Origin of the sequence: Streptomyces sp. NPDC050617 (assembly GCF_040654795.1) — a bacterium.
Classification (GTDB): domain Bacteria; phylum Actinomycetota; class Actinomycetes; order Streptomycetales; family Streptomycetaceae; genus Streptomyces.
Genome location: NZ_JBFAIS010000008.1, coordinates 1 through 57,671, shown reverse-complemented (window position 1 = coordinate 57,671; position 57,671 = coordinate 1). Strand labels below are relative to the sequence as shown.

The 57,671-nt window shown below is 71.9% G+C and carries 36 protein-coding genes and 5 pseudogenes (1 of these 41 running past the window's edge); 16 read left to right on the top strand and 25 right to left on the bottom strand.

Annotated features, from left to right (window positions below; all coding sequences use genetic code 11):
- Positions 1 to 75, bottom strand: the 5' portion of a protein-coding gene (locus AB0I49_RS13300; protein ID WP_363227041.1) for a class I SAM-dependent methyltransferase. Its footprint begins 591 nt before the window's first position; the window shows 75 of its 666 coding nt (coding positions 1-75); its start codon is at positions 73 to 75; its stop codon lies off the left edge, out of view.
- A gap of 127 nt (positions 76 to 202) precedes the next feature.
- A pseudogene (locus AB0I49_RS13295) lies at positions 203 to 409 on the bottom strand (MFS transporter); the annotation flags it as partial.
- A gap of 205 nt (positions 410 to 614) precedes the next feature.
- On the opposite strand from AB0I49_RS13295, the gene AB0I49_RS13290 reads away from it, so the two are divergent.
- The gene (locus tag AB0I49_RS13290) at positions 615 to 1,187 is read left to right on the top strand and encodes a TetR/AcrR family transcriptional regulator (RefSeq protein ID WP_363227040.1); all 573 of its coding nucleotides are present in this window, start codon (positions 615 to 617) and stop codon (positions 1,185 to 1,187) included.
- Positions 1,188 to 1,654: 467 nt separating this feature from the next.
- Here the strand turns inward: AB0I49_RS13290 and AB0I49_RS13285 are convergent.
- A pseudogene (locus AB0I49_RS13285) lies at positions 1,655 to 1,840 on the bottom strand (DnaB-like helicase N-terminal domain-containing protein); the annotation flags it as partial.
- 294 nt (positions 1,841 to 2,134) lie between these two features.
- A complete protein-coding gene (locus AB0I49_RS13280; protein WP_363227039.1) occupies positions 2,135 to 2,968 on the bottom strand; it encodes an alpha/beta hydrolase in 834 nt (277 codons plus the stop codon).
- A gap of 117 nt (positions 2,969 to 3,085) precedes the next feature.
- On the opposite strand from AB0I49_RS13280, the gene AB0I49_RS13275 reads away from it, so the two are divergent.
- Positions 3,086 to 3,703, top strand: coding sequence for a TetR/AcrR family transcriptional regulator (locus AB0I49_RS13275; RefSeq protein ID WP_363227038.1), 618 nt, complete (start codon positions 3,086 to 3,088; stop codon positions 3,701 to 3,703).
- 295 nt (positions 3,704 to 3,998) lie between these two features.
- Here AB0I49_RS13275 and AB0I49_RS13270 read toward each other — a convergent pair whose 3' ends face one another.
- The 9 genes from AB0I49_RS13270 to AB0I49_RS13230 all read right to left on the bottom strand — a co-directional run bounded on the left by AB0I49_RS13270 (position 3,999) and on the right by AB0I49_RS13230 (position 17,326).
- Entirely contained in the window at positions 3,999 to 4,355 is a 357-nt protein-coding gene (locus tag AB0I49_RS13270) for a Fur family transcriptional regulator (protein WP_363227037.1), read from the bottom strand.
- 197 nt (positions 4,356 to 4,552) lie between these two features.
- Positions 4,553 to 7,192 (bottom strand): ATP-binding cassette domain-containing protein, encoded by a 2,640-nt coding sequence (locus AB0I49_RS13265; protein ID WP_363227036.1) that lies wholly within the window; start codon positions 7,190 to 7,192, stop codon positions 4,553 to 4,555.
- Positions 7,189 to 8,178 (bottom strand): ABC transporter permease, encoded by a 990-nt coding sequence (locus AB0I49_RS13260; protein WP_363227035.1) that lies wholly within the window; start codon positions 8,176 to 8,178, stop codon positions 7,189 to 7,191. The genes AB0I49_RS13265 and AB0I49_RS13260 overlap by 4 nt, the downstream gene beginning before the upstream one ends.
- Positions 8,175 to 9,764, bottom strand: coding sequence for an ABC transporter substrate-binding protein (locus tag AB0I49_RS13255; protein WP_363227034.1), 1,590 nt, complete (start codon positions 9,762 to 9,764; stop codon positions 8,175 to 8,177). The genes AB0I49_RS13260 and AB0I49_RS13255 overlap by 4 nt, the downstream gene beginning before the upstream one ends.
- A gap of 75 nt (positions 9,765 to 9,839) precedes the next feature.
- Complete coding sequence (gene asnB, locus AB0I49_RS13250) at positions 9,840 to 11,681, bottom strand: asparagine synthase (glutamine-hydrolyzing) (RefSeq protein ID WP_363227033.1); 1,842 nt, start codon at positions 11,679 to 11,681, stop codon at positions 9,840 to 9,842.
- A 60-nt stretch (positions 11,682 to 11,741) separates the two neighbouring features.
- Entirely contained in the window at positions 11,742 to 12,950 is a 1,209-nt protein-coding gene (locus AB0I49_RS13245) for a cytochrome P450 (protein WP_363227032.1), read from the bottom strand.
- A gap of 11 nt (positions 12,951 to 12,961) precedes the next feature.
- Positions 12,962 to 13,756: an alpha/beta fold hydrolase gene (locus AB0I49_RS13240; protein ID WP_363227031.1), complete on the bottom strand. Its 795-nt coding sequence runs from the start codon at positions 13,754 to 13,756 to the stop codon at positions 12,962 to 12,964.
- A 67-nt stretch (positions 13,757 to 13,823) separates the two neighbouring features.
- A complete protein-coding gene (locus AB0I49_RS13235) occupies positions 13,824 to 15,548 on the bottom strand; it encodes an ABC transporter ATP-binding protein (protein WP_363227030.1) in 1,725 nt (574 codons plus the stop codon).
- Positions 15,545 to 17,326, bottom strand: a complete 1,782-nt coding sequence (locus tag AB0I49_RS13230; RefSeq protein ID WP_363227029.1) for an ABC transporter ATP-binding protein — start codon at positions 17,324 to 17,326, stop codon at positions 15,545 to 15,547. The genes AB0I49_RS13235 and AB0I49_RS13230 overlap by 4 nt, the downstream gene beginning before the upstream one ends.
- Before the next feature lie 809 nt (positions 17,327 to 18,135).
- Here AB0I49_RS13230 and AB0I49_RS13225 point away from each other — a divergent pair.
- The 12 genes and pseudogenes from AB0I49_RS13225 to AB0I49_RS13170 all read left to right on the top strand — a co-directional run bounded on the left by AB0I49_RS13225 (position 18,136) and on the right by AB0I49_RS13170 (position 43,683).
- Entirely contained in the window at positions 18,136 to 25,752 is a 7,617-nt protein-coding gene (locus AB0I49_RS13225) for an amino acid adenylation domain-containing protein (RefSeq protein WP_363227028.1), read from the top strand.
- Entirely contained in the window at positions 25,749 to 26,849 is a 1,101-nt protein-coding gene (locus AB0I49_RS13220; RefSeq protein ID WP_363227027.1) for a saccharopine dehydrogenase NADP-binding domain-containing protein, read from the top strand. Before AB0I49_RS13225 ends, AB0I49_RS13220 begins: the two co-directional genes overlap by 4 nt.
- Entirely contained in the window at positions 26,846 to 29,269 is a 2,424-nt protein-coding gene (locus tag AB0I49_RS13215) for a bifunctional Gfo/Idh/MocA family oxidoreductase/class I SAM-dependent methyltransferase (protein WP_363227026.1), read from the top strand. Before AB0I49_RS13220 ends, AB0I49_RS13215 begins: the two co-directional genes overlap by 4 nt.
- A gap of 63 nt (positions 29,270 to 29,332) precedes the next feature.
- Positions 29,333 to 30,046 (top strand): VOC family protein, encoded by a 714-nt coding sequence (locus AB0I49_RS13210; protein WP_363227025.1) that lies wholly within the window; start codon positions 29,333 to 29,335, stop codon positions 30,044 to 30,046.
- Positions 30,043 to 31,422, top strand: a complete 1,380-nt coding sequence (locus AB0I49_RS13205) for an FAD-binding oxidoreductase (RefSeq protein WP_363227024.1) — start codon at positions 30,043 to 30,045, stop codon at positions 31,420 to 31,422. Before AB0I49_RS13210 ends, AB0I49_RS13205 begins: the two co-directional genes overlap by 4 nt.
- Complete coding sequence (locus tag AB0I49_RS13200; RefSeq protein WP_363227023.1) at positions 31,419 to 36,902, top strand: amino acid adenylation domain-containing protein; 5,484 nt, start codon at positions 31,419 to 31,421, stop codon at positions 36,900 to 36,902. The genes AB0I49_RS13205 and AB0I49_RS13200 overlap by 4 nt, the downstream gene beginning before the upstream one ends.
- Before the next feature lie 18 nt (positions 36,903 to 36,920).
- Entirely contained in the window at positions 36,921 to 38,264 is a 1,344-nt protein-coding gene (locus AB0I49_RS13195; RefSeq protein WP_363227022.1) for a salicylate synthase, read from the top strand.
- Positions 38,265 to 38,266: 2 nt separating this feature from the next.
- Positions 38,267 to 39,865: an AMP-binding protein gene (locus tag AB0I49_RS13190; protein ID WP_363227021.1), complete on the top strand. Its 1,599-nt coding sequence runs from the start codon at positions 38,267 to 38,269 to the stop codon at positions 39,863 to 39,865.
- Between the two features lie 464 nt (positions 39,866 to 40,329).
- On the top strand, positions 40,330 to 41,316 hold the full coding sequence (locus AB0I49_RS13185; protein ID WP_363227020.1) for an NAD-dependent epimerase/dehydratase family protein: 987 nt from the start codon (positions 40,330 to 40,332) through the stop codon (positions 41,314 to 41,316).
- A gap of 94 nt (positions 41,317 to 41,410) precedes the next feature.
- Entirely contained in the window at positions 41,411 to 42,103 is a 693-nt protein-coding gene (locus tag AB0I49_RS13180; RefSeq protein ID WP_363227019.1) for a transposase family protein, read from the top strand.
- 60 nt (positions 42,104 to 42,163) lie between these two features.
- Positions 42,164 to 42,777: pseudogene (locus AB0I49_RS13175) on the top strand (transposase).
- 33 nt (positions 42,778 to 42,810) lie between these two features.
- A complete protein-coding gene (locus AB0I49_RS13170) occupies positions 42,811 to 43,683 on the top strand; it encodes an IS5 family transposase (RefSeq protein ID WP_363227017.1) in 873 nt (290 codons plus the stop codon).
- Here AB0I49_RS13170 and AB0I49_RS13165 read toward each other — a convergent pair.
- The 8 genes and pseudogenes from AB0I49_RS13165 to AB0I49_RS13130 form a co-directional block, all read right to left on the bottom strand.
- Entirely contained in the window at positions 43,676 to 44,098 is a 423-nt protein-coding gene (locus AB0I49_RS13165; RefSeq protein ID WP_363227016.1) for a hypothetical protein, read from the bottom strand. The genes AB0I49_RS13170 and AB0I49_RS13165 overlap by 8 nt on opposite strands.
- A gap of 121 nt (positions 44,099 to 44,219) precedes the next feature.
- Positions 44,220 to 45,104 carry a hypothetical protein gene (locus AB0I49_RS13160; RefSeq protein ID WP_363227015.1) on the bottom strand — a complete coding sequence of 295 codons (885 nt, stop codon included), beginning with the start codon at positions 45,102 to 45,104 and terminating at the stop codon, positions 44,220 to 44,222.
- Positions 45,105 to 45,177: 73 nt separating this feature from the next.
- The gene (locus tag AB0I49_RS13155) at positions 45,178 to 48,417 is read right to left on the bottom strand and encodes a ricin-type beta-trefoil lectin domain protein (protein ID WP_363227014.1); all 3,240 of its coding nucleotides are present in this window, start codon (positions 48,415 to 48,417) and stop codon (positions 45,178 to 45,180) included.
- 6 nt (positions 48,418 to 48,423) lie between these two features.
- On the bottom strand, positions 48,424 to 49,026 hold the full coding sequence (locus AB0I49_RS13150; RefSeq protein WP_363227013.1) for an RICIN domain-containing protein: 603 nt from the start codon (positions 49,024 to 49,026) through the stop codon (positions 48,424 to 48,426).
- A gap of 99 nt (positions 49,027 to 49,125) precedes the next feature.
- Complete coding sequence (locus AB0I49_RS13145; RefSeq protein WP_363227012.1) at positions 49,126 to 49,530, bottom strand: hypothetical protein; 405 nt, start codon at positions 49,528 to 49,530, stop codon at positions 49,126 to 49,128.
- Between the two features lie 1,264 nt (positions 49,531 to 50,794).
- A complete protein-coding gene (locus AB0I49_RS13140; RefSeq protein WP_098027181.1) occupies positions 50,795 to 51,361 on the bottom strand; it encodes a DUF4291 domain-containing protein in 567 nt (188 codons plus the stop codon).
- An 82-nt stretch (positions 51,362 to 51,443) separates the two neighbouring features.
- Positions 51,444 to 52,316: pseudogene (locus AB0I49_RS13135) on the bottom strand (IS5 family transposase).
- A gap of 44 nt (positions 52,317 to 52,360) precedes the next feature.
- Entirely contained in the window at positions 52,361 to 52,954 is a 594-nt protein-coding gene (locus AB0I49_RS13130) for a helix-turn-helix domain-containing protein (RefSeq protein ID WP_363227011.1), read from the bottom strand.
- A gap of 235 nt (positions 52,955 to 53,189) precedes the next feature.
- Here AB0I49_RS13130 and AB0I49_RS13125 point away from each other — a divergent pair, with 235 nt between their 5' ends.
- Together AB0I49_RS13125 and AB0I49_RS13120 are read left to right on the top strand one after the other, a co-directional pair.
- Positions 53,190 to 53,954: a DUF998 domain-containing protein gene (locus AB0I49_RS13125; RefSeq protein ID WP_363227010.1), complete on the top strand. Its 765-nt coding sequence runs from the start codon at positions 53,190 to 53,192 to the stop codon at positions 53,952 to 53,954.
- 68 nt (positions 53,955 to 54,022) lie between these two features.
- Positions 54,023 to 55,237, top strand: a complete 1,215-nt coding sequence (locus AB0I49_RS13120; RefSeq protein ID WP_363227009.1) for a GDSL-type esterase/lipase family protein — start codon at positions 54,023 to 54,025, stop codon at positions 55,235 to 55,237.
- Positions 55,238 to 55,732: 495 nt separating this feature from the next.
- Here AB0I49_RS13120 and AB0I49_RS13115 read toward each other — a convergent pair whose 3' ends face one another.
- The 4 genes and pseudogenes from AB0I49_RS13115 to AB0I49_RS13100 form a co-directional block, all read right to left on the bottom strand.
- Positions 55,733 to 56,152 carry a hypothetical protein gene (locus AB0I49_RS13115; RefSeq protein WP_363227008.1) on the bottom strand — a complete coding sequence of 140 codons (420 nt, stop codon included), beginning with the start codon at positions 56,150 to 56,152 and terminating at the stop codon, positions 55,733 to 55,735.
- 55 nt (positions 56,153 to 56,207) lie between these two features.
- Entirely contained in the window at positions 56,208 to 56,786 is a 579-nt protein-coding gene (locus AB0I49_RS13110; RefSeq protein ID WP_363227007.1) for a hypothetical protein, read from the bottom strand.
- A 125-nt stretch (positions 56,787 to 56,911) separates the two neighbouring features.
- On the bottom strand, positions 56,912 to 57,532 hold the full coding sequence (locus AB0I49_RS13105) for a hypothetical protein (protein ID WP_363227225.1): 621 nt from the start codon (positions 57,530 to 57,532) through the stop codon (positions 56,912 to 56,914).
- 42 nt (positions 57,533 to 57,574) lie between these two features.
- Positions 57,575 to 57,671: pseudogene (locus tag AB0I49_RS13100) on the bottom strand (IS481 family transposase); the annotation flags it as partial.

Genomic DNA, 57,671 nt, shown 5'->3' with positions numbered 1-57,671 from the left:
CTCCGCGGCCTCGAACATTCGGGCCAGAGCAGTGGAGACACGCGGCTCAGCAAGTGTGTAGGGATGCGTGGTCACGAGATGCGCTCCTCAGGTGTCGGGGGTGCGGGTGGGCGGCCCAGCGCATGAGCCGCCCACCTGCTGTACTGCCAGTCGTGTCAGGCGGTGTAAGCGCCGGCGTCGATGTCCTCGATGAGGGTGGGGCGAGCCCGGCCAGGAGTGTCCCCTCGCGGCCGGGCTTGTCGCCGGCCGCACCGGCGGGGATGACCAGGCAGGCGAAGATCACCACGTAGGCGTCGACGATCCACAGCAGCTCCGACGACGTCGGCTGCAGTGAGCTCGCCGTCAGTTCGGGAACGGCCAGGTTGATCGCCGCGACGAAGCCGACCACCAGGGTGGTGCACACGCTCATACGCGCGAGGCCCAGGCCGGACCTCGGTGCCGGGCGCGCGGGACTTTCCAGCGTGGTGGAAGCCATTGCTCTCGATTCCTTCAACGGGTGCACCACACGGAGCACGGCGCACAATGCGGCCGGGCAGCCCTGAATCAAATTTCGAGGCACCGTGCATCGCAAACGTAACACATGCGGTGCACCGTGTCTTGTTTATAGTGGGTGCGTGGTGGAAGGAACTGGCCGCGGGCGGCCACGCAGCGAGAGCGCACGGGCTGCCGTGCTGCATGCCGTCGACGACCTCCTGGTCGAGGTCGGATACGCGGCACTGACGATGAAGGGCATCGCGGAGCGGGCCGGCGTGGGCCGGCAGACCGTGTACCGCTGGTGGTCGAACAAGGCGGAAGTGCTGTACGAGGCGACCGTGCTCGACGCCCGGCACGAACTGGCGGTACCCCTCAGCGGCGATGCCCGCGCCGACGTAGAGGCCTACCTCAACGCTCTGGTCGGCTTCCTGGCGCACTCTCACGCGGGAGCCGCCTATCGGGCCCTCATAGGGGAGGCGCAGCACGACCCGGACGTCGCCCTCCTGCTGGCCTCGCGCGACATCATCGGCGAGAGCGCGACGCAGACCGTGGACGCGGCGCGGGCCGCGTGCGGGTCGGCTCTGTCCACCCAGCAGGCGGCCGCGCTCCTGATCGGGCCGCCCTTCTTCCTGATTCTGTCCGGCCACGGCGCGGACGGCATCGACACCAAGGCTCTCGCGGACCAGTTCATGCAGGTCCTGGGTTCGCCCTGAACCGCGCAGGGTTGCCGCTCCGGGCCAGGCCTGCGCGTCCCGGACCCCGGGCGGCGCACTGCAGGCGCGTTCGCGGCTCCTGCCGGGCTGTGCAACCGCGTTCCCGACACCGCGCGGCCGACTTTGCTCAGCGCTTCTGCGGGGCTGCGCGACAGTCGGCGCGGGGAGAGGGGGTTCCCGCTGCATCATCGGGCGCGCCCGCTGAACCTACGTCGCGAGCCCGTCGGCGCGGCGACCTCTCGAAAAGCTGAGCCATCTCGGCTGCTGCACCAGACCTGGGCCTGCGGACAGAGCTGTGCCGCCAACGGCTTCCGGGGGCGGCGGTGCCGAAACTCAGGCCCGTACCCGATCCAGCGAACGGAAGCCTGCGAATTTCTCGTCGTTGCTGACGATGACCGACGGACGAGGAGGGCGGCGTGGAAGGGCCTTCCGGGCAGTCAAGTTGGTCCGTCTTGGCGAGTTCGGCCGGCCACGGTCAGGGCGTCGGGTGTCTCGCCGCGGGCGTAGACCTTGAGGATCGCCTGGTAGATCAGCTCGTGCGCGGGCTGGTAGAAGTCGGCGCCGGCGAGGAGTTCCACGGCGTCGGCGATCGCGTCCCGGGAGAGCGGCATCGCCGCCAGTACGGTCTTCTCCGCGCGCACGTCGCTCGGCGGTCGTACCGGGTCGTTCTCGTCCTCGGCCGCCTGGTTCCTTTCTGCGACGGGCCCGCTCCCGCTGGGTGATCAGCCAAGCGTAGTCAGCGGCCGTACGGCCTGTTCGCCGGAGAGAAGGAATTCCCTCTCCCTTCCGCGCCGGGCGTGAACTCCGTCGCGAAAGGGGGCTGAGGCGACTGCGTCACCGTTCCGCGAAGACTGTCTCGAATCCCCGGTTGAGCACGGCGAATCTCTGGCAGGACCCCAGGGTGACCGCGTCGACATCCGAGTCCTGGGCCCGGCGTCAGGAATCAGTCAGTCGGCGAGGAAGCCGAGGATCTCTTCCGTGACGCGCTCGGGCGCGTCCTCCATCACGAAGTGTCCGGCCCCGGGGACGACGGTGAGGCGGGCGCCGGGTATGCCCTCGGCGAGCCGCTGCGCGTAGGCCAGGGGCTGCCACTGGTCGCGTTCGCCCCAGAGGATACGGACGGGCATGGTCAGCGACGCGAGCCGGTCGGTGATCTCTTCGGTGTACCGGGAGTCGTAGTGCCGCACCTGGTGCTCAAAGAAGGAGACGCGGCCCAGCGCCGACTGATGGGGCGCCAGGTACGCCTTGAGGACGTCACCGGACATCGTCGTCGCGCCGCCGGCCACCGTCATCTCCAGTTGCCGGGTGAGCAGGGCGTCGAACGCGTCCTGCGGCAGCCGCGTGTGCTCCTCCAACTGCTCGTCGATGATCTTCCGCCAGGTCTCGGAGGGCCAGGAGTCGTAGCTGACCGTGTCGATGATCATCAGCCGCCGCACTCGCTCGGGGCGGGAGACGGCGAACCGCTGGCCAATGGCGCCGCCGATGTCGTGGGCGACGATGGCGGCCTGCTCGATGCCCAGGGCGTCGAGCAGGCCGCCCAACAGGTCCGTCTGGGCGGCTACCGAGGTGTCGCGGTCCACCGGGCGCTCGGAGCGCCCGTAGCCCGGCAGGTCATAGGTGATGGCACGGTGGCCGACGGCCTCGACGTGCGGCACAACGTTCCGCCACTCGTACGAGTGCGAGGGCGTGCCGTGGAGGAATACCACCGGCTCGCCCTCACCGCGGTCGCGGTAGGAGATACGGACCCCGTCGACGATCAGGTCACTGGGCAGGAAATGCATGCGGTCGGCTCCCAACTGTGTAGATGCACCAGCCACGCTAAACTGTACAGGTCTGTTCATTTAGCGTGGGTAGTGCCACAGTGGAGCTGTCTGTCCACCGTTACCGGGGAGTGTGGGATGAGCGAGATCAGGGCGGGAGCGGCCGCGGCCGGCAGGCGGCGGCCGGCCCGGGAACGTCTGCTGGTGACTGCCGCACGCCGCTTCTATGCCGACGGGGTGACAGCCACCGGGATCGACACGATCATCGCCGAGGCCGGCGTGGCCAAAACGAGTCTGTACAACAACTTCTCCTCCAAAGCCGAGCTGGTCAGGACCTATCTCGACACCCGGCACGAGGAGTGGCTCGCGACGTACCGCACACGGCTGAAAGAGACGGCGGGCCCCCGCGAGGCGGTCCTGGCTGTCTTCGACACGTACGCCGACTGCGCGGAGGCCGCCCGCGAGACCGGTTTCCGCGGCTGCGGCCTGCTCAACGCGGCGGCCGAGCTGCCCGCCGGAGACGCCGCACGTGACATCGTGCGCCGCCACAAGGAGACGGTCGAGGAACTGATCGTCGGCCACCTCGGGCGGCTGCTGCCCGAGCGTCCCGGAGAGGTCAGCAGGCTGGCGGAGCACCTGTCCTTCCTGCTGGAGGGCGCGATGGCACGGGCCGGCCTGGAGGGTGACGGCAGGCGGCTGACGCACGCCCGCACACTGGCAGCGGCGCTGCTGGACGGGGCCGCGGACAAACCCTGATCGCAAGGGCCGCGAGTCCAGATGGGCGCTGCTCTGCGTAAGCGTTCGAAGGGGCGGTCGCGGTGACCGCCTGCCGGAGGCCCAGTCCTGGGGAGGGCCGGGGAGGCTATCGGTCTCTCCTCGACGCTGTCCCGAACAGGCGGCAAGTGCACCGTCCAGCGCCGCCTGAACTCCCTCACCCGCTTCTCCCTCGCCATCCGCGGCGCCTCCACTCGGCGGCGCATGACGGTGAACGACGGTGGCCTCGGCACGCTGCCCACCGGCGGGGCTCCGCCGTCGTGCCTCGTCGGCATGGTCAACGCCGGGCAGCACACCGGTCGCAGACGCCGGTCAGCTCCACCGTGTACTCGACCTCGGCGAAGCCCATGACACCGGCCACGTTCTCCGCCCAGCGTGCGATCACGCCCGCCTCGACCTCCGTGGTGAGGCCGCAGTCGCGGCAGACGAGATGGTGGCGGTGCCCGTCGGCGGGTCGGGGCCGGTAGAGCCGTTCGCCTCGCTTCCCCCGCACCACGTCGAGCCGCCCGGAGCGGTCCAGGGCGCGAAAAGTCCGGTATACCGTGGACAGACCGATGGTGACGCCGTCGGCTTTCAGCGCCTCGTGCAACTCCTGGGCGGAGGTGAATCCGGTGCGTTGCCGCAGGGTGTTCATGACAGCCATCCGCTGCCGCGTCGTGCGCAAGGGCGCAGGCAGCCGTGTTGTCGGTGGTTCGCGCAGGCCGCCCACCTCCAAGGGCTCCCGGACGTGAGATCCGTTTCCGTCACGATGGTTGTCAGGAGGCGAGGGCTTCGGCGGAAGGCCGGCGCGCCGCCCGCCTTGCGATGCCGCGGAGCGACTCGGTACCGGCCCTAACCGCCGGCCGTGCGCCACGCCTCGTACCCCCGACCGTCCAAGGAGGGCACGGCGTCGATCAGCGCCCGTGTCACCGGATGCCTCGGCGAACCCAGCACCGTCTCCTCGACGCTCCCGTACTCGACGACCGTGCCCTGCTCCAGGACGGCGACGGAGCCGCCCAGCCGTGGCGCGACCGTGAGATCGTGCGTGACCACGACCAGCGCCGTACCGCTCTCTCTGCGCAGTACGTCGAGCAGGGCGACCACCGAGGCGGCCGAGGTGGGATCGAGCGCGCTGGTCACCTCGTCGCACAGCAGTACCCGGGGCCGGGCGGCGAGCGCCCGCGCCAGGGCCACCCGCTGGCGCTGCCCGCCCGACAGGGCGGCCGGCCGGCGTGTCGCGTACGACCTGTCCAGGCCGACCGACTCCAGCAGCCGGCCGACCTCTTTGGAGACGGCCGCCTCGTCGCGCGCGATCCCGAACAGCCGCAAGGGCCTGCCCACGATGGTGGCGACGGTGTGGGCGGGGTTCAGCGAGTCGTAGGGGTTCTGCGCGACCAGCTGGACGGCGCGCAGGCTGTCCCGGTCCCGCGCGGCCACGGTCCGGCCCAGCGGCGTGTCCGCCAGCCGCACCTCGCCGTCCCACCTCGGGTGCAGTCCGGCGAGGCAGCGCAGCAGCGTCGTCTTGCCGCTCCCCGAGGCGCCGACAACGGTCAGGCAGCCCGCGTCCGCGACGGTCAGACCGATGTCCGACAGCACGGCCGGGCCCCCTCGGCCGTGTCGTGCCGTGAGCCCCCGCACGCGCAGAACCGGCGTCCCTTCCGGGGAGCCGGAGTCCACGCCGGCCGACGCGTGGACCGGCCTTGGCTCCGAGGGGGCGGTCAGGGCCGTGCCCGAGGCGCGGGCCGCCGCCACCAGTTCGCGAGCCGCGGCGGTGGCCGGCGACCGGATCAGGGACGCCGCCGGCCCGGCCTCCACGATGCGGCCATGGGCCATGACGGCCACCGAGTCGGCGACCTCGGCGGCCGCCGCCAGGTCGTGCGTCACCAGCAGCACGGCAGCACCGGTCTCGGCGGCCAGCCGCCCCAGGTCCCGCAGCAGGGCCGCGGCGGTGACCGGGTCGAGCGCGCTCGTGGGCTCGTCCAGGACGAGCACCGTGGGCCGCCCCGCCAGGGCCCCGGCCAGGGCGACTCGCTGCCGCTGGCCGCCCGACAGCTGATGAGGACGGCGGGCGAGGAACGCGTCGTCGTCCGGCAGTCCCACGAGCCGCAGTGCCGCCCGGGCCTTCTCCACCCGCTCGTCGCGCGGCACTCTGCCGGCCCGCAGCAGCTCCGTGATGTGTGCGCTCACCCGCAGGGTCGGCGCCAGCGAGGTGCGAGGGTCCTGCGGCACATAGGCCGTGCGGTGGGCCCGCAGCGCCCGCAACCGTCGCGGGCCGACGCTGTAGAGATCCGTGCCGTCGAGGAGTACCCGGCCGCCGGTGCGGGTGACGCCCGGCCGGGGCCCGGCCAGCAGGCCGAGCGCCAGCGTCGTCTTGCCGCTTCCGGACTCGCCCACCAGCGCCAGGACGCGGCCCGGCGACAGATCGAGGTCCGCGCCCGCGAGGAGCGTCCGGCCGGCCGCCTCCATCCGCAGACCGCGACAGGACAGCACAGCGGCCCGCTGAGGCACTGTGACCGCCACCGACGATCCCCCGGACGGCGGAGCGCCGACCGGTCCGTCCTCGCGGGAGAGGACGTCCGCGGTCGCCGGCAGCCGGTCCGCCAGGGCGTTCGCCGACACCAGGATCAGCAGCAGCATCACCGTGGGGGCCAGCACGGCGAGGGGCTGGAGGGACAGTCCCGGCTGGTTCTCCAACAGCATCAGCGCCCAGTCCGCAGCGGGGGGCTGGGCGCCGTAGCCGAGGAAGGCGGCGGTGGCGATCGTGAACACCGCGCCGACGAAGCGCACTCCGGCGTCCGCCCGCAGCAGCGGCACGAGGTTGGGCAGCAACTCCCTGCGGATCATGTACCCGAGGGACTCGCCGCGGGACCGCGCGGCCTCCACGTAATCGTGCTCCAGCGCCTGCCGCGTCACCGCGTGCACCATCCGCGTGATGTCGGGCACCAGGATGACGATTGTGGCGCCGGCGATGCCGACCGGTCCCCGCCCCGTCGCCACGACCAGCACACTGAGCAGAACGAACGCGGGCACGCTCATCAGCACGTCGACCAGCCGCATGATGACCGACTCCACCGCGCCGCGGCGCAGTGCCGCCACAGCACCCGCCGGGATGCTCACGGCGTAGGCGGCGAGCAGGGCGCACACCGAGACGATGATCAGCGACCGGCCGCCGGCCAGTACCCGGCTGAGCACGTCGGCCCCCAGCCGCTCGGTCCCCAGCGGCGCGTCCCCGCTGATCGGCGCGTACGGCATGTCCAGTGCCGCGCCCGGATCGTGCGGGGCCAGCCAGGGTCCGACCAGGGCCGTCAGAAGGCTCAGGCAGAGAACCGCGCCGGGGAGCCATATGGACAGCGCGGCGCGGCGCCGCGATCGCCGCCTGCCCTGCCGCCGGGCGTCCGGTGCGTCTCGCCCGCCGCCGGGCGCCCCGTCCCCGGCGCCGCGGGGCGGCCGGCCCCCGGCGTCCGATGCCCCGTCGAGCTGTGGATACGTCATGCTTCTGTTCCCCGGACCGGATTGAAGACGACCGACAGCACGTCGGCCAGCAGATTGAGTGCGACCGTCACACAGGTGACGATCATGGTGATGGCCAGTACGACCGGCGCGTCCCGCCCCGCGGACGCCTCCACCAGCGCCGCGCCGATCCCCGGATAGCCGAACAGCGTCTCCGCGATCAGCGTGCCGCCGAACAGATAGGACACGTAGCGGGCCATGACCGGGAGGACCGGGACGACGGCCGTCGGCAGCACCCAGCGCGCCACCACCCGCCACTCGGGGACCCCGCCGAGCCGCGCCGCCTCGGCGGCCTCGCCGCGCCCGGCGCTCGCGGTCGCCTCCCTGACGAGCCGCACGTTCTGCGCCAGGCACGCGGAGACCAGCGTCACCACCGGCAGCACCAGCAGTGAGGGCCGCGCCCACGGACTCTCACCGGCGGACAGCGCCGACACGGCCGGGAACCAGCCCAGGCCGGTGGCGAAGCACAGCACCAGCACCGTGCCGATGACGAACTCCGGCACGCTGACCAGCGCCAGCACCCCCCACGACACGATCCGGTCGGAGCGTCGGCCGGCCCGCAGTCCGGAGAACAGCCCGAGCCCCAGCGACAGCGGGACCAGCACCACCACCGCGGCCACGGCGAGGATCACCGAGTTCAGGGCGCGGTCGGCGAGGACCTCCGAGACGTTCCCGCCCTGGGCGAACGACACGCCCAGATCACCGTGGAGGGCGTCGCCGAGCCAGCGCAGGTACCGCACCACGGGTGAGGCGTCCAGACCGAGACTGTGCCGCAGGGCCTCGACCCGTGCGGGGGAGGCGTCCCCCGCACGGGACAGCCGGGCCGTGGCCGCGTCGCCGGGGGCCAGCTCCGTCGCGGCGAAGACCAGGACGGACACGGCCAGCACGACGCCGACGGCCGCGGCCGACCGGCGCAGCACCAGCAGCCCGAGGGCGTGGTTCCCCCGGTCCGCCTTCTTGACGCTCACGCGCTCAGGAACGCGTTGCGCAGAGAGGGGTACTCGGGCCAGCCCAGGGACTCAACCCCCTGCACCTTCGGCGTCGCCGCGGCTGCCGAGGGCATCCGCGCGAAGATCGCGTCGCCGCCGTTGTCGTACAGGTAGTGCTGGACGTCCCCGACGGCCCGCCCGCGGTCCCGGTCGGAGACCGACCGGCGCATGTCGGCCAGCAGGGTCTCCAGACGCTTGGGCGCCTTGCCGGTGAGGGGGAAGATGGCCGAGCCGCCGTAGTAGTTGAGCAGGGCCAGCGGCAGGGGCATGGGGGAGTTGGCGGACGTCTGGATGGGCGTGGACAGCAGTTTGCCCATGTCGCTGTAGTAGTCGGCGGCCGGTACCTTGTCCAGTTCGACCCTCAGGCCCGCCTCCTTGGCCTGCTGGACGAACGCGGAGGCGCTCTCGACCAGTCCGTAGGCGAAGTCGCTGGTGCGCAGGGTGATCGACGTGCCCTCCAGGCCCGCCTTCTTCAGCAGCGACCTGGCGCGGTCGGGGTCGTGCTCACGCTTCGGCAGGTCGCCGGTGTACCAGGGCTGGTGCATGCCGCGCGCGTCGTCGGCGCTCTCCCCGTAGCCCAGGGTCACCGTCCGCACCATCGCCTCGCGGTCGACGGCGTACTTGACGGCCTCGACGAGTGCCGGCGAGGTGAAGGGCTTCTGGTCCAGGTTCATGCTGAACGTCAGCTCGGTCCACAGGTCCTTCGGCGGCATCAGCATCCGGAGGGACGTGTTGCCCCGCTCCGCGCGTACGGCTGTCAGCGGGACGCTGCCCGCGTAGTCGAACTGTCCTGCCTTCAGGCCGCTCAGCCGGGCCGCCGAGTCCGTGACGGAGTACAGCTCGATCCCGTCGAGGTAGGGGCCGCCGCGGTCCGCGTCCCAGTAGTCGGGGTTCGCCACCAGGACGCTGCTCTTGCCGGCCTGCCATTTGGACAGGGTGAACGGGCCGCTGCCCAAGGCCCTGGACAGCTTCTTGGTGCCGTCCGGGAAGACGAACATGGACTGGGCGAGCGCCAGGTCGAAGAAGCCGTTCGGCTGCTTCAGCGGCACGGTGAGGGTCCGGGCGTCCGGCACGCGTGCCGCCGCGAAGTCGGCGCCGGCGAGCAGGGCGGACTGGCCGCCCGGGTTCGCCGCGATCGTCCGCAGGCTGAACAGGACGTCCTTCGCCGTGAGCCGGGCGCCGTCGCTGAACGTGACGCCCTTGCGCAACCGGATCGTCCACCGCGAGGCATCGGCGTTGGGTGCGACGGACTCGGCCAGCCGCCATACCGGCCTGCCGCCGTCCAGGTCGCCCAGTGTGTCCCACAGCAGGCGGGCCCGTACGAAGTCGATGACGGTGGCGGTGGCCCGCACGACGCTCGTCGACTCGGTGCTGCCGCCGGTGAACGCGGCCCGCAGTGTTCCGCCCCGGCGCGGCTTGCCGGTGTAGGCGGCGGAGGCGCCGGGCCGGGCCCCGCCGGCGCCGGAGCCGCCGCAGGCCGTGAGGAGCCCGCCCGCGGCGAGGACCGCGGCTCCGCCCGCCGTGCGGGTGAGGAGCGAACGCCGGGATATCTCGGATCTGTTCACTGGATGTCTTTCCGTTCGTGCCTGGCGCGCGTCGGCTGGGGGACGTCGCGCCGTGGTGGTGCTGGGGATTCGGTCTCAGGAGAGCCGCAGCTCGGGGTCGTACATGTCGAACCAGTGGTGGAGGTCGAGGACCCGCTCGATGCCGAGGCGCCCGTCGCCGGCCAGCTGTTCGGGCTCGCGCGCGACGGTCTCCCGGAGCCAGGCCCGGTCGACGAGTTCGAAGACGGGACTGTCCCGCTCGGCCAGTACCTCGCGCGCCTGCTCCTGGAGCGCCTTCGCGTAGCCGGGGTCCTGCGTGGAGGGGTAGGGGCTCTTCACGCGGTCCACCACCGACTCCGGGAGGGCGTCGCGCACGGCGGCGCGCAGCAGGCTCTTCTCCCGTCCGTCCGCGGTCTTCATCGACCACGGCGCGTTGTAGACGTACTCGACGAGCCGGTGGTCGGCGAAGGGCACCCGCACCTCAAGGCCCACCGCCATCGACAGGCGGTCCTTGCGGTCCAGGAGGGCGCGCACCAGGCGCGTCAGATGCAGGTGGCACACGGTGCGCATCCGCCGTTCCAGGCCCGTCTCACCGTCCAGGTGCTGCACCGAGGCCACGGCGGAGGCGTACTGGTCGGCGATGTAGGCGGGGATGTCGAGCCGGCGGCGCACATCGGGGTGGAGCAGGGCCGTACGGTCCGTGGTGTGCGCGTTCTGGAAGGCGAGCCACGGGAACGTGTCCGCGTCCCGGGCCGCCGGGTGGTGGAACCAGATGTACCCGCCGAACAGCTCGTCCGCGAACTCCCCGGACAGGGTGACCGTGGAGTGTTCGCGGATCGCCTGGAACAGCAGGTACATCGAGGAGTCGATGTCGCCGAGGCCGATCGGCATGTCGCGGGCGCGCAGTACGGACCGCCGCAGCCCGGGGTCGGTCAGCTCTCCCGAGTCGAGCACCACCGCGCGGTGGTCGGTGCCCACCGCCCGGGCGACCTCGCGGATGAACGGGCTGTCGGGGGTCTCGCGCAGTTCGTCGGGGCGGAAGTTCTCCTCCAGCCCGGCGAAGTCGACCGAGAAGGTCCGCAACCGCTCGCCCGAGGCGGCGAGATGACGGGCGCTCAGGGCGGTGACGGCGCTGGAGTCGAGTCCGCCCGAGAGCAGCGCGCTCAACGGTACGTCCGACACCGACTGGCGCCCCATCGTGTCGGTCAGCAGCTCCCGTACCCGCTCGACGGTGGTCCCGGTGTCGTCGGTGTGCTCGCGGGTGGGCAGGGACCAGTAGGTACGGCGGCGGATGCCGTCCCGGGTCACGGTGACGACCGTCCCCGGCTCGACCTCGGTCATGCCCTTCCACAGGGACCAGCCCGGCGCCTTGGTGAAGCCGATCAGCTCGTGGAGGCAGTCCAGATCGACCACCCGGCGGGCCCGCGGGTTGGCCAGGACGGCCTTGGGCTCCGAGCCGAACAGGACGCCGTCCGGGGTCGGGTACAGGTACAGGGGTTTGACCCCCATGCGGTCCCGCACGAGGACGAGCTTGTGCGCGCGCTCGTCCCACAGGGCCAGGGCGTACATGCCGTTGAGGCGCTCCGCCATGTGCTCGCCCCACTCCAGGTAGGCGTGGAGCACGACCTCGGTGTCGCTGGAGGTGCGGAAGACGTGTCCCCGGCCGCGCAGTTCGCCGCGGAGTTCGGTGAAGTTGTACGTCTCGCCGCTGTAGACGAGGGCGACGCTGCCGCCGGGTGTGCCGGCGGTCATGGGCTGCGCCCCGCCGGGCGGGTCGATGACGGCGAGCCGTCGGTGGCCGAGGGCGACATGGCGGCGCACCCAGGTGCCGCCGTCGTCGGGCCCCCGGTCGGCCAGGGTGGCCGTCATCGCCTCGATGTCGTGCCCGCGGACCGTGAGGTCGTCGTCGAAGGCGACCCATCCGGTAATACCGCACATAACTGATCCTCACTGGTGGAACGGAGGGGAAGGAAAGAAGGAGGGAGGGCAGGCGGCCGGTCAGCCGAGCCGCACGGGCAGTTCCGCCAGCCCGTGCATGGCGGTGCTGGGGCGCCACGTCAACTCCGCCTCGGGCACGGCCAGTTCGATGGTGGGGAAGGCTGCGAGCAGCTGTCCGATGCCGATCTCGCCCTCGATACGGCCGAGCGGGGCGCCGACGCAGAAGTGGACGCCGTGGCCGAACCCGAGGTGGCCCCCGGCCGGCCGGGTGATGTCGAGGCGGTCGGGGTCGGGGAAGCGGGCGCCGTCGCGGTTGACCGACAGCAGGGAGATCATCACGAACTGCCCGGCGGGGATCTCCACGTCCCCGACCCGCAGGGCTTCCTTGGTGTAGCGCGGTGAGGAGAGGTTGTTGGGCGTCTCGAAGCGCAGCAACTCCTCCACGGCGCCGGGCAGCAGCGCGGGGTCCGAACGCAGCGCGGCCAGCTGCCCGGGGTGGCGGATCAGGGCGAGCACGCCACTGGCGATCAGGTTGACGGCGGTCTCGTAGCCGCCGATGAGCAGGACGAAGCTCATGGCGATCATCTCGGGGACGCTCAGCCGGTCCCCGTTCGCACTGGCGGTGACCAGCCCCGACAGCAGGTCCTCCCGCGGCGACACGCGCTTGGCCTCAAGCAGCTCTGCCAGATAGCGGCCCATGGACTCCGAAGCGGCGCCGATCTCCTCGGGCGGCGCGGTGGAGACCAGTACGTTGGACCAGGCGCCGAACATCTCCCGGTCGTCCTTGGGGATGCCGAGCAGTTCACAGATCACGATCATCGGCAGCGGGTAGGCGTAGTCCCGCAACAGGTCCACCGGCCCGGTGGTGTCGAGCGCGTCTGTCAACTCGGCGGCGATCTCCGCTATCCGGGGGCGCAGCAGCTCGATGGACCGGGGGGTGAACGCCTTGTTGACCAGTTTCCGCAGCCGGGTGTGGTCCGGCGGGTCGGTGTTCAGCAGGTGCCGGGCCAGATCCTCGGAGAAGGAGCTGGGCTTGCCGTCCGCGGCCTCCCGCAGCCGTTCGAGCCGGTCGTAGACGCCGTCGCTGCTCAGCCGGGGATCGAGGAACAGGGAGCGTGCCTCCTCGTATCCCGTCACGAGCCAGACGGGCAGGCCGGTGGGCAGGATCACGGGCAGGACCGGACCCTTGTCCCGCAGGACCGCCGCGGCGGCGTGCGGATCGTGCATGAAGGAGTCGTCCAGGCGCAGGTGTTCCACTGGCAAGGTCATCAGGTGCCTCTTCATCGTCGTTCGGTGATGGCGGCGGCGTCGCCGTCCGCCCGGGAGCCGGCCAGCAGGCCGGTGACGGACCGCACGACGTCGTGCGGGTCGTCGGAGAAGTAGAAGTGGCCGCCGGCGAAGGCCAGGAGCCGGAACTCGGAGTCGGTCCAGCGCGACCAGCCCCGCGCCTCGTCCTCGGCGACCTCGGTGTCACCGGTTCCGACGAGTGCCGTCACGGGGCACGGCAGCGTCGTCGGGCTGGGCGGGGCGTAGGTCTCCACCAAGCGGTAGTCGTTGCGCACCGCGGGGAGGATCAGCCGGCGCACCTCGTCCATGGCGAGCAGTTCCGGGTGAGTGCCGCCGAGCCGCAGTAGCTCGGCGGTCAGACCGTCGTCGTCCAGCAGGTGTACGGCGCCGGGGCGGTGGAACTGAGGCGCCTCCCGCGCTGACACGAACACGTGGTCCGGGGGGCGTGCGCCCTCGGCGACCAGGCGGAGCGCCAACTCGTGGGCGACGAGGGCGCCCATGCTGTGCCCGAACACCGCCCACGGGCGGTCCAGCAGAGGCCGTACCGCGTCCGCGAGGGCGGCCACCAGGGCCGGCACGTCACCGGGCACCGGCTCGTCGACCCGCTCCTCCCGCCCCGGCGGGCAGACCAGGACCGGTTCGATCCAGTTGGGCAGCGGTCCGGTCCACGCCCGGTACAACGCCGCCGTCCCGCCCGCGTGGGGCAGGCACAGCAGTCGCAGGGAAGGGTCGCCGCCGGGACGGGGGCGGCGGAACCAGCGGGCCGAGGACACGTCGGGATCGGTCAAGGGACTTCCTGTTCTGCGTGGCTGGTGCGGTGGTGCGGTGGTGCAGCGGTGTGCGGCGGCGGGTGGCTCAGGTGGGCTTGAGCTGCCAGGCCGTCGCCCTGCTGCGCTCCGCCCAGAGATCCCGGTAGAGGCCGCCGGCGGCGATGAGTTCCTGGTGGTCGCCCAGTTCACGGACCGCGCCGTCCTCGATGACGGCGATCTGGTCCGCGGAGGCGATCGTCGACAGCCGGTGCGCCACCACCAGGACGGTCCTGTCCCGGGCCAGCCCCGCGAGGGCCTCGCCCACCGCCGCCTCGTTCTGGGCGTCCAGGGCCGAGGTCGCCTCGTCCAGCAAGACCACCGCCGCGTCCTTCAGCAGGGCCCGGGCGATGGACACGCGCTGCCGCTCACCCCCGGACAGGCGGGAGCCGCCCTCACCGACCGGTGTCGCCCAGCCCAGCGGCAGCCGGGTGACGACCTCGGTGAGCCGGGCCGCGTCGGCGGCGGCGCGCACCTCCTCGTCGGTGGCGCCGGGGCGGCCGATACGCACGTTCTCCTCGATGGTGGCGTCGAAGAGGTATACGTCCTGGGAGACGATGGAGATCTGCCCCATCAGGGTCTCGCCGCTCATCTCCCGCACGTCGGCACCGCCGACGCGCACACAACCGCCGTCCACGTCCCAGAAACGGGCGGCGAGACGGGTCACGGTCGTCTTGCCGGCCCCGGACGCGCCGACGAGCGCCGTCATGGACCGGGGCGGGCAGGACAGGGAGAACCCGGACAGCACCGGCTGGTCCCCGTACCCGAAGGTGACGTCCTCGAACTCCACCCCCGAGTGCTCCGGTTCGCGCGGCGCGGACGGCTCGGGCAGCGGCGGGGTGCGCACGATGCCGCTGATCCCGTCCAGCGCGGTCCGGGCCAGTTGCACCCCCGTTCCGTACACGGCCAGCAGTGACACGGGTTCGGTGAAGCGGACCGCGAGGATCAGTACGGCGATGATGTCCGGCACCGCGGTGCGCTCGTCCAGGACCAGCCAGGCCGCCGTGACCGCCACCAGGGCGAACGCGGCCTCGACGAGGGCCGTGTACCAGGCGACGGGTGCGTTGGCCCGGTTGAGGCCGCGCACGGTCGCCGCGCGGTCGGCGCGCAGCGACCGCTCCAGGCTCTCCCAGCCCGAGACGGTACGTCCCGCCGCGCGCAGGACGGACTGCGCGCGGGCGAACTCCAGGACCCGGCTCGACACCTCCGACAGCGCCTCGGCCTCCGCCGCCTGCGAGGTGGCGGAGACGCGCTGGAGCCGCTGGTACAGCAGGAGGCCCAGCGGGCTCAGTACGAGGAAGGCGAGGGTGAGCCGCCAGTCCACGAAGAGGGTGATCAGCGCGATGGCGGCCGGCGCGGTGACGGTCACGGTGATCTGCTGGAGCACCATGCCGGGGAAGTTGCCGAAGCTCTGCGCGCCCGACATCGAGGTGAGCAGGCGGCCGGAGGCGACCTTGGTGAACCAGCCCAGGGGGAGCCGGGTGACGTGCCGGGCCAGCTTCCTGGCCAGCGTCATGCCGCTGCGCTCGACACCGACCGCGTACCCGTTGTTCGAGGTGACCCACAGGGCGGCTCCGGCGGCGGCGGCTCCCGCGGCGGCGACCAGCAGCCACAGCGCCGCGCGTGCGGTGTCGTCCGCGAACAGCGCGCGCAGCAGCGGGATGAGGGAGGCGAAGGTGACGCCCTGGCAGATGCCGGTGGCGACGTAGCCGGCGACCTGGCCGCGCATCCCGGTCGGTTCGCCGATGAGTTCCTCGGCCTGACGGATGATCACTGTCCGACCTCCTGGTGGACCTGCTGGGCATTCCAGAGCCGGGCGTACAGCCCCTCGCGCTCCAGGAGCGCCGTATGCGTGCCGCGTTCCACGATGCGTCCGTCGTCCAGGACGAGAATCGCGTCCGCCCCGGCCACCGTGTGCAGCCGGTGGGCGATGACGAGCAGCGTCCGGCCCTTGCCCAGGGCGCTGAGCGCTTCCTGGATCCGGGCCTCGCTGTGCGGGTCGGCGTGCGCGGTGGCCTCGTCGAGGATGACGACGGGGGAGTCCTGGAGGATGGCCCGCGCGATGGTGATCCGCTGGCGTTCGCCGCCGGACAGTTCACTCTCGCCGTCCTCCAGGAGGGTGTCGTAGCCGTGGGGGAGGGCCATGACGACGTCGTGGATCTGCGCGGCGCGGGCCGCGGCCGCCACCTCCTCGTCGGTGGCGTCGGGCCGGCCGAGCCGGATGTTCTCCCGGACGGTGGCGCGCAGCAGGACCACCTCCTGGAAGACGAAGGCGACCTGGCCGAGCAGTTCCCGGGTGGGGATCTGCCGGATGTCGGTCCCGCCGAGCGTGACGCGCCCGGAGGTGACGTCCCAGAAGCGCGGGATCAGCCGGGCGAAGGTGGTCTTCCCCGAACCGGAGGGGCCCACCAGAGCGGTGACCGTGCCCGGCTCCAGTACGGCGCTGACCCCGTCGAGTGCGGGCGCCCCTCCCTCGCCGTAGGCGAAACGGACGTCCTCGAAGGCGACGCGCGGGGAGTCGGGGACGGCGCCCTCGGCGGGCTCCGGCAGGGCGGGTTCGGCCAGGACGGCGGCGATGTGGGTGGCGCCGAGCTGCGCGTCGCGGAAGGCGTAGCCGAGCTGTGCCGTCTGCATCACCGTGCTGGGCAGGCCGATGCCCACCGCGAGGAAGGGCAGCAGAGTGGCCGGACCGGCCCAGCCGGCAGCGACGAAGAGGATGCCGGCGCCGGCTATCCACACCAGCATCGAGGCGGGCGAGAGCAGGGTGTTGATGAGGTTCGTGGGCCGGCCGATCGCGGACATCCAGCGCAGGCACACCCGGGTCAGCCGGTCGGCCGCCTCGCTGAACCGCGCGAAGGTGTGCGCGGTGGCCCCGTAGGTCTTGATGACCTCGATGCCGTCGACGAGTTCGACCGACGCCTTGGCCAGGTCGGACTGCGCCACGTTGAAGGCGCCCATGTTCTGCTCGTACGCGCTTTGGAGGCGGGGCGCCAGTACGACGAGGACCAGCACGGCGTAGCCCACCACGACCAGGGCCAGACGCCAGTCCGCCACCAGCAGGTACACCACGGCGGTCAGCGGCATGACGACGGCGGAGGTCAGCTCCGCGGCGGCGTGCGCGACCAGTGTGTGGACCTGCCTGACATCGTCGGACACCGCCTTCTTCACCTCGCCGGACCCGCTGGCGGTGAACCAGCCGAGCGGCAGCGAGCCGAGGTGGCGAGCGAGCCGGGAGCGCGTCAGGTAGCGGAACTCGGCGTCCGCGTAGTGGCAGAGCTGGGTGGCTCCCATGTAGAGCACGCTGCGCAGCACGGCCCCGGCCACGGCCGCGATGATCCATCCCCACACCTCGCCGGGCCGTCCGGTCCCGTGGTCGAGGAGGACCCGTCCGGCCTCGGCGACCGCGATGTACGGCACGACGGCGCAGACGGCTGACAGGGCGGTCAGGACAACTCCCGCTGTCAGTCGGCCCCTTACCGGCTTGATAAGGGTTGTGAGGGCCCCTGCCTCGACGAGGGGCCGCTGCTCGGCGGGCGTGCGGTCGTCGGTCACCGGGCCGCCTCGGAAGGACGGTGCGCGGGGTCCGCCGGGGGGTGCTCGGCGGGACACGTGGCGGTCATGGGTGGGGCCTTCCTCTTCGTCTGCTGCGTCTGCGTTCGGTTCATCGGGCGTCCGGGTGCGTCGGAATCCGAGCTCGGCAATGGCTTGAGTCAGGTCGGCCCGAGTCGATCGACGGGCGGCCTGTGAGTGGTGAAGTCGCTGACCTGGTGGGCGAGGTGAGGCGTCAGGGCCTCGCGCTCCGATCCGGGGCGGCGATCGTGTCGTTATGGGGGGGGCGGGCGAGGCCGGGTACGGGGCGGGGTCGCCCCCGGAGGGCGGATGGGCCATCCGCCGGGCGGGGCTGGGGGGCGACCGTAATGAAAATGATAATCAGTATTTTCGGTAGAGTACGGATCTGGTCGAAGCAAGTCAACGCGGGGCGGGGCGCCGGTCCCGGGGTCGCCCGGGGTGCTGGTCGTCCCGGGCGTTTCACTCCCGTGCGCCCCCCGGCTCGCCGGTGGGCGGCTGTCGGTTCGCCAGTGCGAGCCCCATGGGCGGCCGGGCGTATGTCCCGGGCGTCGGGACCCTCTCCGTGCCGCATTCGATCCATGGCCACGCGGGGCGTCTCGGCGGCGAAGCCGTCCTGCGGTGCTCGCTCGACAGTCCCGAACGGCCTCGCGCCCTCCCGTCATCGTCTCGGGGTGCCGGTGAGCGGGGGAGGGGGATGTCAAGTTTTGAAAATGATAATCATTCTAGTAATCTCCACATGCTTGCTGACATCCGGCCGTTGACCGGCCGTCTTTTGAGAGGGATGGATCCAGGTGCCCCAGGAACCCGCAGACGGACGATTCGACCTGCCCGCGGCCGTCGGTGAACTGCTCGACCTGCCCACCGGCCATATCGACGAGGATGCCCACCTCATCCAACTGGGGCTGGATTCCCTGGCGATGATGCGGCTCGCCGGCCGTTGTCGCCGCTCCGGCGCGGACATCGGTTTCGCCGACCTCATGGCCGAGCCCACGCTCGCGGCCTGGCGCCGCCTGCTGGAGGAGCGCGGTCAGGACGGCGCCGGCACGGACGTCCGGCCGGTGACGGCGGTCGACGAGTCCGAACCGTTCGACCTCGCGCTCATGCAGCACGCCTACTGGGCCGGCCGCAGCGAGGGCCAGCACCTGGGCGGCGTGGCCGCGCACTTCTACCACGAGTTCGACGGTCACGCGGTGGCTCCCGACCGCCTCGAAGCCGCGGTGCACGCGGTGCTCGGCCGGCACGGCATGCTGCGGGTGGCCGTCCTGGACGACGGCAGGCAGCGCGTCCTGCCCACGAGCCCCTGGCCCGGGCTGCGCGTCCACGACCTGCGCGACCTCGACGCCGGAGCGCGCGAACACCGCCTCGCGGAACTGCGCCGCGAACTGTCCCACCGCGCTATGGACATCGCCGCCGGCGAGGTCTTCGATGTCCGGCTCTCCCTGCTGCCGGACGGCGCCACCCGGGTCCATGTCAACCTGGACATGGTGGCCGCCGACGCGCTGAGCCTGCGTGTCCTCCTCGCCGACCTCGCCCGCGCCTACGCGGACCCGGCCAGCCCTCTGCCCGCGCTGGACTACAGCTTCCCCCGCTACCTCGCCGACCGCGCCGCCGCCGAGCGCACCCCAGAGCGCCGGGCCCGCGCGGCCGCCGACCGGGCCCACTGGCGGGAACGGCTGCCGCACCTGCCCAACGCCCCGCGACTGCCCACCCGGTCCGGCGAGTCCGAGGCCACCACCGTCGTCCGGCGCCACCTCCACCTCGACGCCGAGCGCACCCGGCGCTTCGAGGAGAACGCCCGCCGGCACGGGCTGACCCCGGCCATGGCGCTCGCCGCCGTCTTCGCCGAGACGCTGGGCGCGTTCAGCGCCGAATCCGACTTCCTGCTCAACCTCCCTCTCTTCGACCGGGAACCGCTGCACGACGGCGTGAACGCCCTCGTCGGCGACTTCACCTCGTCACTGCTGCTCGCCTGGCACGGAGGCGAGGCGGGCACCTTCGCCGAGCGCGCCGCCCGCTTTCAGGAGCGCTTCCACCAGGACGCCGCGCACAGCGGCTACTCCGGTGTCGAGGTACTGCGCGACGCCTCGCGGCTGCACGGCGAACGCATCCTCGCCCCCGTCGTCTACACCAGCGCCCTCGGTCTGGGAGAACTCTTCGCGGACGCCGTGCGGGAGAGCTTCGGCGAGGCGAGCTGGATCATCTCCCAGGGCCCGCAGGTCTGGCTCGACGCGCAGGTGACCGAGGTCGCCGGCGGACTTCTGGTGAACTGGGACGCCCGGGAGGACGCCTTCGAACCCGGCGTGCTGGACGCCATGTTCGGCGCCTACCGCGCACTCATCGACCGGCTGACCGACAACGCCCCGGCCTGGGGCGCACCGGTCCCCGCGATGCTGCCCGCCGCCCAGATCGCCGTACGCGAGGGCATCAACAGGGCGGCCCTCGCCCAGGCTCCCGTTCCGGTACGGCTGCACGACGCCTTCTTCGCCCGCGCCGCCGGCCACCCCGGCGCCCCGGCTCTGCTGACGGCGGACGGCCCCGTCACCTACGGGGAACTCGCCCACCGGGCCCTCGCCCTCGCCGGCCGCCTCGACCAGCAGGGGGTCGAACCCGGCGACATCGTCGCCGTCACCCTGCCCACGGGGCCCGACCAGGTGACCGCCGTGCTCGCGGTCCTCGCCGTCGGAGCCGCCTACCTGCCCCTGGGCACCGGCCAGCCCGCCGCCCGGCGCGACCGCGTCCACGCCTCGGCCGGCGTGCGTACCGTCGTCGACCACGTCGGCGTACCGGCGGGAACCGCACCACTGGCCGGCCCCCGGCCGGGGACGCCCGACGACCTCGCCTACGTCATCTACACGTCCGGTTCCACCGGCGAACCCAAGGGCGTGGAGATCACGCACAAGGCCGCCGCGAACACCGTCACCGACCTGAGAGAACGTTTCGCCGTCGGCCCCTCGGACCGCACCCTGGCCGTCTCCGCCCTCGACTTCGACCTCTCCGTCCTCGACCTGTTCGGCACCCTCGCGGCCGGCGGCGCGCTGGTCTGCCTCACCGAGGACACCCGCCGCGACGCCGCGGCCTGGGCGACCCTGGTACGCACCCACGGCGTCACCGTCGTCAACTGCGCGCCCGCCGTGCTCGACATGCTGCTGACGGCCGCCGCACCCGGCGACCTCGCCACGCTGCGGCTCGCCCTTCTCGGCGGCGACTGGGTCCCCCTCACCCTGCCCGGCAAGGTACGCGAGGCCGCCCCCGGATGCCGTTTCGCGGCGCTCGGCGGCACCACCGAGACCGCCATCCACTCGACCCTCCGCGAGGTCGGCGACATCCCCGCCGACTGGGTCTCCATCCCTTACGGAACCCCGCTGCGCGGCGTCGCCTGCCGCGTCGTCGACCCGCTCGGCCGGGACTGCCCCGACCAGGTGCCCGGCGAACTGTGGATCGGCGGGGCCGGTGTGGCACGCGGCTACCGCGGCGACGCCGCCCGCACCGCCGGCCGCTTCCGCGAGCGGGACGGCACGCGCTGGTACCGCACCGGCGACCGCGCCCGCTACTGGTCCGACGGGACGCTGGAGTTCCTCGGCCGCGCCGACCACCAGGTCAAGATCCGCGGCCACCGCGTCGAACTCGGCGAGGTGGAAGCGGTCCTGGCCGCCGCGCCCGGCGTCGACCGGACCGTCGCCGTCGTCACCGGCACGGGCCGGCTGGCCGTCGCCGTGACCGGCGGTGCGGACACCGGCGGGCTGCGTGCCTTCGCCGCCGCGCGGCTCCCGTCGGTCATGGTCCCGGACCACGTCATCGCTCTCGACGGTATTCCCCTCACCCCCAACGGCAAGACCGACCGCGCGGCCCTGGCCCGCCTCGTCGCCCGGGAGGCCGGCGCCCCCGCCCGTACCACCACCCCGCCGCGCGGGGAGCACGAGCAGCGGATCGCCCGGGCCTGGGCCGACATCCTGGACAGAGGCGGCATCGGACGGGAGGACGACTTCTTCGCCCTCGGCGGCGACTCCCTGCTCGCCACCCGGCTCGTCGCCCGCCTGCGCGCCGAGGGCTACGGCGCGGTCCGGCTCGCCGACCTGTTCACCCGGCCCTCCCTCGCCGAATTCGCCGCCGCCCTGGGCCCGGCCGGCTCGCCCGACGGCCCCGGCGACCGGCCGGGCACGGTGCGGGCCGACCCCGCGCGCCGCCACGAGCCCTTCCCGCTCACCGACGTCCAGCGTGCCTACTGGCTCGGCCGCGGCGACGACTTCACCCTCGGCGGGATCGGCTGCCACTTCTACCGCGAGTACGACGTCGAAGACCTGGACACGGACCGGCTGGAGACCGCGCTCAACCGGCTGGTCCGGCGCCACGAGATGCTGCGTGTCGTCGTGGGCCCCGACGGCGAGCAGCGCATCCTGCCCGAGGTCCCCACCCTCGGCGTTGAGATCACCGACGCGGGGGACGACCCGCGGGCCGCCTTCGCCGCACTGCGCGAAACCGCCTCCCATCAGGTCTTCGACCCGGCCGTCTGGCCGCTGTTCGCGCTCCGGGGCGTCCGCTGCGGACGCACCACACGGCTCGCCGTCGGCATCGACAACATCGCCCTGGACGCCCTGAGCATCCTCACCCTGTACGCCGAACTCGCCCGCCTGTACGCCGACCCGGATGCCGCCCTCCCGCCGGTGGACGTGTCCTTTCGCGACTACGTGTGCGCCACCGCACCCGACCCGGAGGCGGTGGAGCGGGCCCACGCCCACTGGACCGGACTCCTGACCGACCTGCCGCCGGCGCCCGCCCTGCCCCTCGCCAAGGACCCGGCCGCCGTCGGACGCCCCCGGTTCAGCAGGCGGGAGTCCCGGATCGCCCCGGACCGCTGGCAGGCCCTCACCGAGCGGGCCCGCGAGCACGGACTCACCCCCTCCGGCGTGCTGCTGAGCGCCTTCGCCGAGATCCTCGGCCGCTTCAGCGCCCGGCCCGACCTGACGCTCAACCTCACCCTCTTCGACCGCCGCGACGTCCACCCGCACATCGGCCGCGTCCTCGGCGACTTCACCTCCCTGATGCTCGTCGCCTGCCGCCCCGAACCGGGCGACGACTGGCTCACTCGCGCCCGGCGCGTCCAGCGGGAGCTGTGGCGCTCCCTCGACCACCGCGAGGTCTCCGCCGTATGGGTGCTGCGGGAACTCGCCCGCCGTACCGGCACCCCCGAGACCGTCATGCCCGTCGTCTTCACCAGCGCCCTCGGCGTCGGCGGCGCCGCGGCCGGGGCGCCCTTCGACCGGTACGCGTACGGCGTGTCCCAGACGCCGCAGGTCTGGCTCGACCACCAGGTCACCGAGGACGCCGACGGCGTGTGCCTCAACTGGGACGCGGTGGACGAACTGTTCCCCACTGGCCTGCTCGACACGATGTTCGATGCCTATACGCGCCTCGTCGACGCCCTGGCCGTCACCGACTGGACCCGGCCCGTCGCCGACCCGCTGCCCACTTCCGTACGCGCCGCACGGGTCGCCGCCAACGACACCGGGGCCGGCGTGCCCGGCGTGCTGCACGCCCCGTTCTTCCGCCGCGCCGCCGAACGTCCGGAGGCGACCGCGCTGCTGTGGGGCGAGGACGGCCGCACCACCTACGGCGAGCTGTCCACGCGCGCCCTGCGTCTCGCCGGCTCCCTCGCCGCACACGGCGTACGGCGCGGTGACACGGTCGCCATCGCCTTGCCCAAGGGCCCCGACCAGATCGCCGCGGTCCTCGGCGTCCTGGCGGCCGGTGCGCTCTACGTGCCCGTGGGCCTGGACCAGCCGCCGTCCCGGCGCGAGCGCATCCACCGGCTCTCGGGCGCGCGGGTGTGCGTCACCCTGCCTCAGGAGCCGGTCCCCGGGGGCATCATCGCCGTCACCGTCGACGAGGCCCCCGCACTCGGCGTCCCCGCCGCTCCCGCGCCGACCGGCCCGGACGACCTCGCCTACGTGATCTTCACGTCCGGTTCCACGGGCGAGCCCAAGGGCGTCGAGATCACCCACGGCGCGGCCTCGAACACGGTCACCGATGTCAACGAGCGGTTCGGTGTGGAGTCCGCGGACCGGGTGCTGGCGGTGTCGGCGCTCGACTTCGACCTGTCCGTGTACGACATCTTCGGACCGCTCACGGCCGGCGGCGCCCTCGTCCTCGTCGACGAGGGGGACCGCCGCTCCGCCGCGAGCTGGCTGGCCTCCGTACGCCGCCACCGCGCGACCGTGTGGAACAGCGTGCCCGCCCTGCTGGACATGCTGCTGACCGCCGCCGAGAACACCCGGCCGCCCGAGTCGCTGCGACTCGCACTGGTCTCCGGGGACTGGGTCGGCCTGGACCTGCCCGGCCGGCTGGCCGCGCAGAACCCGTGGTGCCGGCTGGTCGCCCTGGGCGGCGCCACCGAGGCGGCCATCTGGTCCAACGCGCACGAGATCACCGAGGTGGACCCCGCCTGGCGGTCCATCCCGTACGGGCGTCCGCTGCGCGGTCAGGTCTACCGCGTCGTCGACCCGTTCGGCCGGGACTGCCCCGACTGGGTACCCGGCGAACTGTGGATCGGCGGCGCCGGTGTGGCACGCGGCTACCGCGGCGACCCGGCCCGTACCGGGGAGCGGTTCCGCGAGGCGGACGGCGAACGCTGGTACCGGACCGGCGACCTGGGGCGCTACTGGCCCGACGGGACGCTGGAGTTCCTCGGCCGCGCCGACCACCAGGTCAAGATCCGCGGCCACCGCGTCGAACTCGGCGAGATCGAGGCGGCCCTGCGGGACGGCCCCGGCGTCGGCCGGGCGGTCGCCTGCGTGGCCGGCCAGGGCACGGCGCGGCGCCTCGTCGCCGCCGTCGTCCCCGCCCCCGGCCCGTCTCCGGCCCGTCTGAGCGTCACCCGTCCCGACGCCGCCACCCGCGACTTCAGGGACCGGGCGCGGGAGGCCGAGGCCATCGTTGCAGAAACGTTCCTGCGGCGACTGCTGCGTCCGGCCGACGCCGACGGGCCCCGTACCGCCGACGGGCCCCGTACCGCTGCCGAGTGGGCCGCCCGGCTCGCCATCGCCGACGAGCACCTGCCCGTTCTGCGGCTGTGGCTCGACTGGCTCACCGGCCGCGGGGTCCTGGTCCGCGACGGGGCCGCCTACGCGCAGGCACCGGCGGGCGGCTCCGCGCCGCCGCCGGCCGAAAAGCCCGCGCCGGGACCTGCCAAGGACTCCGCGACCCGCCAGGCCCCGGGGCGCCGTGCCTACGGCGAGCTGACCGCCCGCGCCGGCGAACGGCTCCTGGCCCGGCTCGACGACTACCGGGACATCCTCGCCGGGCGGGCGCTGCCCGCGCTGCTGCTCCACGACGACGTGCTCGCCCCCGACCGGCTGTCCGCCGCGGACCCCGGCAGCGACAAGGCGCTCGACGCCCTCGCGGCGCGTATCGCGGACCGCGCCGCCACACTCGGCCGGCCCGTCGAGATGGTCCAACTCGGCGCAGGCGACGGCACATCGGCCGAACGGCTGCTGGCCCGGCTCACCCCCGACCAGGTGCGCCACACCCTGACCGACACCGACCCGGAGCTCCTGGCACGTGCCGAGCAGCGCCTGTCCGCCCTTCCGCACCGGCCGGTCGTCCGCCGCCTGTCCGGCGTACTCGTGCCCGAGGAGATGCGCCACCGCTTCGACATCGTCCTGGCCGACCAGTACCTGCACCGCGGCGCCGACCCCGCCCAGGGGCCCGCGCTGGCCGGGGCCCTGGCCGGCCCGGGCGGTCTGCTCCTGGCCGTCGAACGGAGCGAACTCACGCCCGTCGCCCTGCTGACCGCCGCTCTGCTCGACGGCGGGTACGCCTCCTTCGACCCCCGGCGCCGGGCCGCCGGCACCCCGGTACTCGCGCCGGACCGCTGGGCCGAACTCCTCGGCGCCGCCGGCTTCGAGGAGGTCAGGCACACCCCCGTGCCCGGCTCCTTCGCCGAGCTGATCGAGGCCGTGCGCCCCGACGACGCCGTCGCCCCGGACCCCGCCCGGCTGCGCGCCCTGGCCGCCGAGCGGCTGCCCGCGCACATGGTGCCCGAACCCATCGCGGTCCTCACCCGGCTTCCGCTCGGCGCCAACGGCAAACTCGACCGCACCGCACTGGCCGAATTCGTCGGCGCCACCGAAAAGAACGACCCCGACGAGCCGCCCCGAGGGGCGCTGGAGGAGTCCCTCGCCGCCCTGTGGACCGCCCTGCTCGGCGTGAGCGCCGTCGGCCGCCGGCAGAGCTTCTTCGCGCTCGGCGGCGACAGCCTCCTCGCGACGCGGTTCCTGGCCGCCGTCAAGCGTGAGTTCGACGCCGACCTGCCCCTGCGGGCCCTGTTCGCGGGCCCCACCCTCGAACAGGTCGCGGGCGCCGTCGCCGGCCTCCTGCCCGAGACCGGCGAGACCGAGGAGGGCGCGCTGTGATCGGTGTCATCGGCGGATACGGCGCGGTCGGCGCCGCCGCCTCACGGCTGCTCACCCAATGGGGTGCGGGACCCCTGCGGATCGCAGGACGCGACAGGGACCGGGCCGCGCGGCTCGCCGCCGAGCTGAACGGCCCCGGCCGGCCGGCGGCGGCCGAGCCCGCCGTGTGCGACGCCAACGACCCGGCGTCCCTCGCGGCCTTCGTCCACGGCTGCGACCTCGTGGTCCACTGCGCCGGCCCCTCGCACCGCACCTCGGCCCCGGTCGTCGCCGCCGCGCTCGCGGCCGGCGCCGATGTGGTCGACGCGGGCGGCGGCGCCGGGGAGGCGGCCCCCGCCGGGCGGACCGTGCTGTACGACGCGGGCGCCGTGCCCGGACTGACCGGGCTGCTGCCCCGGCATCTGGCCGCCGCGCACTTCGACGGCGCGCACACGCTCACCGCCCACACCGGTGTGCTGGACCGCTTCACCGACACCGGCGCCGACGACTACCTGCACGGAGTCCTCTCACCCGCAGCCCGGCCGCTGGCCGCCTGGCGGCAGGGCACCCCCCGGCCCGGCGCCCTCACCCGGCGCACCGATCTGCACCTGCCCTTCCTCCCCCGTCCGGTGACCGCCCTCCCGTATCTGGACGCCGAGGCGGAAGGCGTCGCCCGCGATCTGTCGCTCGCCCACGGCGACTGGTACACCGCCGTCGACGGAGAGCACCTGGCCGCCGCCCTCGCCGCCGCCCGCACCGCACGGCGGGCCGACGCGGTGCGGGCACTGCGCCGGGCCACCGCGCTCGACACGGCGGGGCGCACTCCGTACACCACGCTGCTGGTCCAACTGGACGGCACGCGCGGCGGGCGGCCCGCCACCCGCACGGCCGTGCTGCGGGCGGGCCGTGTCGCCGAACTCACCGGGGCCGTCGCGGCGGTCGCCGCGCTCGCCGTCCGGCGGGGCGCGGTGCCGCCGGGTACGTACCGGGCCGACCAGGCACTGGACCCGGCCGCCGCCCTCGCCCGACTGACCGCCCCGACCGCCCCCGTGTGCCGCCTCGATGTCCACCGGACGCCGATCGACGCACTCACCGCGGTCGAGGAAGGAGCGCTGTGAATCACACCGACACGACCGGGACCCCCGCCGCGCGGACGGGCCGGGCGCTGCGGACCGTGGTCTGCGGCACCACGTTCGGGCAGTTCTACCTGGCCGCACTGGCCGGTCTGACCGACGAGTTCGAGATCGCCGGTGTGCTCGCCGCCGGCAGCGACCGCTCGCTCGCCTGCGCCCGGCGCCACGGCGTCCCGCTCTACCGGGACGTCGCCGAACTGCCCGACGACATCGACCTGGCCTGCGTCGTGCTCCGCTCCGGCGTGCTGGGCGGTTCCGGCACCGAACTGGCCCAGCGGCTGCTGGAACGCGGCATCCACGTCGTCCAGGAACAGCCGGTGCACCACGACGACCTCGCCGCGTGCCTGCGCCTCGCGCGCCGGCACGCCGTGCACTACCGGTTCGGGAACCTCTACGTCCGGCTGCCCGAGGTCCGCCGTTTCACCGGGGCCGCCCGGCGCCTGGCGGCGCACGGGCCGCTCGCCCACATCGACGCGGTCTGCGCCTCGCAGGTCGTCTTCCCGCTGCTGCACATCCTCGGCGAGGCACTCGGCTCCCCGCGGCCGTGGCGGATCCGCGCACTGGACGGGGGAGCCGGCCAGACCTCTTCGGACGGCCCCTTCGCCGTGCTCACCGGCAGCGTCGGCGGCACGCCGCTGACCCTGCGGGTGCACAACGAGGTCGACCCCGACGACCCGGACAGCCACCTTCATCTGCTGCACCGGATCACCCTCAGCGCGGAGGGCGGCAGCCTCACCCTGACCGACCCGCACGGCCCGGTGCTCTTCAGCCCCCGGCTGCACGTCCCCGAGGCGGTCCGGGACCGCTTCGACTTCGAGGCCGAGGGAACCGGACACCTCGCCGAGCCGAGCACCACCGTGCTGAGCCCGGCCCGCCCCCGCGACTACCGCACCCTGCTGCGCGACCAGTGGACGGCCGCCATCGGCGAGGACCTGGGGGACCTGAGCGCCACGATCCGCGGCACGGGCGGCAACGCCCGGCGGAACGACCAGTACCACCTGTCGCTGGCCCGCATGTGGCAGGACGTCACCAAGGAACTCGGCTACCCCGTCCTGCGCCCCGGCCGCACCCACCGGCCGCTGACCGCGGCGCGGCTGACCGCCCCCGCCCCGGCCGAGGAGCGCCCGGCCGGCTCAGGGACCACCCGGGCGGGGGCGGACACGCCTGCCGGCGGCGGACCGGCGCCCAGGCCCGGGGAGCGGGCCGGCGCCCCCGCCGGGACGGCGTCCGCCGGTGAGCCGGACGCCGCAGACCTCGCCGTGCTCGTACGCGCGGGGGCCGACGCGGCCGACCGGCACGTCGGGCCCGTCGAGCGCGACACGTCCGAGACCTTCGTCCGGCTGCTGGACGACGCCGTCCTCGGCTCCATGCTCGCTGCGCTCCAGCAGTGCGGCGCCCTGCGCGACCAGGACGGCGCCCGGTCCCCCGAGGAGATCCTGCACACCGTCGGCGTCGCCCCCCGCCACCGGTCCCTGATCCGGCGCTGGCTGGGCGTGCTCACCGCACACGGCAGGATCACGGCGGACGGGGACCTGCTGCGCGGCGCCCCGCCGGTGGACGCGGAGACCGTCGCGCGGGCCTGGGACGCCGCCACGGACCTCTGGTCACGCGCCCTGGGCTCCCGCACCTTCGTCGACTACCTGCGCTCCAACGCCGACTGTCTGCCCCGCCTGATGCGCGACGAACAGCAGGCCGCGCTCCTGCTGTTCCCCGAGGGCCGTACCGACGTGGCGGACGCCGTCTACCGTGACACCGTCACCGCGCGGTGGCTCAACACCGCCGTCGCCGCCGTGCTGCGCTCCCTCGCGGCCCGCCACGGACCGGACCGCCCGCTGCGCGTCGTCGAGGTCGGCGCCGGCACCGGGGCGACGACCGACGCCGTGGCCGCCGCGCTGGCGCAGGACCGGCCGGACACGGGGACCCCCGCCGTCGACTACCTGGTCACCGACGTCTCCTACTTCTTCGTCGCCGAGGCCGAACGGCGCCACACCGGCCGCCCCTTCATCCGCCACGGTCTCTACGACATCGACCGCGCCCCGGCCGAGCAGGGGCTCACGCCGGGCAGCGCCGACGCCGTCGTGGCGGCCGGTGTCCTCAACAACGCCCGCGACACCGACGCTGCTCTCCGGCATCTGGCGGACCTGCTCGTGCCCGGCGGCGTCCTGCTGGCCACCGAACCGACCCGGGAACACCTGGAGATCATGGCCTCTCAGGCATTCATGATGACCGAGGCGCAGGACGTACGGCGTGCCTCCCGCGCCACGTTCCTCTCCCGCGAGCACTGGACCACCGCCCTGAGCGGCGCGGGCTTCGCCCCGGTCGTCACCGCACCGGGCGAGGACCACGCCCTCGCCCCGCTCGGGCAGCGCCTGTTCGCCGCCGTGGCGCCGCCGCGCCGCACCTGAGCACCGCCGGCCCACCGGCGCCGAAAGACCACCCGCCATGCCACCACCCGAGGGGAACCCACCGTGCTGCGATGCAGCCATGTCTTGTGCAAAGTCGACGATGTCGGAGCTGTCGTGCGGGACTACGAAGCGCTCGGCTTCACCGTCGTGTACGGCAGCGCCCCCGAGCGCGCGCACAACGCCCTGCTCTGGTTCGAGGAGGGCCCGTTCATCGAGTTCTTCCAACTGCCTTCCGCGTTTCGCCTGTTGAGATGGCCGATGGCCGCCGTCAACGGCCGCGCGGCGGGGGAGCGGCTGACCCGCTGGGCCCGCCGCGGAGAGGGCTGGCGCGACCTCGCCCTGGAGACCGACGACACCGCCCTCGCCGGAGTCCACACGACCCTGCGCGACGGGGGCGTGCGCGTGTCCCGCGTCATGAACGGGCGCCGCAAGCACCCCGACGGCGCCCTCGTGCGCTACCAGTTCCTCGCCACCCGCCCGGCGGAACTCCCCTTCGCCGTCTCCTCCTACGACCCGCCGCAGCGGCCCGCCACGGTGCGCCATCTCAACGGTGCCCGCCGCATCGGCCGGGTGCGCTACGGGGTGTCCGACCGCGACCGCGCGGCCTTCGACCGGCTCGCCGTACACCTCGATCCGGGCGGTCCGCTCGTCGTCGAGCCTGCCCCCGCCACCGGAGTCCTCGCTGTCGGGATCGACGGGCTCACCGGGCCGTTGGACCCCGGCAGGACGCACGGCGCCGTCCTGACCGCAGTGGCCCGGGAGGGCGAGGCGGGATGACGGCACTCGACGGATTCCGCGGCCGGCTCCTGACCCCGGGCACGACCGGCTACGACCGGGCCCGCCGCGTCCGCAACGCGCGCGCCGACCACCGCCCCGCCCTGATCGCCCGCTGCACCGACCCGGACGACGTGCGGGCCGTACTCGCCCATGCCCGACGGCACGGCCTGCCCGTCGCCGTGCGCGGCGGCGGCGCCAACGTGGCCGGGTGGGGCACCTGCGACGGCGGCGCGGTCATCGACCTCGGCGGCATGAAACACCTCGACGTCGACCCGCTCGCCCGCACCGCCGTCGCCGAACCCGGCCTCACCTGGGGCGAGTTCGACGACATCACCCAGCAGTCCGGGCTGGCCGTGCCCGGCCCGCGCAACCCCGACGTCGGCATCGCCGGCCACACTCTCGGCGGCGGAGTGGGAGACCTGTCCCGCCAGTACGGCCTCACCAGCGACAACGTCACCTTCTTCGAGTTGGTGACCGCCGACGGGCGCCAGGTGCGCGCCGACGCCGACACCCACCCCGACCTGTTCTGGGCACTGCGCGGGGGCGGCGGCAACTTCGGCGTCGTCACCCGCTTCGGATACCGGCTCCACCCCGTGGACGGCGTCGTCGCCGGCCCTCTCGTCCACCCCGCGGACCAGGCGCGCGCCGCCCTGCGCACCGCCCGTGACTGGCTCGCCGACGCCCCCGACGCCGCCTCCCTCGTCACTCTGGTCTGGACGGCCCCTCCACTGCCGTTCATCCCCACCGACCTGCACTTCGAGCGCTGCGTCGTACTGATCCCGAGCTGGTTCGGCCCCGTCGACGAGGCGGACGAGGTGCTGGCGCCCCTGCGCCAGGGCCCGGTCCGCCCGGCCGCCGACGGCGTCACCCGCCTCGCCTACACCGCGTACCAGCGCCTGCTGCCCTCGCCCCCGGACGCGGACCGGCAGCACGTCTACAACCGGGGCGAACTCCTCCCCGAACTGACCGACCACACCATCGACCTGCTCATCGACCACTGGGAGGCGGGTGGGCCGAACTTCTCCGCCGTCGTCGGCGCCCTGGGCGGAGCCATCTCACGGGCCCCGGCCGGCCCCACGGCGTTCGCCCACCGCGACGCCCGCTGGTTCGTGGAACTGTGCGCCCAGTGGTACGGCGACGCGGACAGCGCCGACCACATCCGCCCTGCGCGCAGCGCCTGGCAGGCCCTCCAGTCCGCCTCCCGCGGGCCCTACGTCAATCTGCTGCCCGACCCCGAGGACCAGTGGGTGCGCGCCGCCTACGGCGAGCCCGGCCACGCACGCCTGCGGCGCGTCAAGGCCGACTGGGACCCCGGCAACCTCTTCCGATTCAACGCCAACATCCCGCCGGCCACGGCGAAGGAGTCCGACCGATGACGATCCCCACCTCACACCCGGCAGAACTGATAGCCGGCCTGCGGCAGTCCGGCGTACACCTGTGGGAGGAGGACGGCTCCCTGCGCTACCGCGCGCCCAAGGGCGTCCTGTCCGCCGAGCGGTTGCGGGAACTCAAGAAGCACAAGGACGCGGTGCTGGAGTGTCTGCGTGCCGAGACCCGCGCAGCCCACCTGGTCGCCGACCCGGACGCCCGCCATGAACCGTTCCCGCTCACCGACGTCCAGTCCGCCTACCTCCTCGGCCGCAACGAGGCGTTCGGCTACGGCGGCGTCGCCTGCCACGTCTACATCGAGGTCAACTACCCCGACCTCGACGCCGAGCGCACCGAAGAGGCCTGGAACCGCCTCGTGGCCCGGCACGACATGCTCCGCGCCGTCATCGACCCCACCGGACACCAGCGGGTGCTCCCCGAGACGCCCAGGCTCCGCGTCCCCGCCGAGCGCGCCGAGCGCGAGCGGGACGCGGAGCCGCTGCTGCGCCGCGCCCGCGACGAGATGGGCCACCGCGTCTACGACACCCTGGCCTGGCCCCTGTTCGACGTCCGTGTCACCCGCACCCCCTCCCGCGCCGTCCTCCACCTGTCCATGGACTTCCTGCTCGCCGACTGGGCCGGCATCTGGCTGCTGCTCGGTGAGTTCGAGAAGCTCCACGCCGACCCCGGCGCCGCGCTGCCCCCGATCGACATCGGCTTCCGCGACTACCTCCTCGCCGAGCGGGCGCTGCGCGACTCCCCGGCCCATGAACGGGACCGCGCCTACTGGCTGGACCGCGTCGACGACCTCCCGCCCGCCCCCGACCTTCCTCTCGCCGCGCCCCCCGAGGCCACCGGGGCCCCCGGGCGCTTCACCCGCCGGTTCACGCGGCTCGGCGCACAGGACTGGGAGAACTTCAAGGAACGCGCACGGGCCCGTGACCTGACCCCGTCCTCGGCCGTGCTGGCCGCCTACGCCGCCGTGCTCGCCCGCTGGAGCTCCAGCCCCCGGTTCACGCTCAACCTCACCGTCCTCAACCGGCTGCCGCTGCACGAGCACATCGGCCGGGTCGTCGGCGACTTCACCACGGTCAGCCTGCTCGCCGTGGAACCCGAGGAGGGCGCGTCGCTGTCCGCGCGGACCCGTGCCCTGTCCGCCCGGCTCTTCGACGACCTCGACCACCGCCTCTGCTCCGGCGTGGAGGTGCTGCGCGAACTGGCCCGCCGCCGCGGACGCGAGGCGGCCCTGATGCCCATCGTCTTCACCAGCGCCATCGGCCTCGGCGACGACGGCGACGGCGGCCGGGCCGAGGGCCGCCTCGACGGAGCGGGCGTCACCCAGACTCCGCAGGTGTTCATCGACTGCCAGGCCATGGACGACGCCGACGGGCTCCAGGTCAACTGGGACGTCCGCGAGGGGGTCTTCCCGGACGGCATGGCGGACGACATGTTCGGCGCCTTCGAGGCGTACCTGCGGGCCCTCGCCGGCCGTGACGAGCCCTGGGACGGCGAGGAGCCGGCGGCGCTGCCCGCCTGGCAGTCCGAGGAGCGCCGGCGCGCCAACGACACCGCCGCGCCCCTGCCGGACGGCCTGCTGCACCAGGAGGTGTTCGCCCGCGCCGCCGAGGAACCCGACCGCACCGCCGTGATCGCCCCCGGTGTGCGGCTGAGCTACGGCGACCTCGCGGGCCGGGCCGCCGCCGTGGCCGAACGGCTGCGCGCCGACGGCTGCCGGGCCGGCGACCACGTCGCGATCGTCATGGACAAGGGCCCCGACCAGATCGCCGCCGTCCTCGGCGCCCTGCTGGCCGGCGCCGTCTATCTCCCGATGGACACCGACCAGCCGCCGCTGCGCCGGGCGGCCATGCTCGACGGCGCGGGGGTCCGCCACCTCCTGACCCAGTCCTGGACCACCGCCGCCGGGGACAGCGCCGGCGCCGTCGCGAGCGCCGCCCGGACGGTCATCGCGGTGGACACCCTGGCGCCCGCGCAGGCGCCCGCCGCCCCGGTCACCGGCCCGGACCCCGACGCCCCCGCCTACGTCATCCACACCTCCGGCTCCACCGGACTGCCCAAGGGTGTCGTCATCAGCCACCGCGCCGCCCTCAACACCCTCGCCGACATCGGCCGCCGCTTCGGCACGACCGGCGACGACCGCGTCCTCGGCCTGGCCGCCCTCGGCTTCGACCTGTCCGTGTACGACATCTTCGGCCCGCTCTCCGCGGGCGGCGCCCTCGTACTGCCCGAACCCGAACGCCGTACCGACCCCTCCCACTGGGCCGAACTGATCGAGGCACACGGCATCACCCTGTGGAACTCGGTACCCGCCCTGATGGGCATGCTCGCCGCATACCTGGAGTCCGGGCCCGGCCACGACCTGTCCACGCTCCGCCTGGCGCTGCTCTCCGGCGACTGGGTGCCCGTCACCCTCCCCGACACGCTGGCCGCCCTGCTGCCGAACCTGCGCACCGTGGCCCTCGGGGGCGCGACCGAGGCGTCCATCTGGTCGAACTACCATGTATGTGAAGGAAGTTACGCGGGCCGCCGCAGCGTCCCGTACGGTCTGCCGCTCGCCAACCAGGGATTCCGTGTCCTCGACGCCGAATCACGGGACCGGCCGGTGTGGGTCCCGGGGGAGCTGTACATCAGCGGCGACGGCCTCGCCCAGGGATACCTGGGCGACCCGGAGGCCACCGCCCACCGCTTCCTGACGCACCCCGCCGACGGGCAACGCCTGTACCGCACCGGTGACCTGGGCCGCTACCTGCCCGGCGGCGAGATCGAGTTCCTCGGCCGGCAGGACACCCAGGTCAAGGTCCGCGGCCACCGCATCGAACTGGGCGAGATCGAGACCGCTCTCCAGGAACACCCCGCCGTCGCCGCGGCTGCCGCCGTGGTCGACGGCCAGGGCGTCGGCCGGGCGCTCTTCGCCGCCGTGGAGCCCGCCCGCACGGCCGCCGTCCCCGCTCTGCCGGCCGCGGGGGTCGCCGCTGCCGCCGAAGCCGCCGTGCCGCGCCTCGGGCACGACGAGATGACAGCCCACGTGGACGCCTTCGACGACGCCGTCCTGGCCGCCATGGCCGGCGCCCTCGGCGAGCTCGGCCTGCTGCCCTCGCCCGCCGGGCTCCCCACGGACGAGGATCTCGAACGGGCCGGCGTCGAGCCGCGCCACCACTGGCTGGTGCGCCGCTGGCTCGACGTCCTGGCCGCCCAGGACATCGGGGCGCCCGAGGCGTCCACAGCCGCCGCGCTCTGGGAGCGAGCCGAGAAGGCATGGAGCGAGCAGGTCGCCTCGCGTGACGTCCTGACCTATGTCCGCAGCCACACCGACCGCCTGCCCGACCTGCTCACCGGCCGCCAGGACCCTGTCCAACTCCTCTTCCCCGACGGCGACTTCCACACCGCCCACGCTCTCTACCGGCGCAACGCCGCGGCCCGCTACCTCAACCGCGCCGTCGGGACCCTGCTCGTACAGGCTGCGGACGCCCACCCCGAGGAGCGTTCGCTGCGTGTCCTGGAGGTCGGCGCCGGCACCGGCGGCACCACCGAGGAAGCCCTCGAAGCCCTGTCCGCCCGCGACGGCACCTACCACTTCACGGATGCCGCCGCCTTCTTCCTGCCGGAAGCGCGCCGCCGCTTCGGCGACCGCGACCGCCCGAAGCCGACCTTCGGCGTCTTCGACGTCGACACCGACCACCGGGCCCAGGGCCTCGCACCGAACGGGTACGACATCGTGCTCGCCGCCGGCGTGCTGGAGAACGCCCGCGACATCCGGGCCGCCCTGCGCCGGCTGCTCGAACTCACCGCCCCCGGCGGACTGCTGGTCTTCACCGAGCCCACCCGCGAACACCCCTGGATCCTCGCCTCGCAGGCGTTCATGATGACCGAACCCGAGGACGACCGCGCTCTCGGCGGCACCTCCTACCTCGACCGCGACCAGTGGCTCGGCCTGCTGCGCGACGAGGGCGTGCACGACGTGCTCACCCTGCCCGGCGACGACCACCCGCTCGCCGCGCAGCACCTCCACCTGTTCGCCGCCCGGATCAAGGGCGACCGGACCCCGGTCACCGAGACCGAACTGGCCGCCTTCCTGCGCGACCGCCTGCCCGCCCCCATGATCCCCACCCAGATCCAGGTGGCCGACGCGCTGCCGCTCACCGCCAACGGCAAGGTCGACCGCAAGACCCTCGCCGGCTGGCGCACCGCCCCGGCGGACACCGGCACGGCGACCACGGCGGGGGAGGACGAAGGCGCCGACGCACTGGAGACCCGGCTGATCGCCCTGTGGTCCGAGGCCCTGCCCCGAGGCGGCGTCGGCCGCACCGGCAACTTCTACGACCACGGCGCCGACTCCCTCATCATGGCGCGCATGGCCGGCCGCCTGCGCGAGGAGGTCCCGGAGGCGGCCGGTGTCCCCTTCGACACCCTGCTGCGCCACCTCCTCAACCACCCCGCCGTCGCAGCCCTCGCCGCGTTCCTGCGCGAGCGGGACGGGCGGCGGACGGACGAGGCGGTGCCGCAGGCCCGACGGGCTCCGGGCAGCAGGGCGGCCCTGGTGCCCTTCAGCACCACGGGCGACGGCCCGCTGCGGGTGATGTTCCACGCCGGACTCGGCACCATGGACTGCTACCGCCCGCTGGCGGCGCGCCTGGTCGCCCAGGATCTCGGGCCCGTCCTCGGCGTCGTCATCGACGACACCGAGCACTACCTGCGACAGGACCCGGCCACCGTCGTCGAACGCGCCGCCGACGACTACGCCGAACGTCTCCTGGCCGAGGGCCGCGACCGGGTCCAGCTCATCGGCTACTGCCTGGGCGGCCTCTACGCCACCGAGGTCGCCCGACGCCTGGACGAGCGCGGAGTGATCGTCGAGGACCTCGTCCTGATCAGCAGCCACCCCGTCGTCGTCGACGTCGAGGACGACCTGATGACCGAGATCCTCTTCGTCCCCAACCTGCACATCTCCCTTGCCGACACCGGCTACGGCGACCCGGGGAGCGACACCGTCGTCCGCGGGTTCATGCACGCCGTCGAGGCCAACGGAGGCAAGGTGCCGCACGGCGCGCTCTCCGAGGTCGGCGGCGACCTCGAACTCGACCGCGCCGGAGCCTTCTTCCGTCACCTGGCCTCCCACACCCGCGACGAGCGGTTCGCCGCGTACGCCCGCGCCGCCACCGCGGCCGGCGGCCAGGACGTGCCGCCGGAGATGGTCGCGGCCATGTTCGCCGTCTTCCGGCAGAGCTTCCTCAGCGCCCGCGTCCACCTGGACCCGTACGCCGGGGACATGCGCTTCCTGCTGCCGGGCGGCGCGTCCGGCTTCGCCCCCGGCATGGACGACACCACCCTCGCCTTCTGGCGGGACGTGTGCCTGGACGACCTGCCCGTCACCGTCGTCGACGGCAACCACTTCAGCTGCATCGAGGAACCGAACGTGGCCCGCGTGGCCGACCTCGTGGCCGCACCGCTGCGCACCCCGCGCCACGGCTGACTCAGGAGAAACCCACCCATGACCGAACAGCACCACCACACCTCTGTCGAAGGTCCTCTCGACCCCCTCGCCGCCGCCACCTGCGTCGCCGCCTCGGGACTGCTGGGCGACTACGTCGTCTACGAACAGGAGGGCACCTGGCACATAGCGGGCGACGCCCGCGCCGAGATCCTCGTCGACGCCCGCGGCGTACGCACCCGCGGCACCGGTACGGCCGAGACCACCAGCCCCCTGACCGGCAACCCCTGGCGGGCCATCCGCTCCGCCCTCGACCGGATCGGGCCCGGGGAGTGGAACGCGTACGGCTGGCTCGCGTTCGAACTCGGGGACGGCGGCCTCCACGAGGCATCGTCCCTCCCCCCTGACGCGCCCGGCGCGGACACCCTCCTGGGACACCTGATCGTTCCGGCGACCGAGCTGACCCTCACGCCCCGGGGCGCCACCATCCGCTCGGCCGACCCCGCGGTCATCGGCCGCGTCGCCAAACTCCTCGACGCCGCACCCTGGAAGGACGAGCGGTCACCGGCCCCCGCGCCCGTCGACGTCCACACCCCGCACACCGAGTACCACGACCACGTCTCCCGCGCCGTCACCGAGATCGCCGCCGGCCGCCTGGAGAAGGTCATCCTGTCGCGCACCGTCACCGTGCCGTTCGGGGTGGACATGCCCGCCACGTACCTCGCCGGACGGCGGGCCAACACGCCCGCACGCTCCTTCCTGCTCGACCTCGACGGCCTCCAGACGGCGGGGTTCAGCCCCGAGACGGTCATCGAGGCGCCGGGCGACGGCACCGCCTCCACCCAGCCGCTGGCCGGCACCCGCGCGCTGACCGGCGACGCCGGCACCGACGCGGTCCTGCGCGCGGAACTGCACCGCGATCCCAAGGAGGTGCACGAGCACGCCATGTCCGTCAGGCTCGCCGTGGAGGAACTGACCCGCATCGGGGCGCCGGACACCACCCGCGTCACGGAGTTCCTCACCGTCAAACCGCGCGGCAGCGTCCAGCACCTCGCCTCCCGCGTCGTCACCGACCTCGCCCCGGACCACTCCGGGTGGGACGCCCTGGGCGCGGTCTTCCCACCGGTCACCGCGTCCGGCATCCCCAAGCAGGCCGCGCGGCGGCTCATCCGGGAGCTGGAGAGCGAGCGGCGCGGCCCCTACGCGGGCGCCGTCCTGCGCGCCTCCAGCGACGGCGCCCTCGACGCGGCCCTGGTGCTGCGCGCGGTCTACCAGCGAGGCGGCCGGGCCTGGCTGCGGGCCGGGGCCGGTGTCGTCGGCGCCTCGCGCCCCGCCCGCGAGTACGAGGAGACCTGCGAGAAGCTCCGCAGCGTCGCACCCCACGTCGTCCCGAGGGAGGTCTGACCATGCCCGACGGTTTCATTCCCTGGCCCGCCGAGTACGCCGAGCGCTACCGCGCCCGCGGACACTGGCGCGGCCGTACCCTCGGCTCCCTGCTGCGCGACCGGGCAGCCGCCACGCCCGATGCGCTCGCCCTCGTGGACGAGAGCCGGCGATGGACGTACCAGGAACTCGACGTACGCGCCGACCGGCTGGCGGCAGGACTGCACGACCTCGGCATAGCCCGCGGCGATCGCGTGGTGGTACATCTGCCGAACACGGCCGAGTTCGTCGAACTCTCCTTCGCCCTCTTCCGGCTGGGCGCCATACCGGTGATGGCCCTGCCCGCGCACCGGGAGGCGGAGATCGCCAACCTGCTCGCGGTGTCCGAGGCCGTCGCCTACGTCGTCCCGGACACCCATCTCGGCTTCGACGCGCGTACGCTCGCCCGCGCGGTACGCGACGGCGCCCCGCGTCTGCGGCACGTCATCGTGGCCGGCGAGGCGCAGGAGTTCACCCCGCTGGCGTCGCTGCCCACCGGGCCGCTGCCGCTGCCCCCCGGTCCCGATCCGTCGGACGTGGCCGTCCTGCTGCTGTCCGGCGGCACTACCGGGACCCCCAAGCTGATCCCCCGCACCCACGACGACTACGCGTACAACGCCACCGCGAGCGCCGCCGTCGCCGGGGTGACCGCGCGGACGCGGTACCTCACCGTACTGCCGGCAGCACACAACTTCCCGCTGGCCTGCCCCGGCATGCTGGGCGTACTCGACGCGGGCGGAACCGTCGTCATGTGCCCCGACCCCAGCCCCGACGCCGCGTTCGGGCTCATCGCGCGCGAACGCGTCACCATGACCTCGCTCGTTCCCTCCCTGGTCCTGCTGTGGCTCGAAGCCCTCGAATGGGCCGAGGAGGACGTGTCCAGCCTGCGCCTCCTCCAGGTCGGCGGGTCCCGGCTGAAGGCCGAAGCCGCGGCGCGCGTCACCCCGGAACTGGGCTGCCGGCTTCAGCAGGTCTTCGGCATGGGGGAGGGCCTGCTGTGCTTCACGGCCCTCGACGACCCCGAGGCACTGGTCCTCGACACGCAGGGCCGCCCGCTCAGCCCGGACGACGAGATCCGCGTCGTCGGCCCCGACGACGCGGACGTGCCGGACGGCGACACCGGCGAACTGCTGGCCCGCGGCCCCTACACCATGCGCGGCTACTACCGGGCCGAGGAGCACAACGCCCGTGTCTTCACCCCGGACGGCTTCTTCCGCACCGGCGACCTGGCGCGGCGCCTGCCGTCCGGGCACCTGGTGGTGGAGGGACGCCTGAAGGACGTCATCAACCGGGGCGGCGAGAAGGTTCCCGTCGAGGAGGTGGAGAACCACCTGCTGACCCATCCGGCGGTCTACGACGCCGTACTGGTCGGACTGGCCGACGCGCACCTGGGCGAGCGCTCCTGCGCCTGCGTCGTACCCCGCGGAGCACCGCCCACCCGAGCCGAACTGAACGCCCACCTGACCGGGCGCGGCCTTGCCGCCTTCAAACTGCCGGACGAGATAAGGGTGCTGCGCGACTTGCCGCGCACCGCTCTCGGCAAGATCGACAAGGCGGCGGTGATCCGCGGCCTCGCGACCTGACAACGGCGCGGTGCGGGGGCCCGGCAGGCCCCCACACCGGCCTGCCCGGTCCCGCGCGTTCCCCGCCGACGGCAGCCGACCGCGCCCTCGGACGGGCCAACTCCGTCCCGCAGGAAGCGCTGCTCGTTCATCCAGGGTCCGGTTGCGATGTGCTGGTCCGGTGCCGGTGGCCGATGTCAGTGCACCGCCGCGGGCCTTCCCTGCCTGGGCACCAGCAGCTGAAATGCATTTTCATTGAGCCTTCGCCATCTTCGAACAGGCTGGTCAGTGGGGCTGGCGTGGCGCTCGGCCGGGGAGCTCGTGCTGGTGGTGGGCGGGAGTCTGCGGTCTTGATCGTCTGTCAGCGGTCAGCTTCGAGGTTGGTCAGGACGAGCAGGGCGCGCAAGAGCTGGGTGGCGTGAGGGTCACTACGCCCTCGGCGAAGCAAGTGCACCCAGGCTCATGCGGCGTGTTTCAGTTAGTTGATGAAGATCTTGGTTCTGGGTGGAACAGCGTGGGTCGGCCGCGAGATTTCGCGGCAGGCGGTGGAACGCGGGCATCAGGTGACGTGTCTGGCACGTGGGGAGAGCGGCGCTGCGGCCAAGGGCGCGGTACTGATCGCCGCGGACCGGCATGATGCGGCGGCGTACGAAGAAGTCAGCGGTCAGGACTGGGATGCCGTCGTGGAGGTGTCATGGCAGCCGGGCTTCGTCCGCGGTGCGCTGCGGGCTCTGTCCGAGCGGGCGGGACACTGGGCCTACGTGTCGTCGGTCAGCGCCTATGCCTCGCACGCCCAGCCGGGCGCTGATGAATCGGCGCAGCTGCTTACCGCCACGGAGCGAGAGGCAGTCGGCCACGACGAGTTCGGACAGGCCAAGGTCGCCTGCGAGGAAGCCGCAGCCGCCGTACTGGGAGAACGGCTTCTTGTAGCGCGGCCAGGCCTGATCGGTGGGCCGGGCGATCACAGTGGCCGATCCGGGTACTGGGTCGCTCGGGCGGCCCGCGCGCCGCAGTCCCCGCTGCTGGTACCGGCATCTTCGGATGTCTCGACGCAAGTGATCGACGCACAAGACCTTGCTGCCTGGCTGCTCGACTGCGCGGAGAAGGGGACGGCCGGGACGTACAACGCGGTCGGGCCGGCCGTGGCGCTTTCGGAGTGGATCACGCTGTCGCGGGAGATCGGCGGACACACCGGGCCGGTGGTGGAAGCGGAAGACGACTGGCTGCTCGAGCAGAAGGTGGTCCAGGCGATGGGGCCCGAATCGCTCGCACTGTGGGTGGCCGACCCGGAATGGGCCGGCTTCGGAGCCCGCAACGGCACCGCGGCGACCGCAACCGGTCTGCGGCACAGGCCCCGAGCACAACTGCTGGAGGCAACCTTGCGCTGGGAACGCGAGCAGGGACTTGAGCGGCCCCGACATGCCGGGCTGAGCACGGAGCGCGAGCGGGAACTCCTGCAGACACTGAAGTAGCGATACACGAAGCACCCGCCGCCCACGGGGCGGGCCGGGGCGGTTTCGCCGGGTCCGCCCCGTCGTCGGCCCGGTGCCGCCTACGATCCGGTTCATGGTGGAGTCCGAGATCGCAGAACGGACCGCGGCGCGACGCGCGGAACTCGACGAACTGGAAATCCAGTTGGTCAAGCAGCTCGACCAGGTGCGGGCCGAGCGGGACGAACTTGCCGTCGCGGAACGGGTCTGGAAGCGGATGGCCGAGCAGCTCGCTGCGGAGACGGAGGCGGCTGCGCTCCCGACGGCGCCGGTCGCGGGCCACGCGGTGCTGCTGGTCCCGCACCGCGGGCCCGGTGTGGCCGAGGAGGCGCTGCCGCCGAACTACCAGCGCATCCTCGCCATCGTGCGGGGTGCGGGCGGAGCGGTGTCGACCAACCAGGTCGGCGAGGAGCTGGGGCCCGGCCGTACCCACGACGCCACCGTCGCCCGCCGGGACAAGCTCGTCGAGCACTTGAAGGCGGCCGGTCTCGGCGCCCTGGCCGACCTGGGCTTCCTCGGCGTGGATAAGCCCGAGAACCCCGATGACCTGGTCATCGTCACCGACTACAAGGCCACCCGCGCCCGCAAGCTCACGCCCGGCCAGAAGCGGGCCAACCGGATCCTGGCCGCCGGACGCGCGCCCGTCGAACACGGCTTCGCGAACCTCAAGGCGTGGCGGATCCTCACCAAGCTCCGCACCGACCCCGCCCGCGCCACCCAGCTCTTGCGCACCCTGCTCGTCCTGACCAACCTCGAAGCTGACCGCTGACAGACGATCAAGACCGCAGATTCCCGCCCGCCACCAGCACGAGCACCCCAGCCGAGCGCCATGCCAGCCCATCCGACCAGCACGTTCGAAGATGGCGAAGACTCCTGGTCCCGCCGCGGCCACACTCCCGTGGTGCGTGTGCGAGGCCGTTCCCGCCGTCGGCTGTCTGTCGCCGCTCTCGTCTGCTACAACCCGGCGAACGCTCGCGGCTGATCTACCGGCCGTGCCCCGACGCCCGGCTCGACGGACGCAAAAGCTTCTCCTGGCGGGATTACCGCGACCTGATCCAGATCGCGCACCAGCAACTCGGCGGCCCGATCGTGTTGGTCTGGGACAACTTGAACACCCACCTGTCGGCCGGAATGCGCCGCTACATTGCTGATCGGACCTGGTTCACCGTCTTCTAGCTCCCGCCCTACTCACCCGACCTCAACCCCCGTCGAGGGCGTCTGGTCAGTGCTGCGGCGCACCACCACGGCCAACCGCGCGTTCGCTGGCCCCCAGAATCTGATCACCGCCGTCCGCCGGGGCTTACGCCAGCTCCAATACCGCCCCGACGTCATCGACGGCTGCCTCACCGGTACCGGACTCACGCCCGTTCCGCCATGACGACATCACGTATTGAAGGTCAGCAGAGGGCGTCTGAAAAGCCGGTCAGCGGGCAAGTTCCCTGATAGCGGGGCGGTGGCGCACTTTCAGGAGCTGGGGTGTGGGGGCTGCGTTCCCGTTACTCGACTGATCTGTCCGATCGGGAATGGGAGATCCTCTGTCCGCTGGTTCCGGCGGTCAAGCCCGGTGGTCGGCCGGCGATGCACGCGCGGCGGGAGATTCTGAACGCGTTGGCGTACTGGCTGCGGGCCGGCTGTGCCTGGAGATTGTTGCCGCATGACCTGCCGCCGTGGCAGACCGTCTATCACTACTGGCGGCGATGGCAGCAAAAAGGTGTGTGGGAGCGGATGTTGACGGCTCTGCGCGAACGCGAGCGGGTGCAGCTCGGCCGTGATGCCACTCCCAGCGGGGCCATAGTGGACAGTCAGAGCGTGAGGGCCAGCGAACGCGGTGGCCTGCACGGGTACGACGGCGGCAAGAAGGTCAACGGCGTCAAGCGGCACCTGCTCGTCGATACCTGCGGCACCGTCCTGGCCGCTTGCGTGAGCCCGGCGAGCGTGGGCGATCGTGATGGCGCCGCGGTGCTGCTCTCCCAGGCTGCCGGTGTCTTTCCGCGCCTTCGGCTCGTATGGGCGGACCAGGGGTACCGCGATGCCGACTTCCATGCCTGGGCCCGGGAAACCACCGGCATCACCGTGCAGGTCGTGCAGCGCCGCGACGGAGGATTCCGCTCGACCTGGGCGAAGGCAGGGACACCGCCTCCGGCCGTGCCCCTCTTCGCAGTGGCCCCGCGACGTTGGGTGGTAGAACGGACCATCGCCTGGCTGGGACGGTGCCGCCGCCTGTCGAAGGACTACGAGGACCTGAGCGTGTGTTCAGAGAACGCCATCTACCTCACCATGGCCATGCTCCTCGTGCGGCGCCTCGCAAGACCAGCCCGCTGCCCGGCTTTTCAGACGCCCTCTAGGTAGAATGTGAGGTCAGTGGATGTTTGAACGGTCCAGCAGCCTCTTCGAATATCCCGAGGGTGATCTCCGGGACCAAAACGGTGCAGTTCTCCATACCTTCGGGAAGGTGTGCCCGCATTTCCTCCCGGCACAAGAATGCGCCATCGGGGATGAGGATCCCCATGCCGAGTTGGTCCGCCAGCTCGATAATGACCTTCCACACGTCACCGACCTGCGGGCGTTCGATAACGATGAGTTTGTCGCAGAGGGACACTTCGGTCTCGCTGCCGTCAGCGGCACGGATCCAGTACTCCATACCGTCCGCAGAGACCGTCGCGGGAGCCGCTTCGTACGGGGTCAGGACCGTCCGGACTATGTCTGCGTCCGACTCGGCCAGCTCGCCGTCCACGAACCTGTACAGGCCCAGGCTGTAGCTCATGACGGTCGCTTGAGCTTGAAAATGAACTTGGCCTCCTTGGTGTTGTTTTCGGTCGCCTACGGACGCGGGGCGGATCAGGTCTTCTCATTGGGCATGCCGCGCCGCTCGCGCTCTGCACGCCTCATCGGTGCTGCTGGAACCTCAGCCACACAGATACAAGACACTCGTCATACATGCCCACGCCGGTATCGTCGGCGATCAAGGTCACGACGCCTTCCGTCTCGCCTGCTGCAGCGATGCGGAGCCAGCCGGACCGTTCGTCGTACTCCGTGCGCCAGCTGTCCCTCTGGCCCAGCACTACCGGCACGCCCGGGACAAACGGTTTGTCAGGAACGACGAATACCTCGCCGGGGGCCATGCGCTGGTCCTCGAACCGCGCCGATTGCCAGGAAGACCGTGGGCTGTATCCGTGGACGTACAGCAACTGCTGCGTCGTGATGCCCACTTCGAGGCACACGGTGCCGATGCGGATGCTTGTGGATCCATCAGCGCCGGCGCGCGACAGTTTTTCGGCTCGGCAGTCGGTGTCGCAGAGGAAGTCGATGTCACCCGGGTCCTGGTACAGCGGTTGCCCTCGCAGTGGTATACCTGGCTCGGACCGGGTTGCTACCACGGTGGGGTTTTGCTCTCCGAGTTCGCTCGCACCCTGCGTTCCTTCGCGCTGGGCGATGCTGTTGCCCGCCATGTGCGCAAGGGACTTGGCGCGCGCGATGAAGATTTCCGGGTAATCCATCGCGGATGTCCTGCTCGGAGGATAGATCGCCGAATTCACATACCCGGGCAGTTCATCACGGAGTGCCAGCAGGACGTCCTGCAGGACTGATTCCGGGAGGTCGCCCAGGAAGAGGTGCCCCGATGCTGCTCCCGCGGTCACCTCTTGTTTGGCGCGCTCATCCCGGATGTGCTGAAGGATGAAGGCGGCGACATCGTCGAAGAGTCCGCCGGTCGCGAACCAGTTGAGGGTCTCTGTTGCCTCTGGGCCCGGTAGAGAGACGAGCTTGGACATCGGGCTCCTTGCTATGGGGGTGTGCGGTAGGCGGCCATGCGATGGCCGCCTACCGCAGAGTACTGTCGTTCGATCAGCTGTGGTCGCCGATGTAGAAGATCCGCGCTTGGTCCGCTTCCGGCAGCTTGTTGACGGCTGCCTTGATGGCGCCGATCTGCTCAGCCGTGTAGGTGGACACGTCCACCGGCACGAACGAAACGAATCTGCCGCTCTTTTCCGTCTTCAGCAAGTGCGCTTTGATGGAGCTGATGAACTGCGGGACCTTTAGGTATTGTGAGGGTGAGTTCCCGACTGCGTCATACCCGCGTCCCTTGTGGTCGTACCATTCCAAGTCTCCGCTCCGGTCGCGGGTGAGGCTGACTCCGCGCTCGTTCTCCACGCGCAGTGCCGATTGCATTTCGCCTTGATTGAATTTCAGCCCCTTTGCCGGGTCGACGCCGAGAGAGAAGCGACGGATGTATTCGACCAGGCGGGCTTCCAGCGCGCCGCACGCATCCTTGATTCCCTCAATGGCTGCGAGATGTTCCGCTATGTTGGCTTCGAGCGCCGTCACAGTCGCGGCATCCGCTACTTTCAAGCGACCTATGGCTTCCTCGACGCTCACACCGGCACGCAGCGCCTCTTCGAAGGCTCTGACCGCTTGCACTGCCTCCGTGATCTTCGCCGGCGGGATGATCACCATTCCGGCCAGGGCGCAGTGTCCGGATCCGCTCCAGCTACTGAAGTTGCAGTGCTTGAAGTCGTAGGTGACGGCGTTCCACAGACTCTTGATGAATGCCTTGTCGACCTCCTTGGTGATGTCCCACGCCGAATAGTGCTTCGGCACCTTCTGCGTCAGGTGCTGCAAGGTCTGGGTGCCGAGGAAGACGGTGTCCGACTTCGGGCACCCGGCCTCGGTGGCGGGGACATCCGGGTTGAGGCACAGGTAGAAGCTGACCGTGGCGTTGAACGTCACTGTGTAGGTGACATCGCACCCCTTGAAGGGGTCGAGGGTGCACGTCTCATTGCTGACGTCCACATCGGTGATCTTGTCGATCACGTAGAAGGTGTTGTCGATGCCTGTGCCGGCACCTGCGGCGACCTGTTTGTTGGCGTGTTCCTTCTCCGCCTGCTCGGCGGCGTCTTGGGCGTCCTTGGCGTATTTCTGGGCGTCCTTGGCGTACTGCTCCGCTTCGATGGCGGCTTGGTCGGCGCGGGTCGCCGCGTCGCGGGCGTCGCGGGCGGCCTGTTCGGCTTCGGCGGCTGCCTGGCGGGCGGCGGAGGCGTCGAGGGCCGCCTGGTCGGCGGAGGCCCGTGCGTCGCTGGCATAGCCTTCGGCCCGGCCTGCCGCCTTGTCGGCCGCAACGGCATCCTCGGCGGCCTGCTGGGCGTACTCGACCGAGCGGGCCAGCGACTTGGATGCGGCGGCCGCGTAGCCGGCGGCGTCGGCCGCGTACCCCAGGGCGTCCTTCGCGTAGCCGCGGGCGTCCGCCGCGTACTGGGCGGCCTTGGCGGCGTGCTCGTACGCCTCCTTGGCGTCGCCCTCCGCCGCCTGGGCGAGGCTCTCGGCGAGCGCGACCTCGTCCTTCGCGTTCTTGGCGTGCGCCTCGGCGACGGCCTGCTGCTGCTCGGCGATCGTCTTCGAATTCTGCCCGGTCAGCACGACGAGACCGGCGATGCTGTCGGTGTCGACGTAGGGGGAGCCGAGCTGGATCGCGTCGTTCGCCGGATCGGCGACCTGCTTGGCCGCGTTCCCCGCATCGGCTGCCGCCTGCGCGGTGACGTGGGCGAACCCGGCGGCCTTCGCGGACGCCGCCAGCGCCGTGCCGGCCTCCTTCTTCGCCGCGTCCGCGTGCTCCTTCGCGGTCTTCGCCTGCGCCTCGGCCTCGTCGGCCTCCTCGACGGCCTGCTTGGCCTCGGCGGCGGCGTCCTGTGAGGCCCGGATGGCATCGGCGGCCGCGCTGGTCGCGGTCTTCACGGCGGCATCCGCCTTGGCCTTGGCGGCCTGCGCGGCATCGGAATCGGCCCGGGCCCGCTGGGCGGCGGCCTCGGCACGGGTGGCTGCTGCATCGGCATCGGCCGCGGCCCTGGTCGCCGCATCCGCCTCCCCGCGCGCGGACTTCGCCGCCGATTCCGCACTGGTGGCGGCGGCGTCCGCGGTGTCGGCCGCGGCTCTTGCTTCCTTTGCGGCGTCGCCTGATTCCAGGGACTGGGCGTAGGCGTCCTTCGCATCCGCCTTGGCCCGCGCGGCATCGGCCTTCTGCGCCGCGTCCCACGCGTCGTCCCGCAGGCCGCGGGCCTTGTCACTGGCCTTCTTCGCGGCATCGCGCTTCGAGGTCGCGGTGGTCTCGGCCGCCTCGGCCTGCTCCTTGGCGTCCTTCGCCTTGGCCGCATAGCCCTCGGCGTTGGTCTTGTGCTGCGCGGCTTCCGCCTGCTTGGCGGCGGCGGTCTCCTTCTCCGCCTTCGCGGTGGCCGCCTCCGACTCGGCCGCGAGCCGCTTCGCGTGCGCCGTCGCCGCCGCCGTCCGCGCATCCGCCTCCGCCTTCGTGGCATCGGCCAGCTTCGCCTTGGCAGTCTCCATATCCGCCTTGGCGTTGTCCCGGTGGACCTTCGCCGCCTCCGCAGCGGCCTTCGCCTGCACCTCGGCCGTATGGGCCGCTTCCTTACGGAACTCGGCCTTGGACTGCGCGGTCTGCGCCAACGCCCGCTGCGCGATGGTCTGACTGTCACCCGCCGAAGCCCGGGTAGCGGCCTCCGCGGTCTCCCCGGCCTTTACCAACGCCTCCAGCGCGGCGGCAGCCCCCTTGGTGACCTGAGCCTTCTGCTGCCCCACCAGCAGACCACGCCCCCGCGGCGCACCATTGGCGTCCGCGATGCCGTAGGCGGCCTGCTCTGCGGTATCGGACGAGGCAGCCGCCCGCTTCGCCACAGCGGCCTGCGCCTTGATGACGGCAAGCTGCTTCTTCGCCTGCGCCTGCGCGGCAGCGACGTCCTTCTCCGCCTTGTCGAACTGCTCCTTCTTCGGGTACCAGGAGTGGGAGGTCCCGTCATGGCCGGACGGAATGACATTGAACCGCTGCGCCGAACTCCCGTTACAGGTCCACAGCCACGCGGTGCGGCCCTTGTCGAAGGTGTGCAGGTCCAGGCACTTCCCCGTCCCGGCGTTCTTCAGTGCGGTGGTGGCACGGGTGTTGTAGGTCCACACCTGTGCCGGAGTTCCGTTGCATCCCCAGAGCTGGATCTTGGTGCCGTTGTCCGTGCCGTTGTTCTGCACGTCGAGGCATTTGTTGTCCGCGTTGGCGTTCTGCAGGACGGGCCCGATGCCGTGGCCCACGATGAATTAGTCCTGGGCGCTGGTGCCGTTGCACGGATAGAGCTGGACGGGGGTGCCGTTGCTGGTCCCGCCGTTCTGGGCGTCGAGGCAGTTGCCGTTGGCGTCGTGCACCTTGATGGTCACGTGGGAGTCGCCGATCCAGCCGCCCCCTCCCGGGGCCCACCAGCTCTGCCAGCGGGCCAGGTGGTCGGCGATCCAGGACTGGCCCAGCAGGTCCGCCATCGCGGCCGATCCCGTGGTGAGGGCCGTGCTGGCGTCCTTGCCGGCGTTCAGGATCTGGTTGCGGGGCACGGACTGGGAGGCGATCTCCTGCTGCCACTCCTTCGCGGCGGTGTCCTCCACCGTGCGCAGGGCCATGTCCGGGTCGACCGGGTTCCGCCACGTACACGTGGAGAACCGCGTCTTCATGTCCTCGACCGCGATCCGGAACTCCGAACTGCCCGGTGCGGGAGCGGTACGGGGGAACCCGCCGGAGGCAAGGAAGATGCGGGCGTTGTCCGCGCCGGTGGGCTCCATGGACCAGTTCGTCAGGTGCTGGAACGCGTTGTACTCGTGATTGAGCCGGTTCCACTCATCCCGGGGGAGCGACGGGTCCGGGTCCTTGTACAAGGGGGTGCCGAGGTCCTTGACGGCCTTGACCGTCTTTTCGCCCGCTTTGGGGGTGGGGTCGTAGAAGTCGAAGTTCTGGTACCACCGGGCGCCGCCGGCTCACTTGTCCAGCCCGGTCTGGGCGTAGAAGTTGTCGTTCTCCCTGGTGCCGTCAGGCCGGGTGAACCAGCCGGGCACGCCGTTGAGGTCGTTGAGCGGAGCTCCCCAGGCCGTTTCCTGGCTGCGGAGGCGCTCCCAGGTGTTCTTCCAGTCCTCCTGGTCTTTGTCGTAGGCGCGGCTGAGCGGGCCGGAGAAGGTGTCGTCGAGTTCCGCCAGTTCGTGCAGTTTCTCGGGAGACTGGTTGAGAGCATCTTGAGCGAGGCCGTAGGCGTTGAGGCCGCCCAGGCGCAGCCCGTCGGACATCAGGCACTGGTCGAACCGCAACTGCTCGTCAGCCGTGGTCTCTTTCCAGTCCTCGGGCTCGTCGCTGGCCCTTGACGCGGCACCGGTTAGCCGGTCGATCATTTCGGGCCGGACAGCCAGAGTGGCTACGAGCGCTAAGGCGAGGAGAACCAGAAGAACCCGCGGGGAGACCCCGGATCTTCCTGGTCTCGGTAGGAGAAAACCCGGTCTGGAACGCACAAGCTTCCCTTCGTCGCAAGGAGAGCGAACGAGAGGGCGGCGCAGGACAGGACAGCGGTACGAACAGCCGGTATCGCGGCATGGCGACGCGGACCCCTCCCAGCGCGACGGTGCCCCCCCGGTTGCTCATGACGTGCGCGGCGGAGCGGTCACAACCCGTCGGCGCGGCAGCCACCATAGATGCAGGTGAGCACCCTGCTACAAGAGGTGAATCCGAAGCCGCTCCATGACTGACGCGAACAAGTCACGCATTCCGGGTGCATACGTGTATGAGCAACTCGTCTGTGTGAGCCAAGAGTTAACTGTGTGCTTCCTGCGTAGCATGTGGTGGATATGTGTTGAGCGACGGGCAGGTTCGGCCGAAAGCTGCCCCCGGCGTCAGTGGTGAATGTGATGACTCGGGTGACGGTCCTTGCGGGGCATGCGGTGAACATGAGAAAGATCCGCCGGTTTCGGCGTGATTGGCTGGGTCACCTCGAAGACTGCGTTGGCCGGAGTCCGGCGGAGGTATTCCGACTCCTCCTGCGGGCGCCTGATGTGCGAGGGGCGCCGATCTGGCGCTCACGGTACTGCGCGATCCGCTCTTCCCCAGCGGCATGTCCACCTTTCGGCGCCGTGCTGCCTTCGCGGACCGCTCAGATCGCCCTCGGCCACGCCGTTCGGAACGTGATGCGGGCACACCTGCCCGCCTACCGTGAGCGCGCGGCTGAGACAGTGGTCGGCCTGGGCCCGGTCAGCCGTGTCTCCGGAGCGGGCCGTGGCCGGTATGCCGGTGCGCGGCGGGTGTGTTGCGGCGCCACGGAGCGCCGCCGGCCCTGCGTCGGCAGTTGGCGCGGGGGGCGACGGCAGCGTCTTTGTGTCACGCGGTCGCTGAGTGCCGAATTGCCCGTCACTGAGGTGGCCGACGGGTCGGCACTTCGGCGGAGACGCCCCACTGCTGATATTGAGGTGGATTGACGGCTGTGAGGAGCAGCGAATGTCAGGACCGCGAATGTCTTGGGGAAAGGAGACGCCGCGCCCTGTTGTTTTTACTTGCCCGAGAGAATGAGTGGAACCAGGGCGTGCATCGAAAGTGCTGGCAGGAACCGTTTCATCGGCGTCAGGTGTCAATCGGCGCGGTGTACCCCGGCTCCGTGGCAGTCGTCAGTCACCCACCTGAGGAAAGGCGGTTTTCCAGAGCCCGAGGCAGCGGGTAGGCGCGCTCTGCGGGGAACAGCCGCTGGGCTTTTGCGGCATGCCCAGTCTGTGTCAGGGAAGCGGCCTTGCGGACCTGCGGGGTGAGGTCGGTGAGACTCACAATCCAGTCGTCGGTGAACGTGCGAATCAGATGGCGGCCAATGCCGACCTGGATGCTGTAGTGGTTAAGCGCCGCCCCGCGCGGCGAGCGCTCTGGATCCCACTGGACATGGACGGCCGCCTCGGCGACGGCCGCCGGGTCCGCGGTCGTGAGCACGGCCTGGGACAGAGCCTCCTCCCAGCCCTCCCGCGTTATTCGCACCGCGAGAACGCGCTCTTGACCGGGTTTGCGGGCCCAGTTGCTGCGGTGCATCAGCCACATGAACGACGGCTTGATCCACGTCATCCTGTGGAATGAGAACGGCGCAACGAAGCGGCCCGCCCGCAGTGCCGCGTCGGCGATGGCAGGCGTGTACGCCTGGTAGACCACGATCGTGCGAGCGTCGTAGTCGGCACGAATCTGATATTGGGGTGCCATGCGCCGCACCCTGCCATCCGTCCCATGAGCCTCGCGAACCGTTTTCTCGCACTTGCCGCGCAGCCGGTTGCGAAAGTGCTGGTCACAGCCACTCGTTGATGGCCGCGACGAGGACAGTCGCTTCGTAGCGGACGGCGAGTTTCTCGTAGCGGGTGGCCACCGCGCGATGCCTCTTGAGGCGGTTGCTCCCGCACTCCACCGCGTGGCGCTCGCGATAATCGGTCTTGTCGAACTTCGGCGGACGGCCGCCGTGCGAGCCAAGTTTTTGCGGTTGCGGACATGGTCAGCCTTGTCGGGGATGGCGCAACGGATACCACGACGCCGCAGATAGGCGCGGTTCTTGCGGGAGGCGTACGCCTTGTCGGCCCGCACCCGGTCCGGCCGGGTGTGGGGCCTGCCGGGCCCCAGTCGATGCACCCGGATCTTCTTCAGTACGGGCTCGAACTGAGGGGAGTCCCCGCGCTGGCCGGCCGTGATCACGATGGACATGGGCTTCTGAACCTGCTCAACGGCGAGGTGCAACTTGGTGGTCAGGCCGCCGCGCGAGCGTCCGGGCCCATGGTCCTCGGGCTCGGACGTGAGGCCGCCGGGCGGTTCCTTCTGAAGGTCCCCTTTTCCTTGCTCCGGCGGCGTGCTGGTGGGCCCGGCAGACGGTGGAGTCGACGTTGATCTCCCAGGTGATCAGCTGCTTCGCGTCTGCCTGGGCCTGCAGTTCAGCGAAGATCCGTTGCCAGGCGCCGTTCCGCTGCCAGCACCGGAACAAGTCGTACACCCGTCCCCAGGGGCCGTACCGCTCCGGCACATCCCGCCACGGCGTTCCGGTTCGGGTCCGCCACCGTATGCCGCCGATCAGCTGCCGCCGGGTCCACACCGGCGGGCGCCCCGGCTTCTTGCCCGCTGGCAACAGCGACTCCAGGCGAGCCCACTGCGCATCCGTCAGATCACCACGTGCCACAAAGCGAGATCATCTCACTTCAAGATCCACTTTCGATACACGCCCTAGTAGCGTCGGCCCTCGCTGTGGTGTGCCCAGCCCTGGTCGAGGAACCGGAAACCGGCGGCCACGGACGATTCCGGGTCCGCCTCACGCGTAGCCATGAGCTGGATCTGCAGCGCGAAGCGTACGTAGAAACGGATCTCCTCACTCGGTTCGTCGAGCCCGAACTCCTCGGTGAGCGTGGCGATCAGCGCGTCCTCGTGACGCAGCCACATCTTCTCCGCGTACTCGATCAGGGACGGCGTGCCGTTCATCAGCGCAAGGATCTGGCTCTGTGGCTCGGTCTTCAGCGCGGCGATCTCGGCGAGGTAGTGCGCCTTCAGCGCATCAGAGACCGAGGTTCCCGGCGCGCGGTCCCGCACCGCGGCGATGAGCCGCTCGTGCCGTTCATCCTCGTCGCTGAAGACGAGCGCTTCCTTGTGCGGGAAGTGCGTGAAGACCGTCTTGGGTGTCACATCCGCCTTGTCGGCGATCTCGCGCACCGTCACGGCATCGAAGCCGCGGTCGAGGAAGAGTGCCGTCGCCGCGTCCAGGATCGCCGCCCTCGTAGCAGCCTTCTTGCGCTCACGCCGCCCCACGGGCACTGAATCCACCATGCCCTCACTCTACCCTCGGTCGCTATCTCCACCGGTTGTAAAAATACACTCGATATAGTTAGAGTCCGGGTGAAGCGAAAGTGCTTGGTGGTGGACGTCTCGACGGCAGACCGCCATGCCGCCACCCGTCATCCCCGAGGCCGGAGCGTCCGCCTGCCGTCAGCCGGCACGAACGCCGCGCGTCAGCGCCCGGCCCTGCACCAGAAAGACGACGCCGATGACCAAAGACACGGCCGTGCGCTCCACCGCGCGGCGCGCGAAGCCACCGACGAACGCGCAGGAGCACAGCAACGCGGACGGACCCCAGTCTCAGCGCCGCATGGCGGGAGCGCTGCTGATCGCCGGACCAGCGATCTTCCTGCTGGGTGAGTTCATCTCCGCCGCCGCGTGGACCGATCCCGCCTACAGCTACACCCACCACTTCATCAGCAACCTGGGCGTCCACGGGCCGTCGACCCTGTTCGGCCAGTACATGTACTCGCCGCTGGCCTGGGTGATGAACGCCGGATTCCTCCTCTTCGGGATCACCATCCTGGCCGGAGTGGCCACTTTGCGGGACCTGGCACAAGGGCGCCGGTGGGCCATGCTCGTCCCCGCTGCGCTGCTGGCTGTCGGCGGCGTGCTGCTCGCGCTGTACCCCGGATCGGCCGAGGCCCTTAAAGACGGCACCGGCGAGTACCACAGCATGGGCGCCTTCGCCGGCTTCACCGGCGGCAACGTGCTGGCCATCGTCCTCGGACGCCGCTGGCAGCGCATCGGCGTCTCCGCCCGCATGGGCCGAGCGTTGATCACCGTCGGCGTGATCGGTCTGATCTCGATGCTGCTCTATCTCGCCATGATCATCACTTCTGGCGACAACGCCATCGGGATCATCGGCCTCATCGAACGCGGCGCCGTCCACCCGTTCCTCATCGGCCTCGCGTGCGCCGGAGCAGCAATCCGGAAACGCGACAACATCTCCGCCGAACCGCCGTCCATCACAGCAGGCACGGCGACCTGACCTCGCCCCGACGAACACCACCGACGCAAAGCATCAACCGTTAACTCCGCACCCCAAGGACCACGACCATGAACAGCACCCTTACCACCCCCGCGAGCCTGGACGATCCCACCCCCGCCGCAGCTGCGTGGGTGCGCACCTGGGGCGCAGCCCCGCAGGCCCCGGACAACTCCGTCAGCTCCCTCGAGCCCTTCGAGAACGCGACCCTGCGGCAAGTCGTCCGCATCAGCGGCGGCGGACACCACGTGCGTATCCGCATCAGCAACGAGTACGCCACCGCGCCACTGACCGTCGGCGCCGCCCGTGTCGCCCTCGCGGACGCCGACGGCGCGATCCAGGACGGCAGCAGCCGCGCGATCACGTTCGGCGGCCAGTCGACCGTCACCGTACCGGCGGGCGCACCAGCCCTCAGCGACCCCGTCGACCTGACCGTCCCCGCACTGTCACGGCTGGCCATCAGCCTCTACCTGCCCGGCCGCGTGGACACCGCCACGTGCCACGGCACCTTCCACACGCTCGGCTGGCTCATACCCGGCGACGCGACCACGCGCGCCGCGCTGCCCACGGAAGCCGCTCCGCTGCCGGCGCAAGCCCTGATCACCGCGGTGGAAGTACAGCCCGACACCCCTACCCGGGCCATCGCCGTGCTCGGCGACTCCCGCGTCGACGGCATCGGATCCACCCCCGGCACCGACCGGCGCTGGACCGACCTGCTCGCCGAACGCCTGCACGCGCACGGCAGCCGGACCCGCTGCGTGGTCAACCAGGGCATCGGCGGCAACCGCCTGCTCACCGACGGCATCGGCGCCGCCGCCCTCGCACGCTTCGACCGCGACATCCTCGCCACCCCCGGCCTGGGTCATGTGGTGATCGCCGTGGGCAACGACCTCGTCTTCTCCTTCGCCCCGCGCAACGAGGAGACCGCCGCCTTCCTCGCGATGTTCCCCGGCGAGCCCGTCGGCGTGGACGACATCATCGCCGCCCACCTCCAGGCCGCCGCTCGCGCCCGCGCCCACGGCGCGAAGGTCCACGCCGCGACCATCGCACCCTACGGCGGCTCGGACATGTACACCCCCGAGGGCGACAAGGCGCGCGAGCAGATCAACGACTGGATCCGCACGAGCGGAGCCTTCGATGCAGTCCTCGACTTCGACGCCGTCTGGCGCGACGCCACCGACCCCAGTCGCATCCACGACGACCTGCACATGGGAGACCACCTCCACGGCAACGACGCGGGTTACGCCGCCCTCGCAGAATCCATCGACCTCTCCCTGTTCGACTGACCCCCCGTTTCGTTCGAGCCGTTGCCTCTGTCCCCGGACGTGCAGCCGGCTGTAAGCCGTCAGCCCGTCCTGTCGCAGAAGGAGCCCGGGGGCGGAGTACCAGCGGACCGGAGAATCGTCGGCGCCGTCCACATGGGGTAATCCGGGAGAGCGACTCGCTCGAAGAGCTCCCCAACCGAGTCCATGGCGTCGGGCGGCAACTCGCACGCGTTGTAGAGCTGCCCGTTGCCGAACAGAGTTTCGGGCAGCACGAGCTCCACACACGCAAGTGAGACCCTGTTCGCTGAGGGCGGCCAGGTGAGCGACCCGCCCGTAGGTCGTCCAGTCGCGGGACGGCTGGCGGTCTTTCATGGACGCTCCGCTGATGAGGCGGGAAGCGATCACGGTGGTGCCGGGAAAGGATCACCAACCGAGCTGCTGCGCTGCTGGCCAGCGGTACTCGTGAACGCCCTTTTCATGCGGGGCAGGCGGGCAGGTTGTGGCGATGTCGGTCGACTACGGCCGGGGCTGGCCTGGGCCGGTCTCGGCCGGGATCCCGCGGCCGGCCAGCCGCTTGAGCTTTAGGCAGGCGTTGTTGATGTTGTTGGGCGCGACCGTCAGGTCCATCGCCTCGCACACCTGCCGGGCTCGCAGCGGGTGGTCGGCCGTGGTAAGCACCGCCATGGTCTGCTGGTAGGCCGGATGATCCGGTAGCTTCGGTGCCGGCGGCGCGGGCGGCCCGGGGTCGGGGTCGGGCAGTGCCAGCAGTGTCTTGCGGGTGATCCGGACTTCTTCGGCGGCCCGGCCGAGTTCGCCGAGCTGGGCGGTCAGCTGCGTGATCTGTTCCCGCATCGTCTCGGCCTGCGCGGTGATCTCGTGTTCGCGCTCCTCCAGTCGTGCCAGCACCGCGCCGAGGGTCAGCTCTCCGCCGGTCATGCGGTGCGTCAGGCCGGCACGGTCGCCGCGGTCAGCCGGCGAGGTATCACCGCGATCATCGCCCAGTACACCCGCGACTCCGAACTGCGGGGCTGGTGCTCGTGTCGCGCACCAGCCTGCGGCGCAGCATCAAGCCCCGTAGGCGCGTTCCACGACCCATCGCTTGGCCTGGGGAACGAACCCGGTCTGCGATGGGGCCTTCGCTCCACAGGCAGTCGGCGAGGTCGTCCTGCCAGAGGTGCAGCGCGTAGTTCTCGACCCGTGCGGTCCACTGGCCGGGGAGGTGGTCGGCCACCTCGCGGGCGAAGTCGCCGATATAGGGGTCACTGCTCGTGGCGACCGTGGTCCCGGAGATCTTGGCGACCACGCCGAGGGCGAGGAGGGCTTCGCGGGTGCGGTCGAGGTCTGACAGCGGGATGGCGTGGAGGCCGTCGTCGGTCTTCTCGAATCCGGCGGCGTCCAAAGTGGTGCGCGCCCAGAGCCAGTTGGGGCCGTGGATGAGGGCGACGACGCCGTCGCGGTCGCTGGTGCACAGGGTGATCTCGGAGCCGGTCCCGGGCTCAGGGGAGGGGGTGGTGTGCGTGTCGGTGCTGTCGCCTGACGCGGCAAACAGGGCGAGGCGGGTGAGGTCCACGGAGCGGGTTCTTCGGCGGGGGAGGGGCGAGTGGCAGGGCGCCGGTATCTGGGGGCGGCGGACCGCGGGCACGTCCGCACCGCCAGACGCGGCAGGACGTGCCGGGGCCGGTGCTGCGACCGCGGTCACGGCGCCCGCGCACCGGCCGGGCCCGCCCGGGCGGCGCGAGCCGCGGGCGGCTGAAGCGGCGAACGCGAGGTCAGCGGCGCGCGTTGGCGCGGGGTGTGCCCGGGGGCGCGGGGAGGGGGGGCGGCCGTGGGTGGCCCGGGGGGACGGGCCGGCCAGGTGACGGGCCAGGCGGCGGGGGTGCTGAAGTCGGTGCGGGGGTCGACGCCCCAGCGGACGACGGGGCCGGCCGAGGAGTGCTGGGCGGGGACTACTTCGATGCCGTGCGGACGCAGCACGTAGCCCCAGGCCAGGTCCTGGCCGGCGGCGGTCGTCTCGGTGACCGTCATCCGGGCCGGCGGGGATCCGTCCGTGGTGATCAGGTCGTCCATGGTGCGGCTGGGCCACCGGTCCCCGCCGGTGAGAGCGGTGACGATCTCGGGTGGCGCGGTGTCCAGCAGGTCGCTGCCCAGCTCGTCCCAGCCGACGGCGACGTCGTCCACGAGGTGTCGCGTCATCGCCTCCAGGTCCCGGCCGAAGCGGTGCTGGAAGGCCGCCGGCAGCAGGGGCAGTTTCGCGGCCGGCTCGCCGTCGAGGTGGACGTAGATGCCGGTGTAGCCGGCCGGGGTGGGGCGGGCGATAAAGGAACGGGTCGACAGGTGAAGCTCCGAAAAGGGGTGGCTGCTGTATTGACCCGCAGGGTTGTTTACGCGGGTGATGGGTGGGTGGCCGTTGAGTGCGGTGTGGCAGCGGTGGTGGTTGTAGGTGTGCAGGAAGTCC

Bases quoted from the DNA above. Each gene is read 5' to 3' on its own strand.
- AB0I49_RS13185 (WP_363227020.1), top strand. From the start codon at position 40,330: ATGAAGATCTTGGTTCTGGGTGGAACAGCGTGGGTCGGCCGCGAGATT.
- AB0I49_RS13165 (WP_363227016.1), bottom strand. From the start codon at position 44,098: ATGAGCTACAGCCTGGGCCTGTACAGGTTCGTGGACGGCGAGCTGGCC.
- AB0I49_RS13160 (WP_363227015.1), bottom strand. From the start codon at position 45,104: ATGTCCAAGCTCGTCTCTCTACCGGGCCCAGAGGCAACAGAGACCCTC.
- AB0I49_RS13270 (WP_363227037.1), bottom strand. From the start codon at position 4,355: ATGAACACCCTGCGGCAACGCACCGGATTCACCTCCGCCCAGGAGTTG.
- AB0I49_RS13275 (WP_363227038.1), top strand. From the start codon at position 3,086: ATGAGCGAGATCAGGGCGGGAGCGGCCGCGGCCGGCAGGCGGCGGCCG.
- AB0I49_RS13120 (WP_363227009.1), top strand. From the start codon at position 54,023: ATGAACAGCACCCTTACCACCCCCGCGAGCCTGGACGATCCCACCCCC.
- AB0I49_RS13245 (WP_363227032.1), bottom strand. From the start codon at position 12,950: ATGACCTTGCCAGTGGAACACCTGCGCCTGGACGACTCCTTCATGCAC.
- AB0I49_RS13200 (WP_363227023.1), top strand. From the start codon at position 31,419: ATGACGATCCCCACCTCACACCCGGCAGAACTGATAGCCGGCCTGCGG.
- AB0I49_RS13145 (WP_363227012.1), bottom strand. From the start codon at position 49,530: ATGATCGACCGGCTAACCGGTGCCGCGTCAAGGGCCAGCGACGAGCCC.
- asnB (WP_363227033.1), bottom strand. From the start codon at position 11,681: ATGTGCGGTATTACCGGATGGGTCGCCTTCGACGACGACCTCACGGTC.
- AB0I49_RS13115 (WP_363227008.1), bottom strand. From the start codon at position 56,152: ATGACCGGCGGAGAGCTGACCCTCGGCGCGGTGCTGGCACGACTGGAG.
- AB0I49_RS13130 (WP_363227011.1), bottom strand. From the start codon at position 52,954: ATGGTGGATTCAGTGCCCGTGGGGCGGCGTGAGCGCAAGAAGGCTGCT.
- AB0I49_RS13180 (WP_363227019.1), top strand. From the start codon at position 41,411: ATGGTGGAGTCCGAGATCGCAGAACGGACCGCGGCGCGACGCGCGGAA.
- AB0I49_RS13140 (WP_098027181.1), bottom strand. From the start codon at position 51,361: ATGGCACCCCAATATCAGATTCGTGCCGACTACGACGCTCGCACGATC.
- AB0I49_RS13280 (WP_363227039.1), bottom strand. From the start codon at position 2,968: ATGCATTTCCTGCCCAGTGACCTGATCGTCGACGGGGTCCGTATCTCC.
- AB0I49_RS13265 (WP_363227036.1), bottom strand. From the start codon at position 7,192: ATGACGTATCCACAGCTCGACGGGGCATCGGACGCCGGGGGCCGGCCG.
- AB0I49_RS13190 (WP_363227021.1), top strand. From the start codon at position 38,267: ATGCCCGACGGTTTCATTCCCTGGCCCGCCGAGTACGCCGAGCGCTAC.
- AB0I49_RS13205 (WP_363227024.1), top strand. From the start codon at position 30,043: ATGACGGCACTCGACGGATTCCGCGGCCGGCTCCTGACCCCGGGCACG.
- AB0I49_RS13195 (WP_363227022.1), top strand. From the start codon at position 36,921: ATGACCGAACAGCACCACCACACCTCTGTCGAAGGTCCTCTCGACCCC.